The organism is Sporosarcina sp. Y1009 (assembly GCF_057669865.1).
Map to the genome: position 1 here is coordinate 1 of NZ_JBYHFO010000024.1, position 46,276 is coordinate 46,276.

The 46,276-nt window shown below is 38.6% G+C and carries 53 protein-coding genes, 1 pseudogene and 1 riboswitch; of the genes and pseudogenes, 48 read left to right on the forward strand and 6 right to left on the reverse strand.

What is annotated here, in order from left to right; genetic code table 11:
- Window positions 1-134 precede the first annotated feature (134 nt).
- From AC25Y1_RS18130 to AC25Y1_RS18245, 24 genes are all read left to right on the forward strand, one after another.
- Entirely contained in the window at window positions 135-1,022 is an 888-nt protein-coding gene (locus tag AC25Y1_RS18130; RefSeq protein WP_488149414.1) for a phosphotransferase family protein, read from the forward strand.
- A gap of 56 nt (window positions 1,023-1,078) precedes the next feature.
- A complete protein-coding gene (locus tag AC25Y1_RS18135; RefSeq protein WP_488149415.1) occupies window positions 1,079-1,684 on the forward strand; it encodes an SAM-dependent methyltransferase in 606 nt (201 codons plus the stop codon).
- 3 nt (window positions 1,685-1,687) lie between these two features.
- Window positions 1,688-1,882: a YwbE family protein gene (locus tag AC25Y1_RS18140; RefSeq protein WP_488149416.1), complete on the forward strand. Its 195-nt coding sequence runs from the start codon at window positions 1,688-1,690 to the stop codon at window positions 1,880-1,882.
- 112 nt (window positions 1,883-1,994) lie between these two features.
- Window positions 1,995-3,140 (forward strand): PstS family phosphate ABC transporter substrate-binding protein, encoded by a 1,146-nt coding sequence (locus AC25Y1_RS18145; RefSeq protein WP_488149417.1) that lies wholly within the window; start codon window positions 1,995-1,997, stop codon window positions 3,138-3,140.
- Between the two features lie 53 nt (window positions 3,141-3,193).
- Entirely contained in the window at window positions 3,194-3,565 is a 372-nt protein-coding gene (locus tag AC25Y1_RS18150) for a DUF5412 family protein (RefSeq protein ID WP_488149418.1), read from the forward strand.
- A gap of 69 nt (window positions 3,566-3,634) precedes the next feature.
- Window positions 3,635-3,892 (forward strand): hypothetical protein, encoded by a 258-nt coding sequence (locus tag AC25Y1_RS18155; RefSeq protein ID WP_488149419.1) that lies wholly within the window; start codon window positions 3,635-3,637, stop codon window positions 3,890-3,892.
- An 89-nt stretch (window positions 3,893-3,981) separates the two neighbouring features.
- Window positions 3,982-4,983, forward strand: a complete 1,002-nt coding sequence (locus AC25Y1_RS18160) for an NAD(P)H-dependent flavin oxidoreductase (protein WP_488149420.1) — start codon at window positions 3,982-3,984, stop codon at window positions 4,981-4,983.
- Between the two features lie 11 nt (window positions 4,984-4,994).
- Window positions 4,995-5,873 (forward strand): DMT family transporter, encoded by an 879-nt coding sequence (locus tag AC25Y1_RS18165; protein ID WP_488149421.1) that lies wholly within the window; start codon window positions 4,995-4,997, stop codon window positions 5,871-5,873.
- 37 nt (window positions 5,874-5,910) lie between these two features.
- A complete protein-coding gene (locus tag AC25Y1_RS18170) occupies window positions 5,911-6,720 on the forward strand; it encodes a hypothetical protein (protein ID WP_488149422.1) in 810 nt (269 codons plus the stop codon).
- Between the two features lie 71 nt (window positions 6,721-6,791).
- Complete coding sequence (locus tag AC25Y1_RS18175; protein ID WP_488149464.1) at window positions 6,792-7,535, forward strand: MerR family transcriptional regulator; 744 nt, start codon at window positions 6,792-6,794, stop codon at window positions 7,533-7,535.
- 212 nt (window positions 7,536-7,747) lie between these two features.
- Window positions 7,748-7,833: riboswitch (cyclic di-GMP riboswitch) on the forward strand.
- A 57-nt stretch (window positions 7,834-7,890) separates the two neighbouring features.
- Window positions 7,891-10,080 (forward strand): Cna B-type domain-containing protein, encoded by a 2,190-nt coding sequence (locus AC25Y1_RS18180; RefSeq protein ID WP_488149423.1) that lies wholly within the window; start codon window positions 7,891-7,893, stop codon window positions 10,078-10,080.
- A 50-nt stretch (window positions 10,081-10,130) separates the two neighbouring features.
- On the forward strand, window positions 10,131-11,795 hold the full coding sequence (locus AC25Y1_RS18185) for a SpaH/EbpB family LPXTG-anchored major pilin (protein WP_488149424.1): 1,665 nt from the start codon (window positions 10,131-10,133) through the stop codon (window positions 11,793-11,795).
- An 82-nt stretch (window positions 11,796-11,877) separates the two neighbouring features.
- The gene (locus AC25Y1_RS18190; RefSeq protein ID WP_488149425.1) at window positions 11,878-12,735 is read left to right on the forward strand and encodes a class C sortase; all 858 of its coding nucleotides are present in this window, start codon (window positions 11,878-11,880) and stop codon (window positions 12,733-12,735) included.
- Between the two features lie 5 nt (window positions 12,736-12,740).
- Window positions 12,741-13,445 carry a class C sortase gene (locus tag AC25Y1_RS18195; RefSeq protein WP_488149426.1) on the forward strand — a complete coding sequence of 235 codons (705 nt, stop codon included), beginning with the start codon at window positions 12,741-12,743 and terminating at the stop codon, window positions 13,443-13,445.
- A gap of 113 nt (window positions 13,446-13,558) precedes the next feature.
- Window positions 13,559-15,298 carry a LytS/YhcK type 5TM receptor domain-containing protein gene (locus tag AC25Y1_RS18200; protein ID WP_488149427.1) on the forward strand — a complete coding sequence of 580 codons (1,740 nt, stop codon included), beginning with the start codon at window positions 13,559-13,561 and terminating at the stop codon, window positions 15,296-15,298.
- Window positions 15,295-16,026: a LytR/AlgR family response regulator transcription factor gene (locus AC25Y1_RS18205; protein WP_488149428.1), complete on the forward strand. Its 732-nt coding sequence runs from the start codon at window positions 15,295-15,297 to the stop codon at window positions 16,024-16,026. The genes AC25Y1_RS18200 and AC25Y1_RS18205 overlap by 4 nt, the downstream gene beginning before the upstream one ends.
- A gap of 182 nt (window positions 16,027-16,208) precedes the next feature.
- On the forward strand, window positions 16,209-17,639 hold the full coding sequence (locus AC25Y1_RS18210; RefSeq protein ID WP_488149429.1) for a carbon starvation CstA family protein: 1,431 nt from the start codon (window positions 16,209-16,211) through the stop codon (window positions 17,637-17,639).
- Window positions 17,640-17,790: 151 nt separating this feature from the next.
- Entirely contained in the window at window positions 17,791-19,839 is a 2,049-nt protein-coding gene (locus tag AC25Y1_RS18215; RefSeq protein ID WP_488149430.1) for a DUF2339 domain-containing protein, read from the forward strand.
- A 129-nt stretch (window positions 19,840-19,968) separates the two neighbouring features.
- Entirely contained in the window at window positions 19,969-22,650 is a 2,682-nt protein-coding gene (locus AC25Y1_RS18220) for a DEAD/DEAH box helicase family protein (protein WP_488149431.1), read from the forward strand.
- Between the two features lie 141 nt (window positions 22,651-22,791).
- Window positions 22,792-22,989 (forward strand): helix-turn-helix transcriptional regulator, encoded by a 198-nt coding sequence (locus AC25Y1_RS18225; RefSeq protein ID WP_488149432.1) that lies wholly within the window; start codon window positions 22,792-22,794, stop codon window positions 22,987-22,989.
- A gap of 3 nt (window positions 22,990-22,992) precedes the next feature.
- Window positions 22,993-23,433 (forward strand): hypothetical protein, encoded by a 441-nt coding sequence (locus tag AC25Y1_RS18230; protein ID WP_488149433.1) that lies wholly within the window; start codon window positions 22,993-22,995, stop codon window positions 23,431-23,433.
- Window positions 23,434-23,832: 399 nt separating this feature from the next.
- The gene (locus AC25Y1_RS18235; RefSeq protein ID WP_488149434.1) at window positions 23,833-24,438 is read left to right on the forward strand and encodes a hypothetical protein; all 606 of its coding nucleotides are present in this window, start codon (window positions 23,833-23,835) and stop codon (window positions 24,436-24,438) included.
- Between the two features lie 91 nt (window positions 24,439-24,529).
- Complete coding sequence (locus AC25Y1_RS18240) at window positions 24,530-25,726, forward strand: class I SAM-dependent rRNA methyltransferase (RefSeq protein WP_488149465.1); 1,197 nt, start codon at window positions 24,530-24,532, stop codon at window positions 25,724-25,726.
- Window positions 25,727-25,799: 73 nt separating this feature from the next.
- Complete coding sequence (locus tag AC25Y1_RS18245) at window positions 25,800-26,420, forward strand: LysE/ArgO family amino acid transporter (RefSeq protein ID WP_488149435.1); 621 nt, start codon at window positions 25,800-25,802, stop codon at window positions 26,418-26,420.
- A 55-nt stretch (window positions 26,421-26,475) separates the two neighbouring features.
- On the opposite strand, the gene AC25Y1_RS18250 is transcribed toward AC25Y1_RS18245, so the two are convergent.
- From AC25Y1_RS18250 to AC25Y1_RS18265, 4 genes are read right to left on the reverse strand one after another with little or no spacing between them, the layout of a single operon-like run.
- Window positions 26,476-26,886 carry a DUF3021 domain-containing protein gene (locus tag AC25Y1_RS18250; RefSeq protein ID WP_488149436.1) on the reverse strand — a complete coding sequence of 137 codons (411 nt, stop codon included), beginning with the start codon at window positions 26,884-26,886 and terminating at the stop codon, window positions 26,476-26,478.
- Entirely contained in the window at window positions 26,883-27,341 is a 459-nt protein-coding gene (locus AC25Y1_RS18255; protein WP_488149437.1) for a LytTR family DNA-binding domain-containing protein, read from the reverse strand. Before AC25Y1_RS18255 ends, AC25Y1_RS18250 begins: the two co-directional genes overlap by 4 nt.
- 50 nt (window positions 27,342-27,391) lie before the next feature.
- Window positions 27,392-28,138 (reverse strand): ABC transporter permease, encoded by a 747-nt coding sequence (locus AC25Y1_RS18260; RefSeq protein WP_488149438.1) that lies wholly within the window; start codon window positions 28,136-28,138, stop codon window positions 27,392-27,394.
- Window positions 28,139-28,150: 12 nt separating this feature from the next.
- Window positions 28,151-28,870: an ABC transporter ATP-binding protein gene (locus tag AC25Y1_RS18265; protein WP_488149439.1), complete on the reverse strand. Its 720-nt coding sequence runs from the start codon at window positions 28,868-28,870 to the stop codon at window positions 28,151-28,153.
- 161 nt (window positions 28,871-29,031) lie between these two features.
- On the opposite strand from AC25Y1_RS18265, the gene AC25Y1_RS18270 reads away from it, so the two are divergent.
- The 6 genes and pseudogenes from AC25Y1_RS18270 (at window position 29,032) to AC25Y1_RS18295 (ending at window position 32,703) form a co-directional block, all read left to right on the forward strand.
- Window positions 29,032-29,610 (forward strand): AAA family ATPase, encoded by a 579-nt coding sequence (locus AC25Y1_RS18270; protein ID WP_488149440.1) that lies wholly within the window; start codon window positions 29,032-29,034, stop codon window positions 29,608-29,610.
- A 4-nt stretch (window positions 29,611-29,614) separates the two neighbouring features.
- Window positions 29,615-30,079, forward strand: a pseudogene (locus tag AC25Y1_RS18275) (GNAT family N-acetyltransferase); the annotation flags it as partial.
- A 90-nt stretch (window positions 30,080-30,169) separates the two neighbouring features.
- The gene (locus AC25Y1_RS18280; RefSeq protein WP_488149466.1) at window positions 30,170-30,613 is read left to right on the forward strand and encodes an NUDIX hydrolase; all 444 of its coding nucleotides are present in this window, start codon (window positions 30,170-30,172) and stop codon (window positions 30,611-30,613) included.
- The gene (locus AC25Y1_RS18285) at window positions 30,579-31,586 is read left to right on the forward strand and encodes a GrpB family protein (protein ID WP_488149441.1); all 1,008 of its coding nucleotides are present in this window, start codon (window positions 30,579-30,581) and stop codon (window positions 31,584-31,586) included. The genes AC25Y1_RS18280 and AC25Y1_RS18285 overlap by 35 nt, the downstream gene beginning before the upstream one ends.
- A gap of 29 nt (window positions 31,587-31,615) precedes the next feature.
- Complete coding sequence (locus tag AC25Y1_RS18290) at window positions 31,616-32,101, forward strand: GNAT family N-acetyltransferase (RefSeq protein ID WP_488149442.1); 486 nt, start codon at window positions 31,616-31,618, stop codon at window positions 32,099-32,101.
- A 59-nt stretch (window positions 32,102-32,160) separates the two neighbouring features.
- Entirely contained in the window at window positions 32,161-32,703 is a 543-nt protein-coding gene (locus AC25Y1_RS18295; protein WP_488149443.1) for an isochorismatase family protein, read from the forward strand.
- Window positions 32,704-32,767: 64 nt separating this feature from the next.
- Here AC25Y1_RS18295 and AC25Y1_RS18300 read toward each other — a convergent pair whose 3' ends face one another.
- Entirely contained in the window at window positions 32,768-33,352 is a 585-nt protein-coding gene (locus tag AC25Y1_RS18300; protein ID WP_488149444.1) for a LysE family transporter, read from the reverse strand.
- Between the two features lie 106 nt (window positions 33,353-33,458).
- On the opposite strand from AC25Y1_RS18300, the gene AC25Y1_RS18305 reads away from it, so the two are divergent.
- The 8 genes from AC25Y1_RS18305 (at window position 33,459) to AC25Y1_RS18340 (ending at window position 39,892) form a co-directional block, all read left to right on the forward strand.
- Window positions 33,459-34,013, forward strand: coding sequence for a helix-turn-helix domain-containing protein (locus AC25Y1_RS18305; RefSeq protein WP_488149445.1), 555 nt, complete (start codon window positions 33,459-33,461; stop codon window positions 34,011-34,013).
- 216 nt (window positions 34,014-34,229) lie between these two features.
- Window positions 34,230-34,892, forward strand: coding sequence for a hypothetical protein (locus AC25Y1_RS18310; RefSeq protein ID WP_488149446.1), 663 nt, complete (start codon window positions 34,230-34,232; stop codon window positions 34,890-34,892).
- 278 nt (window positions 34,893-35,170) lie between these two features.
- Window positions 35,171-36,853 (forward strand): DUF2207 domain-containing protein, encoded by a 1,683-nt coding sequence (locus AC25Y1_RS18315; RefSeq protein ID WP_488149447.1) that lies wholly within the window; start codon window positions 35,171-35,173, stop codon window positions 36,851-36,853.
- A 158-nt stretch (window positions 36,854-37,011) separates the two neighbouring features.
- A complete protein-coding gene (locus AC25Y1_RS18320) occupies window positions 37,012-37,377 on the forward strand; it encodes a DUF4181 domain-containing protein (RefSeq protein WP_488149448.1) in 366 nt (121 codons plus the stop codon).
- Window positions 37,378-37,461: 84 nt separating this feature from the next.
- Window positions 37,462-38,211 carry a VirB8 family type IV secretion system protein gene (locus AC25Y1_RS18325; RefSeq protein ID WP_488149449.1) on the forward strand — a complete coding sequence of 250 codons (750 nt, stop codon included), beginning with the start codon at window positions 37,462-37,464 and terminating at the stop codon, window positions 38,209-38,211.
- Entirely contained in the window at window positions 38,208-38,579 is a 372-nt protein-coding gene (locus AC25Y1_RS18330; RefSeq protein ID WP_488149450.1) for a DUF4181 domain-containing protein, read from the forward strand. The genes AC25Y1_RS18325 and AC25Y1_RS18330 overlap by 4 nt, the downstream gene beginning before the upstream one ends.
- A gap of 31 nt (window positions 38,580-38,610) precedes the next feature.
- Entirely contained in the window at window positions 38,611-39,042 is a 432-nt protein-coding gene (locus AC25Y1_RS18335; RefSeq protein WP_488149451.1) for a cytidine deaminase, read from the forward strand.
- Window positions 39,043-39,046: 4 nt separating this feature from the next.
- Window positions 39,047-39,892 carry a class I SAM-dependent methyltransferase gene (locus AC25Y1_RS18340; protein ID WP_488149452.1) on the forward strand — a complete coding sequence of 282 codons (846 nt, stop codon included), beginning with the start codon at window positions 39,047-39,049 and terminating at the stop codon, window positions 39,890-39,892.
- A gap of 57 nt (window positions 39,893-39,949) precedes the next feature.
- Here the strand turns inward: AC25Y1_RS18340 and AC25Y1_RS18345 are convergent, their stop codons facing one another.
- Entirely contained in the window at window positions 39,950-40,618 is a 669-nt protein-coding gene (locus tag AC25Y1_RS18345; RefSeq protein WP_488149453.1) for a hypothetical protein, read from the reverse strand.
- 91 nt (window positions 40,619-40,709) lie between these two features.
- Here AC25Y1_RS18345 and AC25Y1_RS18350 point away from each other — a divergent pair, with 91 nt between their 5' ends.
- From AC25Y1_RS18350 to AC25Y1_RS18395, 10 genes are all read left to right on the forward strand, one after another.
- Entirely contained in the window at window positions 40,710-40,901 is a 192-nt protein-coding gene (locus tag AC25Y1_RS18350; protein WP_488149454.1) for a hypothetical protein, read from the forward strand.
- A gap of 51 nt (window positions 40,902-40,952) precedes the next feature.
- Entirely contained in the window at window positions 40,953-41,414 is a 462-nt protein-coding gene (locus AC25Y1_RS18355) for a hypothetical protein (RefSeq protein ID WP_488149455.1), read from the forward strand.
- A gap of 108 nt (window positions 41,415-41,522) precedes the next feature.
- Window positions 41,523-42,008, forward strand: a complete 486-nt coding sequence (locus AC25Y1_RS18360) for a tetratricopeptide repeat protein (RefSeq protein ID WP_488149456.1) — start codon at window positions 41,523-41,525, stop codon at window positions 42,006-42,008.
- An 18-nt stretch (window positions 42,009-42,026) separates the two neighbouring features.
- Complete coding sequence (locus AC25Y1_RS18365; RefSeq protein ID WP_488149457.1) at window positions 42,027-42,623, forward strand: protein kinase; 597 nt, start codon at window positions 42,027-42,029, stop codon at window positions 42,621-42,623.
- Window positions 42,624-42,644: 21 nt separating this feature from the next.
- Window positions 42,645-43,040, forward strand: a complete 396-nt coding sequence (locus AC25Y1_RS18370; RefSeq protein WP_488149458.1) for a VOC family protein — start codon at window positions 42,645-42,647, stop codon at window positions 43,038-43,040.
- Window positions 43,041-43,051: 11 nt separating this feature from the next.
- Window positions 43,052-43,612 carry a GNAT family N-acetyltransferase gene (locus AC25Y1_RS18375; protein ID WP_488149459.1) on the forward strand — a complete coding sequence of 187 codons (561 nt, stop codon included), beginning with the start codon at window positions 43,052-43,054 and terminating at the stop codon, window positions 43,610-43,612.
- 46 nt (window positions 43,613-43,658) lie between these two features.
- Complete coding sequence (locus tag AC25Y1_RS18380; RefSeq protein ID WP_488149460.1) at window positions 43,659-44,201, forward strand: cysteine hydrolase family protein; 543 nt, start codon at window positions 43,659-43,661, stop codon at window positions 44,199-44,201.
- 152 nt (window positions 44,202-44,353) lie between these two features.
- Window positions 44,354-44,980 carry a class I SAM-dependent methyltransferase gene (locus AC25Y1_RS18385; RefSeq protein ID WP_488149461.1) on the forward strand — a complete coding sequence of 209 codons (627 nt, stop codon included), beginning with the start codon at window positions 44,354-44,356 and terminating at the stop codon, window positions 44,978-44,980.
- 65 nt (window positions 44,981-45,045) lie between these two features.
- The gene (locus AC25Y1_RS18390) at window positions 45,046-45,510 is read left to right on the forward strand and encodes an NUDIX domain-containing protein (RefSeq protein ID WP_488149462.1); all 465 of its coding nucleotides are present in this window, start codon (window positions 45,046-45,048) and stop codon (window positions 45,508-45,510) included.
- Window positions 45,507-46,112, forward strand: coding sequence for a tetratricopeptide repeat protein (locus tag AC25Y1_RS18395; protein ID WP_488149463.1), 606 nt, complete (start codon window positions 45,507-45,509; stop codon window positions 46,110-46,112). The genes AC25Y1_RS18390 and AC25Y1_RS18395 overlap by 4 nt, the downstream gene beginning before the upstream one ends.
- Window positions 46,113-46,276 lie beyond the last annotated feature (164 nt).

Sequence of the window (46,276 nt, forward strand, 5' to 3'; positions counted from 1 at the left end):
AGTTGACGCGTATGGTCGCCGCCCTCCACTCCAATCAACTAGATATTTCACTATAGCTAGAAAGTTATTCAGTGTCCTTTAATATTATTAGATTGAATTTTCATGTGAATTTTACTTCATAAGGGGGTTAGGACTTGGAGGTAAATGAAAAACGGAGACACTGGATTGAACATGAATTAGCCGTTGCGGTTAAGACGATGAGTAGGCTTTATGGTGGTATATCATCGCTTATATATGAAGTTGAAACTGAAAATGGGCATGTTATTTTGCGACAGTTTGATAATGGGGAATGGCTCCGTGAGGAACCAGATCTTGTGTTACATGAATCAGCTAGTCTACAAATAGCGTCTACTGGTGATTTACCTGCACCAATGCTTCTTGCGGCTGATGAAACTGGCGAAAAGAGTGGGATGCCATCCATTCTCATGACAAAGTTAGAAGGTAAAGTAGTGCTTGAACCAGTGGATTTCCATGCTTGGACAGATGGGTTGGCTAAAGTACTTAGTGAAATTCATCGGATTGAAGCGAAAGGTTTTTCATGGAAGTATGCGCCGTATATGAATCGTGAGAACGTTAAAATTCCCAGATGGACACGAAAGCCTGAAGTATGGAAGGTAGCATTGGATCGATTACACGGGTCGGAACCAAAATATCGGGAAACATTCATCCATCGCGATTTCCATCCAGCAAATGTGCTGTGGAATGACGATAAAGTAAGTGGAATTGTAGATTGGCCAAATGCTTGTCTCGGACCTGCGGGAATTGACATCGGCCATTGTCGTGTGAATTTGGCATTGCTCCACGGTGTCGGAATCGCAGACTTGTTTTTGGACGCGTACCATCGGCATGCAACGGAATTTGTATATAATCCCTATTTTGATATTGTCTCTATATTTGATTTTATTGATGAGCCATTAACCGTTTACAAAGGTTGGATTGATTTGGGCGTTAAGGGGCTTACGGATCGGATGATGGAAGAACGTATGGATGCGTTTATGGAGAGCGTTGTTTTAGGTAAGTGATTTTAGCGAACTTATGTTAAACTAGAACCACCATATCCGAAGGGAACTGATGTGCAATGTCGAATAGCTGGCATGAAAGATTCTCTACAGATGAGTATGTTTATGGAAAAGAGCCGAACGAGTTTGTGGTCGAAGCGGCGAAGCTTATGCTGAAAGGGAAAGTGCTTTGCATCGCGGAAGGTGAAGGGCGAAATTCGGTGTATTTAGCGTCGCTTGGATTCGACGTTACTGCATGGGATTTTGCGCAAGCTGGGCTTGATAAAACAAAACAACTTGCCGATGAAAAAGGTGTTGTCGTGACTACTGAATTTCATGATCTTGCAGACGTTATATGGGAAGCCGAACAATGGGATGCCATCGTCCAGATCTTTGGTCATTTTCCTGAAGACGTGATGACACGCACATTTACTGGTATAAAAAAAGCGTTGAAACCAGGCGGATATTATATAAGTGAATTGTATTCGAAAGAACAACTTGCATATGGGACAGGCGGACCGCGAAATGAAGCCATGCTAATAAATCCAAAAGAAATGCTCGAACAATTTGACGGCTATTTTATCAAACATTTTCACGTAGGCGAAGTGAATCGTGAAGAAGGACAACTTCATACAGGCACTGCCCATGTCGTACAAAGTATGTTTCAAAAAAGGAAAGAGGATTGAACAATGGACGGAAAAAATCGTGACGATATCACACCAGGTTTAAAAGTCGCAATTATATTGAAAAAAGACCAGCGCTCAGGAACAAAAACTGAAGGCGTCGTGAAAGACTTATTAACGAACTCGAAATTTCATCCGCACGGCATTAAAGTAAGACTCGAAGACGGACAAGTCGGCCGCGTAGCGGAAATATTGGAATAAAAGGATCCTTTAAGGGGTCTTTTTTATTTCGTGAAAATTAATTGAAAATTCCTTATCCGTTTAATGTACAATAGTGATATATACAAAAGTTGTATCCAAGGGGGAATTTGAGTTGAAAAATCTGCTAAATGTCATTTATATTTTATTTATTATGGGGCTCTTATTTCCTTTTGCGTTTTCAGGGTGGATTGTAGCCTTCTCGAGTGGAATGTCTTTTCTAACCCCATTTATCGTCGTTCTCTATATCTCAGCAGGGGTTTATATCACAATCAGATTTTTTGCATTGAAAAAACAGAAGAAAATCATTTACCGTGTTTTGGGTGTCACTATCGCTTTATCGCTCATCTACTCAATTCCAGGAATATACGGGAAAACGAGAACTACCGTTCAAGATGGATATATCGATACCTATTCGTATGCACCTTTTAGTAAAATGTCCAAAGTTGTGTCACTCTCTGAACCATCAACTTATAAAATTGAAAATGATCTACCAATTATTGATGGAGCAACTGCTCTTTACCCGGTCTATTCAGCATTCGCAAAGGCGGTTTATCCCGAAAAAGAATACGATCAATACGACAGTGAAGTAATGTCAAATCGTACCGGCGAAGCCTACGACAATCTTATAAGAGGAGAAGTCGATATGATTTTTGCATTGGCTCCATCAGATTCCCAATTAAGTAGGGCAAAATATCAAAATCGCGAATTAAAACTTACGCCGATTGGAAAAGAAGCATTCGTCTTTTTCGTGAATGGCAAAAACCCTGTTAAAAACTTAACGACAGATGAAGTCAAAGGAATTTATTCGGGTGAAATTACAAACTGGAAAGAGGTCGGAGGGAAAGATAAATCGATTCGCGCTTTCCAACGACCGGAAGATAGCGGCAGTCAGACCGCGCTTCAACAATTTATGGGTGAAGTACCGATTATGGATCCGCCGGTGGAAGATATTGCGTCACTGATGGGCACCATTCTCGACCAAGTCTCTGATTATAAAAATTACAATAATGCTATGGGGTACACCTTTAGGTATTACTCGACTGAAATGACAAAAAACAAGCGTATTAGACTACTAGCTTTGAACGATGTTGAACCGACAATCGAAACAATTCGTTCGGGGGCTTATCCGATTACGGGAGAATTCTACGTTATAACTGCGGGAAGTGAAAATCCACATCTCGATGAATTCATAGAATGGATTTTATCCGAACAAGGACAGGAAATTATCGAGAAAACGGGCTATGTTTCGATTCAGTAAAGTAACATACCCTCATTCCGGAACGTCCTACCTGTTAATAGGGGGGCGTCTAAGTGAAACTTTGGATGAAAGTGTTAGGGATTTTATTGGCGGGTCTAGCTGGTATAATAATTATTTTAATTTTAGTGATCAATCACTTTTTCCTCAGTATGTCCAATCTTCCTGAAGGAGAATTTCTTACGGAAACTAAATCTCCAAATGGCGAGTACACAGTGAAAGCTTATGTATCAATGAGCGGCGCGACTGTTGCGGATGCGGTTAGAGGTGAAGTGGTTTATCATCAAAAGAAGGATAAGATGAAAAATATTTACTGGGGCTACCGTGAATCAACTGCAGAAATAGGTTGGATTGATGAACATACAATTTCCATCAATGGCGTGAAGTTAGATGTTCGAAAAGACGTATATGATTGGCGAAAACAGTAGTCGAAAGGTGGTCTCGACTGACAAGCAAACCGAATTTATACGAGGGAGCATAGGGAGGAGGAGTATTAGATGGATTTTGTAAAACAGTTTCTTGAATCAGAAATAATGGATTTAGTAACTTACAAGATAATTTATGATTTTATTTCACTAGAGAATTTTCGATATGGTGAATATGAGGGAAATCAATATGTCATTAGAAAAATAAATCATAACCACATTCAAATTGAGGATGAGGTAGCAACGGAGAATACAGGCACTCCACGTGTAGAAGTATATCGTCGGGATAAACTTCTGCATGTGCTGGAGACTTATAAAGATACAATTTAGGGTGATATTTTTAATTAGTACTTTTTGAATTTAAACTGTAAACGGGACATTGATTTATAAAAATACTCATTCAATTGGAGGAAAGAAAATTGATAGAACTACTAGGGATTAAGCACCCAATCATTCAAGCACCGATGGCTGGCGTCACGACACCGGAATTTGTCGCAGCGAGTGCAGAAGCCGGTATACTGGGTTCCATTGGGGCAGGCTATCTATCAGCTGCAGATACGCGTAAATTTATTCGAGAAGTAAAAGGGCTGACAGAAAAAACGTTTTCAGTGAATTTATTTATTCCTGAAATAACGGAACCAAGTGAAGATCAATTGGCAGATGCCTTCGGGGCACTCAAACCGATTCGAGATGAGCTTGGCATCTCTTCGGAAATACCGAAATGTTCAACGACGGAATTCGATGCGCAAGTCCAATTGTTGATTGAAGAGAATGTGAAAATATGTTCTTTTACATTCGGATTGCCGGCTGAAGAAACAGTTCAATTACTAAAAAGTCATGATGTATTTCTCATAGGAACAGCGACAACGGTTGAAGAGGCGGTGCTTGCAGAGCAGCGCGGAATGGATGCCGTCGTCGTTCAAGGCAGTGAAGCTGGTGGACATCGCGGGTCTTTCCACGGTCAATTAACCTTCGTTCCACTGAACAAATTACTGACAGACTGCGTAAAGATGGTTGAAATTCCAGTCATCGCGGCAGGTGGTATAGCGAATAAAGAAATGCTCGAAAATGCGCTATCCGCCGGGGCACAAGCAGTCCAAATTGGAACTGCACTATTAGCGGCGAGTGAAAGCGGTGCACATTCGTTACATAAACGGGCAATACTAGATTCAATAGAAGGAAATACAACTTTGACAACTGCTTTCTCAGGTAAAACCGCTAGAGGTATCAAAAATCGATTCATTTTAGAGATGGAAACCGCGGTACTTGCACCATATCCGATTCAAAATGACTTAACAAAGGACATTCGGAAAGAGGCTGCGAAACAAGGAAAAACTGATTTCATGTCTATGTGGGCGGGTGAAAATGTTCATTTGTCTACCGCTGGACCAGTAAAAGAAATCATTAAGCAATTTGTATAAAGAGGGATGAAATGCGAAAGTATATTGGTGAAATTGGACTTACAATCACTGCCATCATATGGGGCAGTGGCTTTGTTGCCAGTGCAGTGGCATTGGAGTATTATACCCCGTATCAATTATTGTCGGGACGATTTTTAATAGGCGCAATCATTTTATGTCTGATTTTCAATCGTAAACTAAAAGGAATCAAGAAAAAGACGCTCATTAATGGGGCAATTTTAGGATGCATCTTATACACGGCATTCGTTCTCCAAACGGTGGGCTTACAATTTACAACGCCGTCTAAAAACGCTTTCCTGACCGCAATTAACGTTGTGATCGTGCCCTTTATTGGGTTTTTAATTTATAAAAGAAGTATGAATGGATTTGAATTAGGCGGTGCGATATTGGCTGTCATTGGCGTCGCAGTATTATCACTTCAATTATCTTTTGAAATAAATCTTGGGGATTTCTTAACAGTTTGCTGTGCATTTGCGTTTGCTTTTCATATATTTTACACGGCTAAATTCGTCGAGGACGAAGACCCGGTATTACTAACATTCATTCAAATGGTAGTTGCGGCTGTTATTGGAATAATTGTCGTGTTATCGAAAGGTGAGACTACATTTTCGTTTGAGCCAGCTGGGTTATATCCATTGATTTATCTAGGAATATTTTCAACGACAATCGCCTATTTACTTCAAACCATTGCACAAAAATATATTTCAGACACGAAAGCTGCCATCATTCTATCGACCGAAGCATTTTGGGGAATGGTATTTTCAGTCGCGATATTAAGCGAAGTATTGACGCTCAGAATGGGTATTGGCGCAGTACTTATCCTTTGTGCCATTCTATTGTCCGAAACGAAATTTAGTTTCTTAAGAATTAAAACCCGTAAAATCGATTGATACATCAGGCTGTGCAAAATGGGTGAGGTGAGCAGGATTGAAAGAAATTTACCGGAAGACGTCAATTGTTTCATTTATCGGAGGCGGCATTACAGCAGTCTATGCGATTGTGTATTATTTTTTTTGGTTCGAAAGTTTTGTGGTGAATGGAGAAACGCTTATTGTTTCAGGAATTGCCACAATTTCTTTATTGATTTCAGGACTGTTTTTCAACAATGCGCAGCAGAACCTTAGTGATCAAACAATGGCTGATAGCGAGAGTGACGTCCAGTTTGAAAACATCGATGAGTTAATCATGCAGTGGATGCCGTCTTTTTATCCGACAATGCATAACGTCGATGCAAAAGGCGTTTCATTATTTCATATCATTCCTACAAAGCGCAGACCTTTTGCGCGTAAATTAACTGCGATTAAATTTCTATCGGAAGGTTTTATAATCCCCGCTACGTATGACATTCTTGATATGAAAGATGAACTGTTAGCGTCATTTACCTTGTGGAATAACGGAAACCGTTTTCTCTTAACACTACATAGCAGGGACGGAAAAAGGATTGGTTATTTTGAGCAATGGCTTACGAAATCAATCCTTAAAAGTAAGGGAACTTTATTTCATGAAAATGATCGGGTTTGGCGGGAGCTTGCAGCGAAAAATACAGCCGGCGATATCGATGTCGTAGACGACAACGGTAAAATGGCAGCCCAATACCGATTCGGCCGTTTTCCTTATGCCTTGCATCCTGCATTTGAAGCCGAGGCGGTTCACAGTTATATCCGTTTTGGTAACCATATTTCAAAAGAAGAAAAACTCGCATATACGATGATTTTCTTTTTTTGGTTGAAGAAGTAGAGGGTATCGACTTTAAACCTATAATAAATTCATCCTTGACTCTCACGTTACGTCATAGTTTATTGTTAGTGATGAAGGGAGGCCAACACACGATGAAAGTGAAAGAAGTATCGCAGTTGACAGGAGTAAGTGTGCGCACTCTCCATCATTACAACGACATCGGCTTGCTCGTTCCAGATGATTTGACGGAAGCGGGCTATCGGATTTATTCCGAAGAAAACTTAGCAACCTTACAGCAAATACTATTCTTTCGTGAACTCGGCTTCTCTCTAAAGAAAATAAAAGAATTGCTTTCAAGTCCATCGTTTGATCGCCAGGAAGCTTTCGACATGCAACGGGATATGCTCCTTGCTAAACGACAGCAATTGGATGAAATGATCGCTACGATTGAGAAAACAATTCGCCATGAGAAAGGAGAGGTCAGGATGTCCAAAGAGGAGAAATTTCAAGGATTCGATTTTAGCAAAAACCCATACGAACAGGAAGCTAGGGACAGGTGGGGTGATAAAGCGGTTAATGAGTCGAACAAAAAGGTCGCACAGTTTGGCCCGGAGATTGGTGAGGAAATGAACCGGATTTACTTCAGTTTAGCTGAAATCCGCCATACAGATCCAGCATCGAAAGAAGCGCAAACGCGGATTGAGGGATGGTACACTTTTTTGAACAAGATGGGCAACTATTCACTAGAAGCTTTCGCTGGACTAGGTGAAATGTATGTTGCTGACGAGCGATTTACAAAAAACATCGACCAGTTTGGTGAAGGACTTGCTGTATTCATGCAGGGGGCAATGAAAGTTTTTGCGGATAATAATTAATTTCATTCATGCTATGCAAATGATTGTCAATGACAATTGTTTGCGTAGCATTTTTTATTGATAACATCCCAAAAACTATAAAAATATTCTTTTTACATAGAATATACACAATCAACTGAAATTACTGACGTTCGTCAGTAGCGGATGCAGTTTTTGTTCTATATGCTAAAGGTAATACCAATGCCACCGCATCAAAAGTCCTTGTTTTATCATAGAATACTAGGCAAACTTTAAGAAATTAAAGGGCGCAAAACTTTGGAGTCTAAGGCATAGTTGCTATGACAGTCCGGTCGCGAATCTACTTGCGACCGGGTTTTTGTCGTTTGGAAATTAAAGAAAAGGAGGGATTATATCCATGGTTTTAAAACGGTCATCCGTTTTGCTATTGATAGGGATGATTATTCTATCAATGGTTTTACCATCGCTGCAGGCAATTGCTAAAGAAGGCGAAAAATCTGTTGACACGTCACAAGCAACGGAGGAGTTAGAGGATTCGATCGAAGAAGTTGAAGAACCGGAAGTTGAGGAGACGGAACCCGCTGAACCAGTTATAGATGAGAAAACGGAGATTTTGGTTTCGAATCTATGGGTCAATGTTCCAGAAGCTGACAATCCACCATCTATCATATTGTCTCTAGTAAACACACAAACCGGTGAACAAGTTAAGACGGCGACACTTGCGAATGGAGGAACATCCTATTTGTTTGATGGACTAAGCAAGTACGACAAGGATGGTTCGTTAAACAAGTATGGTTTAACAAGTTCGGAAGTCGTAGGCTATGAAACAACGATTGAAAATTACACAGTGACACATACGTATATTCAGCCGGAAACAGAGGATGAATCGGCGATAGCGGAAACTGAAGAGGCGCAAGTAGATGATGAAGCAATTGAGAAGAATTTAGGAGCCATTATGCCAATGGCGATTGCTACCCCGGGACATTACACGATTGATCCAAATGCGATTGTAGTCCCTTCAAAAATTGAAGGTGTTTCGACAAATGCGCACACACTATCAGAATTAGTTTGGGCGAATGGGGATACTGTATATGCAGCTATAAAAGCGACGCATGCGCTTGAACATATGATTCTAAATGGTGTCCAAACGGAAAATATGGACCAATACAATTCTTGGGTATCTATTTTTGTAGACAATATGGAGTATGAACCAGATGGATTGAAAGGGAATACAGGCGACTCACACTGGACAGTATTTAAGTTTAATCTAGCTGACCTGAATTTGGATGATAGCGGTAAGTATTCTTTTTCTGTAAAAGGTATAGGTGGGGGACATGACATTAAAGGGAATCTTATATTTACTATCCCTAAAGTAGATATAACAGGCAATAAAGTTTGGGTTGGCGGACCGGAGAATAAACCGGCAATTACCCTTCAACTTATGGCACAAGTAGAAGATGAAGCGATTCAGTTGAAGCACTCGCAAGTGTTAAATGGAAGTGAAAGTCCTGCGTGGATGCATACTTGGGAAGAAATTCGCGAATATGATCCTTATGGTCGGAAATATGTGTACACGGTAGATGAAGAAACCGTGCCGATCAACTATGTTAAATCATTGGATGGATTGACGGTTACGAATACGTATACCCCCTCTCAGCTAAATATTGATGTAAGCAAAGTCTGGATAGGGCCAGGTACAGAGTCTGTAACTATTAATCTATTAGCCGATGGGCATCATACGGGAACTAATCTCGTATTAAATGAAGAAAATGATTGGTCAGATTCATTCGCGAATTTAAATAGGTACGACGATACGAATGGGCAAGAAATTACTTACACAGTCGAAGAAGTGGCAATAGCAGGCTATTCAACGGTAAAGAGCGGCTCTGTTAATGAAGGATTTGTATTCACCAACACCAATGATGCAAAAGTCACGGTGAATGTGGTTAAGGAGTGGGTGGGCAGTAAAACAGATTCGGTGACCATCACATTGCTAGCCAATGGTCAAGATACCACACAAACAATCGTGCTCAATGAAGACAATGGTTGGGCAGGTTTATTCTTAGACTTGAGAAAATACGATGCGACAACAGGGGAAGAGATTGTGTATTCGGTAGTAGAGTACGATGTCCCAGAAGGTTATGAAGTTAGTTATAGTACAGGAGATAATGGTGAATATATCGTTACAAATACAGAGATTGTCGGCTCTTTAACAGTCCTGAAAATTAATGAAGTTGAAGAGGCTTTAGCAGGTGCAACATTTGAATTACGGGATGCAGATGGAAACCTGATTGGGACTGAAACTACAGATTCGTCTGGCGGAATTTATTTCGGTGATCTGGCATGGGGCGATTATCAATTGATAGAAACGATAGCACCAGAAGGTTATCGAAAATTATTACAACCAATCTTAATTACGATTGGACCAGGTGATTCCTTACACATTGAAAAGACTGTAGTCAATACGGAAATCGGATGGGAAATACCAAAAACAGGCGGCATTGGAACAGCAGGATTCTATGGAATTGGTGGTCTGTTAATGGCTTTGACGTTTGGTTTCTTCTTAAGAAAAAGAAAAACCGGGTGAATTAAAATAGGTCAAATTAAACAACACATAAGAGAGAGGGGAACAAACAAATGCAAATCAAAAAACTTTTTGCGGTAATGATGATTGCTTTACTCACATTTATGTCAATGACAGCGGGGCAAGTTGCACATGCAACACCAAATGATCTAGAAACAGGTAGCTTAACAATTCATAAGTATGAAAGAGAACCTGGTGTAGAGGATGGTGCAGATGGGGACGGATCTGCAGATCAAGATGTTCCTATTGATGCGGTAGCCCTTGAAGGGGTCGAATATACGATTATCAAAACTCACTCATATAACGCATCAACTGATGAGTGGACAGAAGTCACTGGAGCTACACCAATCGTTAAGGTAACTGGAACTGACGGAACAGTTGCTTTCGAAAACTTAGAATTGGGCCGCTACACAGTAGATGAAACAGACGGGCCACCACACGTCAATTTAAATCCGGATAGCTACTCCGTGGATATTCCAATGACAAGTGCGGACGGAACGGATATAAATTATAACGTTCATATTTATCCAAAGAACGAAATCATCCGTGGTGCAGTAAAACTTAAAAAGGTAGATGGCGAGAATGGATTTGTTGGGCTTCCGGGCGCTGAATTCAACCTTTATAAATCAGATGATACCTTATTAGAAGAAAATATTGCAGTTAATTCAAATGGCTATATCTATGTGGATGGTCTGGCTTATGGAGATTACTATTTTACCGAGGTAAAGGCACCTGACGGATATCTTCTTCAAAGTGGGGAGTTCCCATTCTCTATCTCTGCTAGCGGAACAATCAATGATGGCGGAGAATATACAGGTAAAGTTGAAAAAGTTAAAGTGAAAAACTACTACACACCAGATATTGAGAAAGAAGTAGATCAAGAAGATGCGAATCGTGGGGACACGGTAACGTACACGCTGAAAGTTACTTTACCAGGCGACATTCAAGACTACAAGAGCTTTGTTATTACAGATGAACTTGATTCAAGATTAACTTATGTAGACGGAAGCGAAAGTGGTGCAACCGGATTTACATTCAATCAAGCCGGGCAAACGTTAACATGGACAGCGTCTGACTTCACTGCACTAGTTGGCGGTGAGATTGTCATCACATTCGACGCGCTAATTGCTGAAGATGCGGAAGGCGATAGTATTGAAAACACGGGTTCTATCGATTATGAAAATGAATCTGGTACGATTGGCGACAAAGATTCAGAGCCACCAATTATTTCACTGACAGACGGCGGATTCAAAGTACTAAAAGTCGATGCAGCTAGCACAGCTACTACACTAGAGGGTGCAGAATTTAAGCTGACTGATGTAGATGGTGTTACTGTCGATGCAACAGGCACACTTATCACGGTCAATGGTGTATTACACAATGGTTTACTAGAAAACCTTGTAACAGATGCCAACGGTGAAATAAAAATCGATGGGCTAGATGTAGGAACATACCATCTAGTTGAAACAAAAGCACCAACTTATATGGAAAATGGCGTAGAGAAATCCTATCGCATGCTCACACAACCAATTGAAGTTAAAGTGACAGATGAGGATTCATCACAAACAAAAACAGTCATGGTCAAAAACTCCAAATCCGGTTGGGACCTTCCAAAAACGGGTGGAATCGGAACGACATTATTCACAGGAGTCGGTCTTCTGTTGATGGGTGCAGCGATATTCATCATTGCACGCAGAAAAAACTCAGCTATCCAATAAGTGAATTTGAAAGATAAAAGGATAGGGAGCCGGTCTCCCTATCTTTTTAAAATCCAGTTTTATAGTATAGGGGTGTTCTATCATGAAGCGTAACGTCCTATTTTCTATCATATTCTTCGTCGGGCTTGGGATCTTCTTGTATCCAATTATGAGTAATGTGCTTGCGACAAAAGAGCATCATACAATAATTAGCGAGCATGATGAGAAAATCCTGCAAATGAGCGAGACAGACATCAATGATATGAAAGAGAAAGCCAAAGACTATAATGAAAAAGTTGTGAATACAACTGTTCCAATTGAAGATCCTTTTGCTGACGATGCAAAGGAAACAACCATTAAAGGGTATTTTAATGTGTTAAATATAGGTGAATCGATGGGAAGTCTTGAAATTCCTAAAATTGATGTAAAGCTCCCTATTTACCACGGAACAGGTGAAAAAGTATTACAACGCGGAGTTGGGCATCTTTCAAATACGTCGTTACCGATTGGTGGAAAAGGGACACATGCTGTGATGACTGGACATCGTGGACTCCCAAGTGCAAAAATGTTTCGAAACTTGGACGAAATGGAAATCGGCGATTTATTTTACATCAAATCATTAGGGGAAACTTTGGCATACAAAGTAGACCATATTGCAATCGTGTTGCCAAACGAGGTAGAGCTTTTAAATATCGAGGAAGGGAAAGACTTCGTGACACTGATTACCTGCGAACCCTATATGATTAACACCCATCGCATGCTCATCAGGGGCGAACGGATTCCTTACGCAGATGAGGTTGAAGTGGTCAAACAACTAAATGAAGAAAATGATGTAGGGAAGAAGTTTAGGGTGAACCAAATCGGGTTACTGATTTTCGGTCTACTCTTTATTTCCATCATTGGCTATATAATTTATCGAAAAAAAGGAAAGAATGATGTGGAAACGATGAGCGGGGAGTGAGGATGTTGAAACGAAACTGGCTAATTATAGCATTGTTCAGCACCGGCTTACTCATATTTCTCTACCCACATATCGCGCGATACTCTACATCAATCGAACAAGAAGCTATCATTCACACATTTCAGGAAGAAATCATGCAAGTCACAGAAACAGAAGCAAAACAACGAATTGAATCGATTGCCAAATGTAACGATACCATCTTCGAAAATCCCGAAGCCTTTCAAGATCCTTTTAGTTTTCAATCAAGTGTTGAAGGTACTATTGAATGTACGAATCAAGCGATTGATGAAAACATCTTTGGGGTACTCGAAATACCTAAACTTAAAATTAAAGAGCCAATTTATATTGGGGCGACAGTTGGAAATCTTAATATAGGTGTCGCACAAGTGGAAGGCTCTTCACTGCCAATTGGTGGCTTAAATACGCACACTGTGATTGCGGGGCACCGAGGTGGAATCATTAGAGAGCAATTCCAACATCTTGATAAATTAGGGGAAGGAGATGTTTTCCATATTCATGTGTTAAACGAAACGATTTCCTACCGAATTACGGGTCAAGATATTATCTTACCGCATGAAACAGACACCCTTCAAATTCAACCTGAGAAAGATTTGTCGACATTAATCACTTGCCATCCCTATGGAAGTAACACGCACCGACTACTAATTCACGCGGAGCGAATCAACCTAATCGAAGCATCAAGAAAATAAATCAAAACCAGCCAAAAGTTAAAAGGCTGGTTTTTTCTTATGAACAAAATAAGGTTTCAAAAAGTTCAAAAGTAATGGATAATAAAGAGTATAGCTTTTGTGGAGGTGTCTATTTGGTCGATTTATTAATAATCATGTTAGAAAGAGTCGGAACAATTATTGCAGTTGCCTTTATACTGACCAGATTACGCTTCTTTAAAAACTTGGTTCAACACGATAAATTGGATAACAAACAAGAACTTACAGCGATTTTATTTTTTGGATTATTTGGTATTGCGGGAACCTATTTAGGTGTTGCATTCAATACAGATACATTGGATTTTAATAGTATTTCGACAATGTTGACGCAGGATGAAGCACTTGCGAACTCGCGAGTTATCGGGGTTGTCGTTGCGGGTCTTTTAGGGGGATATCGCCTAGGAGTAGGAGCGGGGTTAATCGCGGGAATCCATCGAATGACTTTAGGTGGTTTTACTGGTTTTGCTTGTGGTATTTCAACCATTATTGCTGGAATCATAGCCAGTGCTTTTTATCGTAAAGGGAAAAATGTGAAACCGATTGTCGCATTTGGAATTGGTGCACTCGCTGAAGCGATGCAAATGAGTCTTATTCTTCTTTTTTCAAAACCATTCGAAAAAGCATTCGCACTGGTTGAAGTGATTGGCGTACCGATGATCTTAGCGAATGGTATTGGGGCGGCACTATTTCTGTTAATTGTCCACAATGTCATTAGTGATCAAGAAAAAGTAACTGCGCTTCAAGCACAAAAAACATTACGGATTGCCAACCAAACACTTGGTCATCTGCGAAAAGGCATGAATCATGCAACGGCATCAGCAGTCTGTAATATTCTATTCCATGAACTTAAACCAAGTGCTGTTGCACTAACAGACAACTCTCATATTGTTGCGCATGTCGGACTTGCGGATGATCACCATAAAGAAAACAGCCCAATTCAAACAGCTGAAACAAGAGAGGTGATTCAGAGCGGTCAGTTAAGCGTAGTTCATAAAGGAACAATTCATTGTGAAAGTGAAACATGTCCTTTAGGGGCAGCGGTCATCGCGCCGCTCATAAGTCGTGGTGTAACGATTGGAACGTTGAAATTATATTATCCATCTGAAAAGGCAATTACGGATATCAATATAGAGCTAATCTCAGGACTCAGTTCATTATTAAGCAATCAACTCGAACTTGCTGAAACAGATCATGCTTATCAATTGGCAAAAGAAGCTGAAATCAATGCCTTACAAGCGCAAATAAGTCCACATTTTCTATTTAATTCAATGAACATCATCGTGTCTTTAATTCGCACGGATCCTGACCAAGCTAGAAAGTTATTGACGTCATTGTCTTATTTCTTACGCCAAAATGTTACAGGCACAACCGTTTCTGAAGTCTCCTTGGAACAGGAGTTATCACATGTGACATCCTATTTGGAAATTATAGAAGCAAGATTTGTGGATAAATTGTCAATACAGTACAAAGTTGATCATAATCTATCCACTCAAATGATCCCGCCATTTACATTACAACCAATTGTAGAAAACGCTATCCACCACGGCATTAAAGACATGGAAAAAGGGAGTGTCATCATCGTGACGGTGCGAGAGCTGCCTCGTGAAATTGAAATTAAAGTAGAAGATAACGGGCAAGGAATTCATCCTGAGCGAATTCGTATTTTGGGTACTGAACAATTGGAATCTGAAACTGGGACTGGCGTCGGCTTATTCAATGTCAATCGGCGCTTAATCATGACGTTTGGGGAACAAGCCGGTTTGAAAATTGAAAGTGAAATTGGAAAAGGGACTACGATATCATTTCGAATCCCAAAATTGGAGGTGAATCCTTGATGCCGACAATCAGAACATTAATCGTCGATGATGAAAGGTATGCACGTGAAGAGTTAACTTATTTAGTTAGTAAATTTCCGAGCATTCACGTAGTAGGAGAGGCGGAAAATGGCGAATCTGCTATTTTACAAGCACTTAAGCTCAAACCAGACGTCGTATTTTTGGATGTTGAAATGCCGAAAATGAATGGAATGGAAGTGGCAAAATCATTAATGAGCATGAAAGAAGTGCCGCTTATCGTTTTTGCAACAGCTTATCCACAGTTTGCTGCAGAAGCTTTTCGGTTTAATGCCATTGACTATTTACTCAAACCCTATGATGTTGAGCAGTTAAGACAAACAATCAATAGAATTGAAAAAGAATTGTCTCTGCCATCAACAAAAGAGGAGCCTAGTACAATTGGGAAATTGGCTGTGGAAACAGATGGGGAGATTAATTATGTGTTAATCAGAGATATTATCTATATATACCGTGAAGATAATGTAACGAAAATTGTGACGGGGTCACGTCAATTCGATGTGAAATTTTCATTAAAAGAATTAGAAGACCGTTTAGTCCCTTTCTCTTTCTTTAGAATCCATAAAGGTTTTATTGTGAATTTAACTTATGTGAATCGATTAACGCCGTGGTTTAATGGGGCATTTCAACTTGAAATTGAAGGGCGAGAAGAGAAATTATCTGTTAGCCGTAATTACGTCAAAGAATTACGCCATCGTCTTGAGTTATAAGAAAGCGCGTTAATCCTTCATATCCACATGTTAACGTTCATTTTCGACATGTTGTAACAATTTTCATTTATAAATGAACACTTCCTATAGACTTAAGATAGCGATGGAAGTCGTGGAAAACACTTCTGAAAAGTAGAGTGTAAGCGTATTCAGAAAAAGGGGAATGGGAGCGTGTTTGACAAATGATTACTTTTTTAGTGTCGATCGTTATATTAATAGTGGCTTATTTTGTTTATGGTAAATTTGTCGAAAGAGTTTTCGATCCAATTGAATCGAGAAAGACGCCAGCTTATGCAAATGCCGATGGTGTAGACTACGTACCGATGAACAAGCATAAAAACGCATTGATTCAGTTATTGAATATAGCGGGAACAGGTCCGATTTTCGGTCCGATCATGGGGGCATTATTCGGTCCAGTTGCATTTTTATGGATTGTATTAGGGGCGATTTTTGCAGGAGCAACGCATGATTATTTAACAGGTATGATTTCAATTCGAAATCGTGGGGCGCATATACCTGAACTAGCCGGGAAATTCCTTGGTGCATTTTCTAGACATATTGTAAATATTTTCGCGTTATTATTACTTCTATTAGTAGGAACTGTATTTGTTACGACGCCAGCTTCACTATTAGCTATACTAGTTGATGGTAAAATTGCGCTGTGGATTATTATTGTCATTATTTTCATTTACTATTTCTTATCTACTATTTTACCGATTGATAAAATCATTGGTAGACTCTATCCGTATTTCGGAGCTGTTCTATTAATTGGTACTGTAGGTGTTGGTGGTGCGTTACTACTTTCGGATTATACAATTCCAGAGTTGACACTCCAAAATATGCATCCTGATAATTTACCGATTTTCCCGATTTTATTCTTCACAATTACTTGTGGTGCATTATCGGGTTTCCATGCAACACAATCACCGATTATTTCTAGAACGGTTGAAAAAGAATCGCAAGGTCGTTATGTATTTTACGGAATGATGATCGCTGAAGCAGTCATCGCTATGATCTGGGCAGCAGCTGCAATGAGTATGCTTGATGGACAAACATTAAGTGAATTCATTGCAACAGGTACACCTTCTGCGGTGGTAAATGAAGTTTCCATGACATTACTTGGAGCTGTTGGTGGAACGATTGCGGTATTAGGTGCGGTTGTCCTCCCAATTACATCTGGAGATACAGCATTCCGTGCGGCACGTTCAATCATTGCTGACTATTTAAAAATCGATCAAGGAAAAATGGTCAAACGTTTAGCGATTGCGATTCCATTATTTGTAGTCTCAGCATTGTTGACACAAATTGACTTCAATATTTTGTGGAGATACTTCTCTTGGGCGAACCAGGCCACGGCTGCAATCGCATTATGGATTGCGACAATGTATCTATTCATTAAAGGGAAAAACTACATTATTTCGCTTATACCAGCGCTGTTTATAACCTATATGGTTTTTGTCTATATATTAAATCAAAAAATTGGTTTGAATTTAGACTTGAATGTGTCCTATATTGTAGGGATTGTTCTAACAGTGATACTTGCGGTAATGTTCTTTATTAAAGCAGTGAATAATAAACGAAACAAAATTGAAACAGATATTCCGGTAGATTAAGATCAAAGAAATTGTTGTATGTCTATCTGAAAGTTTGGTAAACTTATTAGCAATAGATGGAAAATAAAGAATGCTACTCTACTTTTAACTAAGTAGAGTAGCATCTTTTTTGATTGCAGAAAATAGGTTAGTAAGATGGAGGAGGCGGGAAATGTCCGAAAATCAACAGGAAATTATGAAGAGGCTCGAGTATTTAGAAGAAGAAATGAAGCTGTTGAAAGCACAACAGGCACAGTTACTGGGGAAAAGTACACAAGTCGTCGAGGAAACTAAAACTTTTAGGCCACTAGAAAATCCTGTACAACAGGAAAAGGTGGCACTCGTAGCGAAACCTGTTAAAAAAGAATTTGATTTTGAGAAAGCGTTAAGTCAATGGCTTCCACGCGTATTCATGTTCATTTTACTGTTAGGCGTTCTTTGGGGGTTGAAAGTTGGAATGGACAACGGCTTCATTACAAATCCAGTCCGAATCGTTATGGGCTATGCGGGAACCGGTCTACTTTATTACTTTGGAATGAAATACTACGGGAAAAAGAACAAAGTGTTTGGCTTAACATTACTCGGCGGCTTTATCGCACTTGGAATTCTCACAACATTTGCAGCACATCATCTATATGGTTATTTTAGTTTTATAGTAGCATTTGTCATCGGCGTCGCTTATATTGCAGCGGGCTTATGGTTATCCGAGAAAACAAAATCAGAAACGCTAACCATTTTTTCGGCAATCGCAGGTTTTTTACTTCCATTCTTACTTGAAGGGGAGAGCGCGACGTCCATTCAATTTTGCGCATATATCCTAATTTTGTTCCTGTCCTTGTTTTATGTGACACTTAGACAAAAACACAAATACACTTTTTACATTTCATTTTTATTGTTCCATTTAACGCTGTTGACTTACGGTGTATTAAGCGGAGATGTCGGGGATGAACCAATCATTGTCGGCACTGTGATCATTCAACATATACTGCTACTAGCATTTTATTTGAAAGGGAAAATTGAGCGTCATGTGTTTACGGAAGCATTGATTTATTCGAATTTCGCATTAGCACTAGGTTGGATTAAAGTGCTGGCGCATAATCAAGAAATCCTCGTATACGGTCTTTTTGCAGCACTTTATGTCGCACTTTCTGTATTTTCATTCGTGAAAAAAGATAATTTACTGCAAGGTGTATTTTCCGCAGTGGCGATACTTGCGGTAAGTGCATTTGTTTTATCGTTTAATATGGAAAATGGCGAAACGAAAATTATTTTGTTGCTCATCAACGGAGCAGTGGGTTTATGGGTGGGCTTTCGTTATAAAACAAAAAGAACAATTGCTACGAGTTCGTTTATTTACATCGTGGCAGGCATGGCGGTTCTCGTAACAGAGATTTACGAATTTATGTCGTTGGAGAATTTGGCTTGGGTCGTGTTAATGCTGACACTGGCATTCATCTATTACACCGCTTATCAATTTCTTCCTACGAATTTAAAAGTGGATGTAAAGAGAATCGATCAAAGTTTAATTGTCGGACAGATTATTTTACTCTTTTATCTCATTAAACTAACGTCGATTACATTATCGAACTTTAAAATTGGTTTTGCGACAAGCGAGCATCTTCATTTACTTGTCATGATTATTGCAATTGGCGCGATGACACAGCTTTCTAAATGGGCAAGAGGGAAATATTTAGCCTACTCTGCGATAGTTCTTTATCTGTTTTTAGGGCTAATCACAATGGGCTTACGATTAGCGACTTATATTGAATATGAAAATTACTTACTAAATCTATCCGTAGAAATAATTTATCTCATTGGGCTCACCATCCTATTTATAGCAATCATGAAAGATAAGTTCATGATTAAACGAGCAGATTTTAAAGTTAAGCTTCCGATCCTAGCAATTATTATGCAAGCCGTTTACTTCATCTTTTTGAATAAATGGTTCCTAACATTTGTGCAGACGTACGAGTGGGATAGAGAATATATCCTCCTCGCGCACACATTCCTGTTATTCGCGTTTGCTTTTGCGTCAATTAGTATTGGCAGAAAACTTGGTTGGAAATACGTTAAATTCATCGGGGCAGGGTTAATCGTACTCTGTGTGTTGAAGTTGTTCATCATTGACCTGGGTGCTGTTTCGATACTCATACGGGCAATTCTATTCACAATTGTTGGGGTTGTCGGTTTGCTTTATTCGAAGACTTTTTTTAAAGAATAATTTTATCTTGGAAGGCATCTACTTACTAGTGGATGCCTTCTGTTATAAGATTCATTAGAACGAATGTGAAACTTCGATGGAAGTGAGAACGTATATAGGGATAAGAGAAAATTGAAGGAGGATTGTCTTATGAAAACATTTCCGAAAGGGATTCAGTTTTGTTATGAATGGCGATCCTATCAGAATCGAGTTTTAAACGAACTTGACACATATATGAAAGGGAAAAATCTTCACCTAGTTGCACCACCAGGATCTGGGAAGACGGTGCTTGGCCTTGAAGTGATGTTGCGGGTGAATAAAGCAACGTTAATCGTAGCACCGACACTAGCGATTAAACAACAATGGAAAGATCGATTTATAGCGTTATTCCTTTTGAATGAGAAGCCGGATTGGATTTCTATGGATATTAAGAATCCTAAGTTTATTACCATTACAACTTATCAATCCTTACATAGTATCTATAAAGATAATGATTTTCTTGACGAAGATGAAGATGAGCAAGTCGATGATGTTGAGCTGCAAGAAGAAGGGCCAATCGCCATAAGTGAAAGTGCGCTAATCCAACAGAAAATAAAAGCACTCGGTTTTGGCACGCTTATTTTAGATGAAGCCCATCATTTACGAACTGCTTGGTGGCATTCGATGATGCAAGTCCGCAACGAACTCCGAAACAGCTACGTAGTGTCGTTAACTGCCACACCGCCATTCGACGTTTCTGCTATGGAATGGCAGCGCTACATAGAATTATGCGGAACCATCGATATAGAAATTAGCGTCCCTGAATTAGTCAAAGCGAAAGAACTATGTCCGCACCAAGATTATGTTCATTTTTCAGCGCCTGAAGATGAGGAACTGAAAATGATTCTTCACTTTAGAGAGGAAGTACATGCATTTATCGAATCCTTTATTCATGACGAACGAAGTACGAATTTGCTGGAAAATCATCCGTGGATGATGGATCCTATGGAATATGTCGGTGAAATTTTAGAGCAACCAGCTTACTTTTCAAGCTTATTAATCTTCTTAAATCATGTTGGCAGCGACAGGCATTTGGAAGCCTTGCCCGTCGTCGGTGTGTCTGAAAAGGATATGCCGGCATTTTCAATCGAATGGTTGGAAGAGCTTTTAAATGGCATGTTATTCTCAGATCAACATATGACAAAGGATCCGGAATTCCGAAAAAATATTAAAAGTAAGCTAACACGAATGGGCGCAATCGAGCGGAAAAAGGTACGTTTACAATCTACCAGTGAAATGAATCGAAAATTGACGCAAAGTGTTTCGAAATTGAAAAGCATACGAGAAATTGTGAAATTCGAAAAGACATTACTGAAAGAGAAACTACGCATGGTCATTCTGACAGATTATATTCGATTGGCTGATCTCCCAAATCGCAAGGGAGATGAGTTGCCACTTACGCGTATCGGAGTCGTCCCTATTTTCGAAGTCATCCGGAGAAGTATGGGAGCGCAAGTTAAGGTTGCTGTATTAACTGGTTCACTCGTTATTATTCCAAAACATGCACAAAAACTTGTCGAAGAAATCGCAGTCCGCGAAGATTGTCAGTTAGTGTGGAAAGAACTTGCGCATGATCCTACTTTCATTCGCACGGAGTTGACTGCCGGAAATCGACAAAAAGTCGTTTCAATTTTGACTGAAGTGTTTACAAAAGGTGAAATCGACGTACTGATTGGCACTGCGGCACTGCTCGGCGAAGGGTGGGATGCTCCGTCTGTCAATTCGCTCATTATGGCGTCTTATGTCGGCTCATTTATGCAGTCCAATCAAATGCGCGGACGAGCGATTCGGGTGGACCGCAATAATCCGGAAAAAACATCATCAATCTGGCATCTAGTTTGTGTAAATCGTGATATAGAGGATATGGGCTATGATTACGATTTACTTGAAAGACGTTTTCGTTCACTTGTCGGGGTAGGCGTTGAAAAAGACGTCATTGAAACAGGAATCACTCGCTTAAGGTTGGATCAGCCTATTTTCACACCTGAAAAAATTGGGATCATGAATGAAAAAACATTTACGAGGTCTTCCAAGCGCGACGGATTGTTTGTGAGATGGGCACGAGCGATTTCTAATGGAAGGGAAATGACAGAAGAAATTGTGGCGGATAGAAAATCATGGCCACGACCATTTTTCTTGCAACACTCTTTAAGGGGATTATTATGGTTGGCTGGGTTTACGATAATGGGCGGAATTGTCGATGCCGCTAAGATTCTATGGCGGTTCGATGGCGTAACAATCGGTATCGGTGTGTTTTACGGAATGATTCTTGGTATTCTGTTTGGATTGCCTTCAGTGTTCCGGGTAGGTAAACTCTATTTTAGGCATCCTTCGGTTGAATCGAGCATGAAAGAAATCGGAGAGGCGCTCTATGTTTCGTTGCATCATGCAAAACTAGTTCGCACGCCATATCGAAAAGACATGATTCATGTCACAAACGATGGATTTGGCGAATATACCTGTTGGTTAGTGGACGGAACAACGCATGATAAAAATGTCTTTATGAAGGCATTAAAAGAATTTATTGATCCAATCGAAAATCCTAGATACCTACTCGTTCGACAAGCGGGTAAAGTGATTAAACGAAAAGACGTTCATGCAGTCCCACAAGAATTAGGTCGAAAAAAAGAGCATGCTGAGTTTTTGCAAACAGAGTGGAAAAAACGTGTTGGTAAAGCAGAACTGATTTACACACGGACATTTGATGGAAGAAAAGAGCTTCTGTCTGCAAGATTGACAGCTTTGTCAGGGGCTTTTGTTGAGAAGGCGGATCGGATTAGTGGTTGGCGATAAGTAATTGTGTAAGAAGTACAGATGAATTGTCTCTGTGCTTCTTTTATATATATATTGTGTAATATATATATTTCCTAATGTCGGGTATAATTGACATTAAAGTTCACACTTACTATGATGTAATTAATAGGAGGAATTGCGATGAAGAAAAATCTACGATTAAAGGCGGCACGCGGAGCAAAAGATTTATCGCAAGCTAAATTGGCTGATCTTGTTGGGGTTACACGTCAGACAATGAATGCAATCGAAAATGGAGATTATAACCCTTCATTGAATCTTTGTATCGCAATTTGCAAAGCACTCAATTTAACATTGAATGATTTATTTTGGGAGGAATGAAAAATGAAAAACACACGATATGATGAGTTTCAAATTGCAAATAGGCATCGAATTGCGTTTCAATCATTCATAATGGTTTTGATATTGATAGGTATTAACGGCTATGTTAAAGCGGGTTATGGTGTATGGGCCTCCCCTTTTCTGGAGTCATTTATATTGATTTGGATTCCTGGTATGTACTTTGCAGTGATGTCGATTGCTAAAAATGCCTATTTTAGTAAGAATGATTACCCGATTTTCATTGCAGTATTATTGGGATTGGCTGCAACAATGGGGATTTTTTCGACCGTTCCATTTATTTTCAATGAGGATTTTTCTTTGAGTGAAAATGGTCAGGTAAGTGATCGGATTATGGGTTTGCTAATAGCGATTATTTCTGGGGGAATGGGCGTAGCGTTGATCGGTCGAAGAGTTATTAATAAGCGAGTTGAAGAAGTTGAGTGAAGAATAATTTTTTCTTTGGGGACATTTAGGGCTGTTTGTCGGTACTCTCAAGATTAGTGCATAGGAAAATATAAACTTTTGATTTCCTCGACAATGAAGTTTGGCGCTACTTCTTATAGTAAAATATAAACCTCATTTTAGATATTATAAAATCATTCGTCAAACGAAACAAATGAGAATTTGAAACTTTCTCACCTATTAATACGTATAATGGTTATAATAGAAAGAAATTACCGAAAAATAATTTAAAATTATTTGGAGGAAAATAGGTCTCAGGTCGTAGATATTCCCCAACCAAAGCCGGTTTATTTCTGGGGCAGGACAGGGCATAATTAATCTAGACACTAAGCAATAGGGGGCACTACTGCTTCTTGCGAAGGGAAAGTAGGGAGGATTGCCATGGGGAAAAAGACAATATACATCGTGCTAACGGATACAGGGACTTTATTATCTAAAGCAATAGGAATGTATACGCGAAAAGATCTTAATCATGCGTCGATCGCTTTTGACGACAAGTTGACTGAGGTGTATAGTTTCGGTCGCAAACAACGCCACAATCCATTTATAGGTGGTTTTGTGAAAGAGAATGTAACAGAAGGAATTTTTGAACATGCCGATTGTGCGATATATAGTTATGAAGTAACAGCCGAGGAATATTTAAAGATGCGTGTGAAAATCGGTCAAATTGAACAGATGAAGGAATTTTATAAGTATAATTTTATAGGTCTATTCGCAGTTGCGGTTAACAGAGAATTGCCGCGGAAACATGCATTCTTTTGTTCCCAATTTGTCGCTACAATTGTAAATGAGAGCGGCATACAAATGTTTGCCGTACCACCAAATTTAGTACAGCCTCATCATTTTTCACAATTAAAATGTTTGAAACGTGTTTATGAAGGAAACTTGCAATCATATATAAATAAAGTTAGAGACATCGAAGATAAGCCGATTATTGCTCATCGCATGGGCATGTGGCGACACTTAGCTGTCCGTATATTATCATAATAATAAAAGCTTCTTTCCAGGAAGCTTTTTCATTTTCGCAATTTTAACGAAAACATGCGATAATGGGAAAAACGATTGAATGGATGAAAACATGACAAAAACAATTAATTTACAACTAAACGCAAAAAGTATTTCTGACATAAAAAAAGGCTACCCATTAATTCTCAAAGAGGCCGTTTTGAATCCAGACGCACTTAAGGATGAAGGAAGCGTTATCCGACTGGTAGACCGCAACTTTCGATTTGTTGCAAAGGGCTATTACGGCGAGCAGAATAAAGGGATTGGCTGGGTGCTTACAAAAAATGAAAACGAAGAAATTAACTTCGAATTCTTTGAAGTAAAGATTAGAAGAGCCTTTGAACGCCGTGAGTCTTTCTTTGAAGATCCAATCACAACGGCTTTTCGGGTATTCAACGGCGAAGGCGATGGAATTGGCGGCTTAACGATTGATTATTTCGATGGTTTTTTCATGGTGAGTTGGTACAGTGCTGGAATTTACTCGCTTAAACACCATGTCTACGGAGTTCTTGAAAAAATCGTTGACTACAAAGGAATTTACGAGAAGAAGCGTTTTGACACAAAAGGTCAATACATCGAACAAGATGATTTTGTAAGAGGCGAACAAGGAGATTTCCCAATCATCGTCAAAGAAAATGGTATGAACTTCGCCGTGGACTTAAATGACGGTGCAATGACAGGCGTCTTCCTCGATCAACGTGATGTTCGCAAAGCAATTCGCGAAAACTATTCTGATGGAAAAAATGTTTTAAACACATTTTCTTATACTGGTGCCTTTTCAGTTGCTGCTCTACATGGCGGTGCTTTAAAAACAACAAATATTGACTTGGCCAGCCGGAGCGAAGCGAAAACAATTGAACAGTTAAGTGTGAATGGATTTGATTATGATCAACAAGAAATTCGTGTCATGGACGTGTTCGATTACTTCCGTTATGCGAAACGCCATGAATTGAAATTCGATTTGGTTATCCTTGATCCGCCGAGCTTTGCACGCTCGAAAAAATACACATTTAGTACGGCTAAAAATTATCCTGAACTATTGATGGATGCTATCGCAATTACAGAGAAAAATGGAATTATCGTCGCATCTACGAACAACGCGAGCTTCGGTATGAAGCGATTCAAAACGTTTATTGAAAAAGCCTTTACCGATTCTGGCTCAAAATATAAAATTCTCGAAGAGTCTTCATTACCAAAAGATTTCCGCACGAATCGAGATTACCCAGAGTTCAACTACTTAAAAGTCGTTATTCTACAGAAAACGAAATAATTTAAATGTCGCACTGGGAATTATCCCGGTGTGACTTTTTTTACATATAGATATAAGGTTCGGAGGGGAAACAGTGACGGAGGCTATATTACACGGTATTATCCTTGCATTTGGACTTATTATTCCGTTAGGTGTACAAAATGTTTTCGTTTTCAATCAAGGCGTACTTCAACCAAAGTTTTCTAAGGCACTACCCGTCGTTATAACTGCCGGAATTTGTGACACAATCCTCATTGTCGCCGCGGTTTCGGGTGTGTCACTACTTGTTCTGACGTTTGCTTGGCTCGAAAATATTATATTCAGCATCGGAATCGTTTTCCTTCTTTATATGGGATTTGTTTTATGGAGGACGACTATTTCGACAACTGAAATTGTAGAGAAGACGTTTTCAATGAAAAGGCAAATTATCTTCGCGGTGTCTGTTTCTCTCTTAAATCCTCACGCAATTCTGGATACAATCGGTGTCATCGGTACGAATTCATTAAGCTACTCAGGTGATATTCGAGTCGCATTCGCACTTGCGACTATTATTGTATCGTGGCTATGGTTTTTAGGACTTGCCTTAGCTGGACGCTATTTTGGTAAGTTGGATCGAACTGGAAACCTGATGGCATTATTAAATAAAGTATCAGCCCTAGTCGTCTGGGCAGTGGCGATTTTTATGGCGATTCGACTGATGGAGAACATTGGTTAGTCACAAAGGAGATCCGCACTGGGGAGTATAACTAGTGCGGATTTTTCCATTCCTATTAAAGCCCATCGAGTTCTTCATTCAATTTCTGCGCCTGTTTTCTGAAATGCAGGTAGAAGGCAGTCCAAAATACTGAATAGAAAGCAATGAATATTGCTAACATAACTAGTAAGCTTTTCATGGTAAATGGAATCCAACCAATTCCAAATGCAAGTATGAAATAAGCAACAACAACTGTCACAAAATGCAATGCAGTTTGTTGAGAGAGTCGTAATTTAGTATTCTCAAAGTAAAGTGGACTCACTGTGAAAAACCAACCGCAAAATATAGATCCTAGTGAGTTTTTCATGAAAATTTGTCCATCAAGCATTTCTTGATTGCCAAAATAGACGACGGAATTTGTCACGACAACAGCAAGAAATGCGCCAAAGAAAATCCCAACCATGCTTCTAAATAAAAAGGTCTTCACACGTTTTTCCTCCTATTTACTTTTAGTGCTTCTTTTATGGTATTTACGTATGTTCGCGACACATATTCTTTCGCGCCGGATTTAAAATATACGCAAAGTGTGCCGTTAAACGATGCTTCGAAGCGGCTCAATTCATGAAGATTTGCGATAACCGACTTCGATAGCCGAATGAATTTCGCTGCAGGAAGAATTTCCTCTAGTTCATACAACTTCTCCCTTAATTTAAATGACCCATCAGACGTTACGGCGACAACGCCATCTTTTTCTGTGTGAAAATAATGGATGTCGCCTGGCTTCATAATATGTTGCATTTCCCCATCTTTTCCGACTAGGAACTCTGTTTCTCTACCTTTTATAAAATCAAGAATTTCCTGTACAGAATTATCCAATTCAGGCGTTTCAATCGTCACTTTAGTTTCTATATAATCACTATCAATCATTAAAGATACTTTCATTTCAGACACCTCTCTTGACATTAGTGTATCTGTTTAGATGACAATTGTCTTTAGGAAATCCGTCTTTTATTTGAGAATTGAATGATGATTAGTGCAACGATTACTAGACTAGCAATGTAACCGATGGAAATGAGCGTTCCGTTATTGAATGTTAACTGTTCATTCCAAATTGAGATGAATAAATTATTCATGTGGTAGAGCGGATTAATTTCAGCAATTACTTGAACAAACTTTGGCATCATGCTGATTGGCATTGCGAATCCTCCTGTAAAGATAACAATTTGAAAAATGACGATTGAAAACACAAGTGCGGCATTCATACTTTTAAATAAAGAATAGATAGCCGAGGAAATGATAAGTAATACGGCATTCAGTATGATGAAAAACCCGTAAGCGCCAAGAATTCGTACTGGCTCGAATACTAAATTGTAAACGAGCATACCAATGATGAAGACTAGGAAAAAACCGATACTTGTAATGATAATTGATTTCAAAATCGCTGAAAGTAGCAACATTTTTTGCGGTACAGGTGAAAGACTGATGCGCCTTTCGACGCCGGTTGTACGGTTCATCACTTGGTCGAATCCGAAAGCAAAAAAGATGACGCCGAATGTGATTAGTAAGATGAATGAAGGTGTATACGTTTCTGCATAACTAAGATTACCCACGTAAGTCTGATCTCCGAATAATTGCCCCATGAAAAGATAGGTTGCGGGCGGGATGATAATCGTGAAAATCATGTAAAACAATTCTCTGGAAAACATAAGTAAGTCATACTTTAACTGTATCGCTAACATTTAAATTCCCCCTCAGATAGTTACTTTCGTAAGATAAAATTCATTGATGGATTTATATCCAAGTCCTAAAATACCTTCCGTCGTATCAAACACTTCATTGATACCATTATTGATAAGCATTACCTTGTCGCAGTACAATTCGATTTCATCCATATTATGGGTCGTCAGAATGACAGTCCCACCAGTTCTCTTGTTGTAATCGGTAATGTAGGACCAGAGAATATTGCGCATATGCGGATCCAATCCAGTTGTCGGCTCATCTAAAATCAGCAGCTTTGGTTGTGATAAAAATGCGATGGCCAAACTGACAATTTGCTTCCAACCACCAGACAACTTATCGAAATACTTTTTACGGTGGGGTTCCAATTTGAAATCGGTGATGATTTTTTCAATATCAATTGGCGATTTGTAATAAGCTTTGAATAATTTTAGTAGTTCTCCGACTTTTAACGTTTTGTAAAACTGGGTCGGTTGTAGGACAACGGAGATTTGTTTCCGCATGCGTTCAAGTTTATTTGTTGAAAGTGATTTAAGGTCTTCATTAAATACGGTAACGTTCCCAGTGTCATAGTTTCTAACGGTCATAAGAATTTCTAGAAATGTTGACTTGCCTGCCCCGTTTTTTCCGATAACGCCGATGACTTCTCCCGCGCTTGCTTGAAAATCCAATCCTTTTAACACTTCATTTTTTCCATATGTTTTTTGCAGGTTACTAACACTTACGATTGTCATTGTAACGCCTCCAATTGAATGTTCTTTGTAACCAAAGTATATGGGTTATTTTGCTCGCAGTCGTCGCTATTTCGGTGACTGGCTTAATTCGGGAGCCAACTGGCAGTTATTAATAGGTGAAATGCATTTGGGTTCGAGTAGAAAAGGGAAAGTGAGCTGCGGTGACGAATAACTATATAAATGATGGAGGGATTCCAATGATAATTATGATTAACGGCGCATTTGGTGTAGGAAAGACAACTATTGCCAATAAATTACTAGAGAATCTGGATAATTTCATGTTGTTTGATCCCGAGGAAGTTGGGTTCATGTTACGACATGTGATTCCGGATGAAATCAAAAAACATAATGAGCGATCGGACAATTTTCAGGACCTTGAAATGTGGAGAAGTCTAACGGTTACTGTGGCAGAACAGCTTCAAAGAACATATCGGAAGAATTTAATTGTTCCAATGACAATTTATAATAAGGATTACTTTGAGTACATTTTGGGCGGATTCAAAACGATAGATGAACAAACTTTTCATTTCTGTTTAACTGCCAAAAAAGAGACAATTCATCAAAGGCTATTAGAACGAGGGGAACAGGAAGGAAATTGGTGCTTTCAACAAACGGAGAAGTGTTTGGAGGGGTTTAAAGATATATGTTTTGAAAAGTTTATTGTTACGGATGAATTGAGCGTGGATGAAATTCTAGAAGTCATTCGTAAGGATATTGGGTTAATTGCTAAAGGAGTCTGAGACGATGGTTAAGTTTTTTATCGAGAATAAAGATTTGCGGGTTCGTGCACTGGCGGAAAGTGATAAAACCCTATTGGCAGAGTGGCTTTCAAATCCCAAAGTTCTCCAGTACTACGAAGGGCGCGATAACCCATTTGATGTGGAGAAAGTCGAGCAGGAATTTTTTGGTGATGAAGATGGTATTACACAGTGCTTAATTGAATTTGAAGAAATACCCATTGGTTATGTTCAGTTTTATGAAATTGATGATGAAGAAAGAAAACTGTACGGCTATACAGATTCAAAAGATATCATATATGGGATGGATCAGTTTATCGGTGAAGTTTCTTATTGAAATAAAGGAATCGGTACGATGCTTGTGAGTACCGTAGTGGATTATTTAATTCGCGAAAAAAGGGCTGACAGGATTGTGATGGACCCGAGAACGCAGAATGAACGCGCCATTTATTGTTATGAAAAATGTGGTTTTACAAAAGTGGAATTGCTTCCGAAAAGAGAACTTCATGAGGGAGCGTATCACGATTGTTGGTTGATGGAATATAGAAAAACGGGTGAAAATTTGTTGAGGAATCGAGGGGCCTCTATCATCATCGAAAACGACAAAGTGGCATTGATTCAAAGAGTGCGAGATGGAAAGACGTATTATGTTTTCCCAGGCGGTGGAATTGAAAGTGGAGAAACGGCGGAACAAGCTGCAATCAGGGAAACCTTCGAAGAACTAGGTGTCGTCATAAAAGTGAAAAGAAAGCTAGGTACTGTAATGTTTAATGGACTACAGTTTTATTTTTTAGCTGAAATCATTGGCGGAAATTTTGGAGGTGGGCAAGGCGAAGAATTTACACATGCATCTAGAAATCGGGGAACCTATAAGCCTTTGTGGATGGAGTTGAATAAACTTGAAACAGTAGATGTTCGTCCAGTAGAGATTGTAGAAGAACTATATAAATTGATAGAAGGGGGAGGAGTTGATGAGGAAAACGAAGATCCTTCCTTGGACGACTGAATGGGAAAAGTTGTATCGCAGGGAAGAAGAAGTTCTGAAAAAGATATTTACAGATGAAGTAATTGATATTTTTCACATCGGAAGTACTTCGATTCCGCCGGTCGGCTATGCGAAACCAATCATCGATATTTTAATGGTTGTAAAAAATATTGAAATTGTGGATTTATATAACGACCAGATGAATTCTATGGGGTATGAATCAAAAGGCGAATTCGGAATCCCGGGAAGAAGGTATTTTCCAAAGGGGAAAGACAATAGAACCCATCATGTACATATATTTCAAACAGGTAACGAAGCAATACAAACCCATTTGGATTTCAAAAAATATTTGCTAGCACATCCACAAGAGGCCACAAAGTATGGGGGCTTAAAAAAGGAATTAGCCAAACAGTTTCCTCATAACACCCATCAATATCAGGATGGAAAAGAACAATTTGTAAATGAACTTGTGGAAAAAGCGAATGCATGGCGTTCAAATAGCAGCGTACATATGACAACTACTCACGTAGATTGGGGTGGCCATAAGCTAAAACTTACGTGGAAGCCAGGCCTGCTACCGAAAACGGAACTCATCACAAGTGTTCATGGTTTCTGTTATGGAGATGGAAAGTTAATGATAGTTGATTTGAATGACCGAGGATGGGATTTTCCAGGCGGCCATATTGAAGTTGGTGAAACAGCTGAAGAATGTTTTAGACGTGAGGCGATGGAAGAGGGGTATGTCGAAGGCGACTGCCGGCTTTTAGGATCGATTGAAATTGATCACGGTGAAAATCCATTGTGGAATGAACAAAGTCCTTATCCCAAAATAGGCTATCAAGTATTTTATAGGATGAACATCACCCACTTACATCCTTTTGACGCAGAATTTGAATCAAGTAGACGAACTTTCATTCAACCTGATGAAGTTTCCAAGTACCACGCTGGTTGGAATGAGATGTATGAAATAATTATTAACGATGCTAAACGATAGGAGAAATGATTAATAAGTAGGTGATAGTTATGCCAATAAAATTAGAAAAAGCTGTAGAGTCCGACGTGAAATTTATTTTTGCCATGCAAGTTAAAGCCTTTACGCCCTCACTTGAAAGGTATCAGGATTTTGACACGAGTCCCGCAACTGAAACGATTGAAAGAACGAGGACGAGAATAACCAATCCAAGTGGCGGATTTTACAAAATAATGCTGGATAATCAACTGGTTGGTGCTATATGTATATTTTGGAAAGAAAAATCACAATTTTGGATTAGTCCTATGTTTATTTTGCCTGAGTACCAAGGACATGGAATCGCACAGAAGTCGATCGTAAAACTAGAAAAAACATTTCCACATGCTACAACATGGGAATTGTCCACGATACTTGAGGAAAAAGGAAATTGTTATTTATATGAAAAAATGGGATTTACTAAAACGGGCGTAACTAAGAAGTTAAATTCTAGCGCGACGCTAGTTTATTATAAAAAGATTTGCAGCGTTTATTCAGCTTAGGTTTCAAAATAGTATTGGTGATGCTTTTAATCTTTAATAAAAAAAGGAGATGGAAAAACATGCAAGCATTATTAGTCATTGATGTACAAAATGGAATCGTGAACTTTGCGGATTTTCAAGAAGAACTATCCTTAATAGAAAATGTCATTCAAGATTTCAAAAGTGATGAAAGACCAGTAATTTTTGTGCGGCATTTGGATGATGAAAAGGAAAGTCCACTTTATAAGGAATCTACTGGTTCTGAATTACATAGTTCGGTTAAGGAATACGCAGATCTTGTAATTGAGAAACAAACACCGAGTTCTTTTTACAACACGAATTTAGCTACAGTATTGGAGGAACTCGGCGTCAAACATCTTTTCATAACGGGCTTTAACACAGAGTTTTGTTGTATGTTTACAGCGATTGCAGCATTCGATAGAGGATATGAAGTAACGTTTATCGAAAATGCGACAGGAACAGTGAATACAGGCAAAACCTATGAAATGAAAGGTTTGGACATTAGAGACTTTGTCGGCACCGTTTTACATTGGTCAGATGCCGTGGAAGTGTTAGATTACAAGGAATATGTAGAAGAATACAAGTCGAACAAAACTGTCTAAGGGGCACTCACCACATTTCTAGAATTAACATAGCAAGTTAATTCTAGAAATGTTATATCTGCCTTCACCTCACAAGAATCGACACCGCGCTATATACCAACAATAGCGCCATCACAATATTAAATTGACTTCTATATTTTGCTAAGAACTTTTTGAAAAGCGATCCAAAGATACTCCAACTGAATGTGCCCATAAATCCGATGATAGCAAGTACGACTGAATAAAATAATAAGCTAGAATGGCTTGTATGGTAAGGCAATACAAAAGTAGAAACGACGGTAAGTGCATAGAGTACGGCTTTTGGATTGACGAATTGTAAAAATAAGCCCGCAACAAAGCTATTATATTTTCCGCCATTCGGATCTTCGCTATCCCCTTTACTCCGAATTATGATGAATGCAAGATATAGCATATACACCATTCCCACGATCGCCATAAAGAACTCGATTTTTGGAATATAGTTTTTTAGAAGTAAATTAAAATAACTGCTTAGTAATAAGAGGGCAAAGAAGCCCGTACCTACACCCAAACAAAATCGAACCGTCCTTTTGAATCCGTATTGATTGGCGAATAGTAAAGACATGATATTATTTGGTCCCGGTGTAAAACTAGCAACCACAGCATAGATGACCATAGATACGACTGGCATGTTAGAACCCCCTTAAAGTTGTATGGTACAATGTCCTAAGTAGTCGTTATAACGTATTACGCTTTATTGTACAATCCATACGTTATACTGTAAAGGGGGGTTAATTATGGAAGGAATCAATCTTATCATCGCCAAAAACTTGAAAGCCTATAGAGAGGTCGAAAGGTTAAGCCTTGAGCGGGTCGCTGAACTTACTGGAGTGAGTAAAACAATGATTGGTCAAATTGAAAGGGGCGAATCGAGTCCTACAATTACAACCATCTGGAAAATTGCAAACGGCTTAAAAATATCATTTACCTCATTAATAAATAATCCGCAACCAGACACGAATATCATTTTAAAAAGCGAGATACAACCATTAGCTGAAGACAACGGAAAATATCGAGTTTATCCTTATTTTCCATTCCAAGATACTCGACGCTTCGAAGTGTATACAGTCGAAATAGAACCAGGCGGGTTTCTAAGTGCGGACGCACATAAAGACGGAACCGAAGAATTTTTAACCATTTTTGATGGTGAATTAACTATCAATGTAAATGACAATGACTATACAATAAATAGCGGCGATTCAATTAGATTCAAAGCTGACAAACCGCATACCTATTCGAATCCTGGCGATATACTGACTAGACTGAGTATGACGATTCATTATCCTTCATAAATGACCCTATTCTTCTAGAATAGGGTTTTTCTTTCCGAATTAAAAGTCTTGACTGGCGAGCAAAAAGACCCTAGATGAGACTGTTCGACAAATATTCGGAGACTTACTATTTTGAAGACAAATGGAAATTTTATGTTAAACTAGTGCAGATAGGTAAATTTTTTATGAATATTTATTTTAATTGGTTTGAAGATAATGAAAGGAATGATTTGACGAGTGAAAAAGATAATAAGGATTCTTTTTTTCAATGTTGCTTTATTATTGATAGTAGGTGTGTTAGTAGGATGTTCTGACAATCCAAATAAAGCAGCTGCGACGGGTTCTTCTGAAAATAATTCATCGGCAGAAGAAAATACAACCGAAGCTGATGAAAGTGCATCATCAAGTGAGCTAGAGGAAACAAATCCAAATGATATATCTTCAGGGGAATCTGAATCTAATAATGATTCGAATAGTACCTCATCTGAAAATAATAGCGATAAGAATGACAAAGAAATGCTATCCCAGTATTCTAGTAAAGAAATCGAATATGCTAGAGTTTGGCTGCAACTCGGCCCAAATCAAGATTTAGATGGGTTGTATGTTAAACATATTCCAGCGGGTACACCACTTAATCCTGATGATGAAACCAGTGCTAGCTATCCAGAAGACGTTACGCTGCTAATGGGCGGTCGTTTAGTAGATGGATCAGTAACTTATAGTGGTAATGGGGATGGGACGATTAATGTATATAACGTTCCTTCACGTTGGGATGGCCAGTATCCTGCTGGTGAAAAATTCTACATAGAAATTATTGAAGATACAGAGACTGTATCCATTGATACAGGTGATGATGAAAAAATCATCGCACTAATTAAATTGCTAACTATTCATCAATAATCATCTCAAAACGCTCAGAGAAAAATTCTGAGCGTTTTTGCTTGCTAGAATTTATTTTTCGTCTAAATCAAAAGTCCCGAGTTGCAAGCAAACGGCGGGTTAGTGTAAGCAAACACAAGTTAGTGCAAGCAAATGACCAATGAGTGCAAGCAAACAAGTTTTTGTGCAAGCAAATCCACCACGTGCTTAAAGAGAGTGCAAGGCATCCGAAAGATTCATATAATTTGAATCTTTTTCGCTTCTAGTTTCGTAAAGTACTGTAGGAAGAGGTGATGACGATGGGTTGGAAAAAGATTGTTCCAGCATTTATACTCATAGTTTTACTACTTATACCGACCGCAGCATTCGCGGTTGATTTTGAAATATCAGATGTTGTTATTGAAGCGCATCTACAACCGAACGGCGATGCAGATGTCGTTGAAAAACATACATATGTCTTCGAAAGTAAATTTAACGGAGTCACGCGTGAGATCGTCACGAAAAAAAGTGCAGCGATAGCTGACTTTGAGGCTTATGAAAATGGCACTCCCCTTAAAGTTGAACGTGAAAAAGGAACATATAAAATTTTCAGGTCTGGAAAAGATGAAACAATTATAGTAGAAATGCGTTATCAAATTATAAATGCGATGGAGAAATACGAGGACGGTGCACAGTTTTATTGGCCGTTTTTCGATGAAAGAAATGAAACAGATTATGGGCAAATGACGATCATCGTTCATCCTCCTGCGGCGGCACATGACGTGCTTTACCTCGGGTATGATTCGGCATATGAAAAGGGACGTCTCCAGTCAAACGGGATTGTAAAGTTTCTTTTAGGCGATGTCTCATCCGGAGAAAACGGAGAAATTCGCGTTGTCTACGAGCCAGAATTGTTCCCATCAATCGTTGTACAAAATGGGGAGATTCGTGATGTATTGAGGTCGGAAAAAAGTCAATTAGAGAATGAACTTAAACAATTTACAGAAAATCAAGAGAAAATGAACCAATTCGGGATGTTCGGTGTGCCAATTGGTGGCATCCTTCTTGCTGTCCTTTTCTGGTCAATGCATAGGAAGAGACAAGGTTATAGGCTAGCTGTAAATGAAGAATTAAAAACTAGGAAATCAATGGTTCCAAAAGAAAAACTGAGTATGCCAGCCACCATCTATTATTCAAACAGTGGCGTATTATCACCAGGCGCTACGGCTGCGGCGTTACTTGATTTAGTTCGACAAGGCGTTGTCAAGCAATTATCTGACGAGCAATTTGAACTGATTCACCGCGATGTAGAACATGCCCATGAATCCGCGTTAATTGAGTTATTGTTTGATGAAGTCGGTGACGGCCAACACTTTGATATTGCCGATTTGCAAACATATACAAAAAACAACAAGAACCATACGACATATAGCAAGTTATTAACAGCTTGGAGAACAGGTATTATAGGAGAAGTGAAAAAACATAGTTTCATTGAAAAGACACCGATGATTCGCTGGTTATTGGTTGGAGTGGGTGCTGTATTTGTCGTTGGTGCAATTCAATTTGGGCGTTATGAATTATTTATGCTCATGTCGATTGCAATTCTATTAGCAATTCCTACGTGGCTATTTGCGATTTTTTACAGGTCGCGTAATTTGGAAGGTCACCGAGTATTTGAAGAGTGGAAACAGTTCCGTCAAGCATTTAATCATTTAGATTTAAATGAATGGAATAAGCTCGATAAGGATGATAAATTCCGGGCTTACACATTCGCTGTTGGAACGGGCGACAAAAGGATTATGAATCAATTTACTGAGTTTGCAACTGCCGAAAATCGAACCGCACAGACAAATGATGGTTTCTTTTCCTATAATCCGGTGTTCATGACCAATTCATTTACAAGTGCCAATAATAACGCAAACGTCGATTCAAGTGGTTCTTCAACGTCCTCTTCCAGTAGTGGAGGATCCGGCGGAGGCGGCGGTGGATCTGGAGCTTTTTAAACGCTAGGGGTTAAACGTGTTAACTGCACCAATCCCGGATGGATATTTTAAAGGGGTATCCTGGCTTATCTTTTGCTAACAAGTTTAACAGGAATTATTTTGTTGTTGATTGCAATAAAGTTTAGCTACAATAAGCGGAAGATAAGGGGTGTTTAATTATGAAGGAACTAATTATTGCGGGCATCTTGTTTATCTTTATTGGATTCATCACGGAATACTTAGTGAAAAGAAAATATAATATTGATCGAAAGGGAAACCCCCTAAGCAAACCAATTAAGGAACGTCAGTTTATCTTGCTGATGATTTGTTTGATTATTTATCTAGTAATTTCATCTACCTTGATTTTCACATACGATGATTTCAATGTATTGTTTCTTCTAATTCCATTTTTCATAATCATTTCGTTCATCCGTGGATTCATGCAATGGAAATATAATAGAAATGCGAATGTATGGATTCTTGAAATCTACAGTGCAATCATCCTTACAATATTTTTCATCGTTATTGGGTTAATGGTGTATTAATTAAGACTCAAAACTGAAGAAAGAACCGAGAAATAAAATAATGGTTTCTATTACTATAATCCGGTGTTAGGGGGGATTTAGAAAGTGAAAAAGATCATATCTTTGTCCATTATTTCACTTCTACTACTTGTCCTATCGTTCGGTCCAATGTTCGGGATCATCCGTGAAACAATAATTGATATGAAAATAAAAAACCGCTATGTCATAAACCATGCCTACACAAATGAGTTTGGTTTCAAACGCATTGTGGATGTTGATGAATTAGTCGTAGGTGAACATAAAATAACCATCAAAGAAGAAGAAACGGGTTTAAAGGGATCACGCACCCTATGGGATAGGGAGGAAGGCGTTCCTCCCGGAGACATTGTAAAAGTGCACTTGTATGTAAATGACAAGGAAATCTCAACCGCTGATGAAATATGGCTATCCAATCGTGACCGGGGGAGTCGGTACTTTTCTTGGCTCGATATTGTAACAGTTCATGATCATAAAAGTGACGAAAATCTAGTGAAAATTGTCCAACGATTAGCAGATGATGAAATGTATGATTCAAGGGAATGGAAGATAATTACGATTTCTCCAGAGGGCAACATAAATGAAGAAAAGATGACTTACAAGGAAAGAAGGAAGAATCCATTAGGAGTAAAGATTGTTAATTTCACAAATACTGGATTGATAGCAATGGGCCATCACACGGATATTTTAAAAGGTTCCCCTAGCTTAGTCTTTCCATTCTTCTATCCTTACTTTACAAGTTTAACAGGAATTATTTTGTTGGTGATTGCAATAAAGCTTAGCTACAACAAGCGGAGAATAGGGGGCATCGAATCATGACGGAACTGATCATTATTATATGTATTTTGTTATTTGTTATTGCGGTCTTCACTGAATCCTATGTGAAAAGAAAATATAATATTGATCGAAAGAGCAACCCCCTTAGCAAGCCAGTTAAGAGAGTACAATTTAGCTTATTGACGATTTGTTTCATTCTTTATCTAGTCATTTTATCAACTCTGGTTATTAAGTATGATGAATTTAATGTATTACTTGTTCTATTTCTATTTTTCATTGTCATTTCATTCATCCGTGGATTCATACAATGGAAATATAATAGAGGTGCCAATATATGGATTCAAGAAATTTCCGGTGCAATCATCTTTACAATATTTATCATCATTTTCGGATTCGTGTTGTATTATTGAACGTAAATAAAACGTTAAGTGAGGAAATATCATGAAAACTGAGCAAAATTTATATGAAGCAGCAATTGAACTTATTGAGAAAAGGTACCCAACAGGCTGGGGCGGTGTTGCTGCAATGGCCCTAGAAGACGGCTCTATACTTACAAGTGTTGCACCAGAAGTAATCAATGCATCGACAGAATTATGTATGGAAACAGGCGCAATATTAGAAGCACATAAATTGAATAAGAAAATTACACATTCAATATGCGTTGTTCGAGATGATGAAAAATCAGCATTCAAAATCCTTACCCCTTGTGGTATCTGTCAAGAAAGATTGTTTTACTGGGGGCCAAGTGTCAAAGTTGCAGTAACTGAACCTGAAAATATAGTTTTCAAGAAATTGTCGGAAGTTCAACCTTATCACTGGAGCGCAGCTTATGAGGAATTTAATGAAAAATGGGATGCGATAGAGAAGGGGTGACTTTATGAATGAAAACGCAGTAAATGCAATTGTCAGCTGTATGCCAATATACGGCGGCGATTCAACAATACAAACGATTCAAACAGAACACCGGCTAAAGCTTGCGGAGTTCTGGGGAATAAAAGAGGGAAGTAGAGTACTTGAAATCGGTTGTGGTCAAGGCGATACAACGGCTGTATTGGCATATCTCGTCGGAGAAACAGGTTTTGTACACGGAATTGATATTGCATCACCCGATTACGGAGCACCTATAACTTTAGGGGATTCTGCTGATCATCTAAGAAAATCAAAGTTGGGAAAGCAACTGAAAATGGATTTCGAAATTGATATCCTTTCACCCGAAGTAGATTTCCCAGAAGCATCATTTGACTATATTGTAATCTCTCACTGCTCTTGGTATTTCAAGTCTTTTGAGGAGCTCACTGAAGTGTTTCGGAAAACTAGGAAGTGGGGTTCGAAGCTGTGTTACGCTGAGTGGGACCCGCGCATCAAATCAATTGAGCAATACCCACATTTTTTAGCAATCCTACTACAAGCGCAGTATGAATGCTTTAAAGAGAACAGTCATTCCAATGTACGTACACTCTTTACGCCAAATGATAGTCAAACGTTAGCCGAAAACACAGGCTGGACCATTGTTGCAGATGAATCCATATCATCCCCTGAACTCCAAGACGCCAAATGGGAAATCTATCAGACATTAACTGACTACGATTTTGAATTAAGTGAAATAAAAGATCTGCCAGAAAAACTGAAAACGTTGATTAAGTCTGAAGTGAATTTGTTGGAGGAGTCTATAAAGGATATTGATGTAAAACCAATGTCTACTTATGCTTTTGTTGCGAACTAGCGTAATGGTGAAAGTATAAAAATAGGGTGTGACTTTGATGTCACACCCTAAATTTATTCACGAAAAGTTTTCTTCTTCCATTCGTTCAAACATATGATGCAAAGTGTATCTTTGTAAACCCGCAGCGCTTTCTTTAGATTGTTCTGCTTCTGAACGGAATGTCTCCCTGTCTTTATTGTTAAGAGCGATGGATGCGTTTGACGAGTGAATCATCCAAGGCGTTGATAGATTCGCTAGGACTTTTTTAGCTTCCTCTTCATCACCCTTCAATACATGAGCGGCACCTAGATAATATTCTTTATAATCTTTTCTAGTCATTTTTTCGGCGAAATTAAATATAGCATCTGCATCATTTTGGTGGAGTGCTAGATTTGCACCGTAGATGATTTGCATTTCCTTTTGTTTATACTTTTTCAAAATCCGTCTTAAAGAGTCTTCGATATCCCGATTATCGCCATGCGCCAATGCATAAGCATTTCCAAACATCGGTTTTTTTCGATTTTTAATTACGTAACGATCGATTGCAGGAAGTGATTTAGATTTATAAATGAGATACATCGGTCGAATTGTGAAGATGGAAAATGAAAGTCCTAAAATAATCACGAAAACAAGCCAAGTTTGCAATTCGAGTATGAGAAGAATGATTGTAAGAATGACACCGGCAATAAATAATAAAACATTTTGTAGCGTATTTGAGATACCGGGAGATTTATGATTCGACGCCATATTGCACCACCTGTTTTTCTTTTATTTTACCAAAATATTACTGCGTTGCCTACATAATTCATTAATATGAATCAATGAGGAGGTAAAGTATATGAATGCCACATTTCTAATGCGTTTTAAAGCATTTCTAATTGATTATATACTCATACGTTACTCTCTAATTGGTGTGGTCATTTATGGACTCATGTTTGCTTATATATTGACTGCGATTTTCACGAAAAAGAAACAATCCCTATACGATATCATTGCGAAAACATATGTCATTAAAATCAAATCTAGCTAAAGAGTAACTTAACAACAACAATTTCGTCTACTCAATAAATGGGGGGATTGTATGAATAAGTGGTTGTTACTACTAGTGCTGTTTCTAGGGAGTAATTTGATGGGATGTTCAAGTAATGATAAGTCAATGTCAGGGGGAAATCCCCCGAAAACGGTTGTGGAAATTGAAGGCGAAACGTATGAAACTGTGCTTGGTAGTTATTGTTGGAAAAATACGTGTGTAGATACCGTTGGGCCACCGGAAATTTTAGAAGGCACAGATCCTGTAAAGATAAAACCAGGTGAGAAAATAACCATCGTAATGGACTATAACCCAAAGCCAAATGAGGTCCATATGGGACAGATGGTTAATGGTAACGATAGTAAGGATGTAAAGATGGAAAATAATCAATTTACAGGACCAACGGAAAAAGGCGTTTATTATTACACTTATGGCGTATGGTGGACTGATGAAAAGGAAAAGAACGTGTCCCATGGTGATGCTTTCTATAGTTTCGCTATCGAAGTAGAATAAATACACATTTCATAGTTGCTTCGGCGACTTTTTTTAATATTCTAGTAAAAATTCGTACAGAGTTGTGGTAATATTAGTTCAATTAGGAAGAATAGGTAGGCGAGCTCAATGCAAATAGAAATAGATAAGGCAATTGAAATGAGGAAAACAGGTAAACAAAAGGAATCGAACGAATTGCTTATAAAGTTAGTAGATGAATATCCCGATGATGCATTCATCAATTATCAATGTGCGTGGAGTTTTGATGTGTTAGGTTTGGAATCAAAAGCAGTGCCTTTTTATGAAAAGGCTATCCAACTCGGATTATCAGGAAAAGACTTGGAAGGTGCCATCATAGGATTAGGGAGCACTTACCGGACATTAGGTGAATATGAAAAGTCTAGAGAAGTATTTCAAAAGGGAATTGATTTGTACCCAAACAATGAAGCGATTAAAGTATTTTATGCGATGACTTTATACAATTTACAAGAGCACGGCCGTGCAATGGAGTTATTACTGAACTCTTTGATAAGTACCACAAAGAATGAAGAAATACTAGATTATAAGAAAGCGATTGGCTTTTATTCAGATAAATTAGATCAAACTTGGACTTAGTCTAATGGAGGGATTATTGTGATTGCAGAGCTAGTTCATGATTGGCAGTCTTTTTGTGTAGAGAATAATTTCGTTGGAATAGGATCTACGAGAAAAGTATATCGTTGGCAAAATTATGTTCTTAAAATAAATCTTCATGAAATCGGGTACTTGCAATCTCAACGGGAGCTCGAAATTTATACATATATGGAGAAAAACGGTTTTGGTGACATTTTTGCACCGACTTATTATGTGGATAAACAAGTGTGCATTCAACACTATTTTAAAGAATTACCCATGTACGATTATCAATCCTTTGACATAAATAAGCGGGTAGGTTTTTGGGACTTGCCTAACCAGTTTGAAGAATGTCTAGAACTACTCGACACTAAATTAGATGTGTTTGATATTAGGGATAGCAGCAATTACGGACTAAATAATAAAAATGAGTTGGTGTTGATTGACTATGGAATGAGTAAAACCCTTTATGAAAATTCATGGGTTCCAGCTGCTGAAAATGGAGAAGTACCGCAAATCGAAATTGAAGTATGTGATACCTGTGGCTTAAAAAAAGAACTTCGTATGTACGGTGAAAAGGACCAGGTCATGCGCTGTTTAACTTGTGGAAAAGAGTAAGATTGTTGAGGGGGAGTTAGATTGTCAAAAGGAGTTCTTCATCACGTAGAAATTAATGTATCTGATTTGAAGAAAACGGTTGAATTTTGGAGTTGGTTCTTAGAAGAATTGGGATATGATGTGTTCCAAAAGTGGGATGGTGGAAAGAGTTGGCGGCTTGGTGAAACGTATATCGTTTTTGTACAAACGGAAGAACGATTTCTAGATGTTTCTTACCATAGAAGTCGAGTGGGTCTTAATCATTTGGCGTTCCATGCAGCTTCACGCGGGCAGGTTGATGATATGACTCAGAAGTTAAAGGCAATGGGCGTTACGATACTTTATACCGATAGGCATCCATACGCCGGCGGGAAAGATTATTATGCCGTCTTTTTCGAAGATCCCGATCGCATAAAAGTTGAATTGGTAGCCCCATAAGGAGGGATTCTTTGAAGCAATTGGATTTGTACATAGAAACCGAAAGATTAATCATACGTCCCTTTCAAAAGGAAGACTTTATGAATTGGTACAAACAGTATGACAATCGTTTACCATCGCAATACAAATACGATGATGGTCGCCCTTTGGATATGCCATTATCCACAGAAACATGGTTTGTTAAATGGATTACTGGTTTTCGTGAAATGGCTGAAAAGGATGATATGTATATTTTGGGTCTATTTCGAAAAGAAGATGGCGTTAATGTTGGAAAGCTAGAACTAACAAAAATTTTACGCGGTGACTATCAATGGGCGATGATGGGCTATTCCATCCACAATCAGTTTTGGAAAAACGGTTATGCGACTGAAGGTGTATTGGCTGCAACGAAAGTTTTTTTCTCGACATTGGGCTTTCATCGAATTGAATTGCATATTAACGTTGATAATAAACCGTCTATTCAGTTGGCAGAAAGAACCGGTTTTCAGTTCGAATGTGTGAGAGAAAAGTTTTCTTTTGAAAATGATAGATGGACTGACTTTTCAATTTACTACAAAACAGCCGTTGATTGAGATTCCTGAAAGATTCATGCTAGTAAAAAATGAGTGGGGGTTTAATATGAAAAAGACTGCGCTATTAATTATTGATGTTCAAAATGGTATGTTCATGAAAGAAGATTCCGTATACAATTCAGACCAAATTCTTTTCAATATAAAGCAACTTATCGTTGATGCTCGAAAACATAACATTCCAATATTCTATATTCAACACAATGCGATGATTGGCGGCGTATTAGAAAAGGGGACTGAAGGTTGGAAGATTCATCCTGAAGTCAGACCAACTTCACCGAGTAATATCATTCAGAAGACGACGCCTGACTCTTTTTACAAGACAGATTTACATACCCAACTTCAAAAGCAGAATATCGAACACTTGGTACTGACAGGTATTCAAAGCGAAGTTTGTGTAGACACGACTTGTAGAAGGGCGTTTAGTTTAGGGTATCAAGTGACACTGGTCGCCGATGCGCATAGCACTTGGGATTCCTCGGAACTTTCCGCCAAGCAGATCATCAATCATCATAATCAAGTTTTAAGATGGTTTGCAATGCCTAAGGAAACGAAGGATATTTTGTTCGATGAGTCTTTCAGTCACTTGTGAATTATGGTAATATTGTAGTAACTAAGAAAGGTGGAGTTTATTATGAAAAACAATACAACGGTTCAACAACAGAGAAGCTATGGAGATATGATGGGCGACTAATCGAGTGAATAGAATGCTCGCTAGTCGTTCTACTACTAGGAGGGCATTTAATGCTAAACAAGCAAGGTTTCGATTTATGGGCGAATGAGTACGATCAAACGGTACAAGTGAGTGAAGAAAGTAATGTATATCCATTCGCTGGCTATAAAAAAATATTAAATACGATCTTTAATGAAGTAATGCAAACTGACCAATCTAAGATATTGGATATCGGATTTGGTACGGGCGTGTTAACGAGCAAACTATACGAAAATGGGCATCAAGTAGACGGGATAGATTTCTCGAGCGAAATGATAGCGATAGCACAATCCAAAATGCCACAGGCGAATTTAATCGAGTGGGATATTTCAAATGGTATACCTAATGAAATTTTAACCAAGAAATATGATGCAATTGTCAGCACCTATGCACTGCACCATTTAACAGATGAAGCCAAAATCACATTCATTCAAAATCTTCTTCCTTTACTAAGTGATAACGGAAAGATTTTCATTGGCGATATCGCTTTTCAAACACGTGAAGATCTTGAAAAATGCAGGCAAGAGAGTGCTGGATATTGGGATGGTGATGAATTTTATTTTGTTGCAGATGAAATTCATTCAGCACTTGGTGATGCTTGTACATCCGAATTTCACCCAATCTCGCATTGTGGTGGCGTGTTCATCATAACTAGATAAAAATATTTTAAACAGGCACTGTTCACTTATATAGAACAGTGCCTGTATTGATAGGAGGAATCAAAATGGCAATAAGAAATTCAGCAAAAGCAGTCATTATTCAGGATAATAAGTTGTTGGCAATAAAAAAAGAGGATAAGGACGGCTATTATTTCATTTTACCCGGAGGCGGACAAGAACATGGCGAAACACTTCATGAAACATTAAAGAGAGAATGCGTTGAAGAAATTGGTGAAGAAATAGAGATTGGGGATATGATTTGTATTCGCGAATATATCGGAAAAAATCATGAACATGCAGCGTTCGATTTTCAAGTTCATCAAATGGAATTCATGTTTTTATGCAGTTTAATAGAAAGAAACGAGCATATCAAAAATGGAATATCTCCAGATGTCGGGCAAATTGGCGTGGATTGGCTGTCTTTAGCTGAACTGCTGCAACATAGGCTCTATCCTCAAAAAATGAGAAAGTATTTAATCAATTATTTTAACGGGGAGAAACCTCCGACCTATTTAGGTGATATTAATTGAGTTTATCTAATATAAAAGAAGAGCTCATTTTACTAAATGAAACCATCTATTTCGATTCAAATCAATTCCTTCGCGAAAAAACTTCTAATCCCGCTAAAATCAAACAAGTGATTGATAAAGCTGAAGCATTATTAGAACGATTACAGCCTACGAACTTAATTACAAGAGATGATGAGAATTTCCTTTATGGGACAATAGGAAATTTATATAGGATCTATGGGGAACCCAAGATTGCCATTACTTACCTAGCGTTAAACCTTAAACATGCCGTTGAGGAGGACGATCGTACTAGAGAAATCATCTCCTTAATTCGCCTAGGAGAAGCATTGAAATATGAAAATAAACATACAGATGCACTGGAGAAGTTTAATCGGGCTTTGACGTTATGTACCGAAACAGAAAAGCAATCTTATACAGATTTTGCATTACAACATAAAGGAAAATGTCTTTTAGAATTAAATAATGTTAAAGATGCAATCGTATGCTTTCGCGCAGCGTTAGAAATCAGAAAGGTAAAAGGTATTCGTTCATTAATTGATTCGACAGAAGTTGCATTGGAATTTGCACTTGGGTTGTCACATAGAAAAGATACTAATTTATAGTGAAAGTGGGACATGCAATTGATAATTAGAGCTGCGGAACCGAGTGATGCAAAACAATTAGTAATTCTAATCGAACAAGTCGAGTCTTCAGGCTTTATCCCGCATTAACGGGCAGTGAGACGCCCACCTCAAAACTTGAGTTAAACGATAAGGATAGGTGGGCG

Excerpts from the sequence above, each read along its gene's own strand:
- AC25Y1_RS18135 (WP_488149415.1), top strand. The coding sequence starts at position 1,079 with ATGTCGAATAGCTGGCATGAAAGATTCTCTACAGATGAGTATGTTTAT.
- AC25Y1_RS18140 (WP_488149416.1), top strand. The coding sequence starts at position 1,688 with ATGGACGGAAAAAATCGTGACGATATCACACCAGGTTTAAAAGTCGCA.
- AC25Y1_RS18155 (WP_488149419.1), top strand. The coding sequence starts at position 3,635 with ATGGATTTTGTAAAACAGTTTCTTGAATCAGAAATAATGGATTTAGTA.
- AC25Y1_RS18165 (WP_488149421.1), top strand. The coding sequence starts at position 4,995 with ATGCGAAAGTATATTGGTGAAATTGGACTTACAATCACTGCCATCATA.
- AC25Y1_RS18175 (WP_488149464.1), top strand. The coding sequence starts at position 6,792 with ATGAAGGGAGGCCAACACACGATGAAAGTGAAAGAAGTATCGCAGTTG.
- AC25Y1_RS18180 (WP_488149423.1), top strand. The coding sequence starts at position 7,891 with ATGGTTTTAAAACGGTCATCCGTTTTGCTATTGATAGGGATGATTATT.
- AC25Y1_RS18185 (WP_488149424.1), top strand. The coding sequence starts at position 10,131 with ATGCAAATCAAAAAACTTTTTGCGGTAATGATGATTGCTTTACTCACA.
- AC25Y1_RS18190 (WP_488149425.1), top strand. The coding sequence starts at position 11,878 with ATGAAGCGTAACGTCCTATTTTCTATCATATTCTTCGTCGGGCTTGGG.
- AC25Y1_RS18210 (WP_488149429.1), top strand. The coding sequence starts at position 16,209 with ATGATTACTTTTTTAGTGTCGATCGTTATATTAATAGTGGCTTATTTT.
- AC25Y1_RS18215 (WP_488149430.1), top strand. The coding sequence starts at position 17,791 with ATGTCCGAAAATCAACAGGAAATTATGAAGAGGCTCGAGTATTTAGAA.
- AC25Y1_RS18220 (WP_488149431.1), top strand. The coding sequence starts at position 19,969 with ATGAAAACATTTCCGAAAGGGATTCAGTTTTGTTATGAATGGCGATCC.
- AC25Y1_RS18225 (WP_488149432.1), top strand. The coding sequence starts at position 22,792 with ATGAAGAAAAATCTACGATTAAAGGCGGCACGCGGAGCAAAAGATTTA.
- AC25Y1_RS18230 (WP_488149433.1), top strand. The coding sequence starts at position 22,993 with ATGAAAAACACACGATATGATGAGTTTCAAATTGCAAATAGGCATCGA.
- AC25Y1_RS18235 (WP_488149434.1), top strand. The coding sequence starts at position 23,833 with ATGGGGAAAAAGACAATATACATCGTGCTAACGGATACAGGGACTTTA.
- AC25Y1_RS18240 (WP_488149465.1), top strand. The coding sequence starts at position 24,530 with ATGACAAAAACAATTAATTTACAACTAAACGCAAAAAGTATTTCTGAC.
- AC25Y1_RS18255 (WP_488149437.1), bottom strand. The coding sequence starts at position 27,341 with ATGAAAGTATCTTTAATGATTGATAGTGATTATATAGAAACTAAAGTG.
- AC25Y1_RS18260 (WP_488149438.1), bottom strand. The coding sequence starts at position 28,138 with ATGTTAGCGATACAGTTAAAGTATGACTTACTTATGTTTTCCAGAGAA.
- AC25Y1_RS18265 (WP_488149439.1), bottom strand. The coding sequence starts at position 28,870 with ATGACAATCGTAAGTGTTAGTAACCTGCAAAAAACATATGGAAAAAAT.
- AC25Y1_RS18285 (WP_488149441.1), top strand. The coding sequence starts at position 30,579 with ATGAGGAAAACGAAGATCCTTCCTTGGACGACTGAATGGGAAAAGTTG.
- AC25Y1_RS18290 (WP_488149442.1), top strand. The coding sequence starts at position 31,616 with ATGCCAATAAAATTAGAAAAAGCTGTAGAGTCCGACGTGAAATTTATT.
- AC25Y1_RS18295 (WP_488149443.1), top strand. The coding sequence starts at position 32,161 with ATGCAAGCATTATTAGTCATTGATGTACAAAATGGAATCGTGAACTTT.
- AC25Y1_RS18300 (WP_488149444.1), bottom strand. The coding sequence starts at position 33,352 with ATGCCAGTCGTATCTATGGTCATCTATGCTGTGGTTGCTAGTTTTACA.
- AC25Y1_RS18305 (WP_488149445.1), top strand. The coding sequence starts at position 33,459 with ATGGAAGGAATCAATCTTATCATCGCCAAAAACTTGAAAGCCTATAGA.
- AC25Y1_RS18315 (WP_488149447.1), top strand. The coding sequence starts at position 35,171 with ATGGGTTGGAAAAAGATTGTTCCAGCATTTATACTCATAGTTTTACTA.
- AC25Y1_RS18320 (WP_488149448.1), top strand. The coding sequence starts at position 37,012 with ATGAAGGAACTAATTATTGCGGGCATCTTGTTTATCTTTATTGGATTC.
- AC25Y1_RS18330 (WP_488149450.1), top strand. The coding sequence starts at position 38,208 with ATGACGGAACTGATCATTATTATATGTATTTTGTTATTTGTTATTGCG.
- AC25Y1_RS18335 (WP_488149451.1), top strand. The coding sequence starts at position 38,611 with ATGAAAACTGAGCAAAATTTATATGAAGCAGCAATTGAACTTATTGAG.
- AC25Y1_RS18340 (WP_488149452.1), top strand. The coding sequence starts at position 39,047 with ATGAATGAAAACGCAGTAAATGCAATTGTCAGCTGTATGCCAATATAC.
- AC25Y1_RS18345 (WP_488149453.1), bottom strand. The coding sequence starts at position 40,618 with ATGGCGTCGAATCATAAATCTCCCGGTATCTCAAATACGCTACAAAAT.
- AC25Y1_RS18350 (WP_488149454.1), top strand. The coding sequence starts at position 40,710 with ATGAATGCCACATTTCTAATGCGTTTTAAAGCATTTCTAATTGATTAT.
- AC25Y1_RS18355 (WP_488149455.1), top strand. The coding sequence starts at position 40,953 with ATGAATAAGTGGTTGTTACTACTAGTGCTGTTTCTAGGGAGTAATTTG.
- AC25Y1_RS18360 (WP_488149456.1), top strand. The coding sequence starts at position 41,523 with ATGCAAATAGAAATAGATAAGGCAATTGAAATGAGGAAAACAGGTAAA.
- AC25Y1_RS18380 (WP_488149460.1), top strand. The coding sequence starts at position 43,659 with ATGAAAAAGACTGCGCTATTAATTATTGATGTTCAAAATGGTATGTTC.
- AC25Y1_RS18385 (WP_488149461.1), top strand. The coding sequence starts at position 44,354 with ATGCTAAACAAGCAAGGTTTCGATTTATGGGCGAATGAGTACGATCAA.
- AC25Y1_RS18390 (WP_488149462.1), top strand. The coding sequence starts at position 45,046 with ATGGCAATAAGAAATTCAGCAAAAGCAGTCATTATTCAGGATAATAAG.